Annotated in this window: 51 protein-coding genes, 2 tRNA genes and 1 pseudogene (1 of these 54 running past the window's edge); 22 read left to right on the plus strand and 32 right to left on the minus strand. The window is 39.9% G+C overall.

Annotation, left to right across the window (positions count from 1 at the left end):
* Window positions 1–571 (plus strand): transposase (locus CWB62_RS12675; RefSeq protein ID WP_138556285.1); only part of this gene is annotated, 571 nt, incomplete at its 5' end.
* A gap of 647 nt (window positions 572–1,218) precedes the next feature.
* Here CWB62_RS12675 and serS read toward each other — a convergent pair.
* From serS to lrp, 6 genes are all read right to left on the minus strand, one after another.
* A complete protein-coding gene (gene serS / locus CWB62_RS12680; protein ID WP_089347797.1) occupies window positions 1,219–2,523 on the minus strand; it encodes a serine--tRNA ligase in 1,305 nt (434 codons plus the stop codon).
* 9 nt (window positions 2,524–2,532) lie between these two features.
* Entirely contained in the window at window positions 2,533–2,913 is a 381-nt protein-coding gene (gene crcB / locus CWB62_RS12685) for a fluoride efflux transporter CrcB (RefSeq protein WP_058405505.1), read from the minus strand.
* Complete coding sequence (locus CWB62_RS12690) at window positions 2,906–4,249, minus strand: replication-associated recombination protein A (RefSeq protein ID WP_058405504.1); 1,344 nt, start codon at window positions 4,247–4,249, stop codon at window positions 2,906–2,908. Before CWB62_RS12690 ends, crcB begins: the two co-directional genes overlap by 8 nt.
* Complete coding sequence (lolA, locus tag CWB62_RS12695) at window positions 4,242–4,868, minus strand: outer membrane lipoprotein periplasmic chaperone LolA (RefSeq protein WP_058405503.1); 627 nt, start codon at window positions 4,866–4,868, stop codon at window positions 4,242–4,244. Before lolA ends, CWB62_RS12690 begins: the two co-directional genes overlap by 8 nt.
* On the minus strand, window positions 4,865–7,363 hold the full coding sequence (locus CWB62_RS12700; protein ID WP_138528539.1) for a DNA translocase FtsK: 2,499 nt from the start codon (window positions 7,361–7,363) through the stop codon (window positions 4,865–4,867). The genes lolA and CWB62_RS12700 overlap by 4 nt, the downstream gene beginning before the upstream one ends.
* A gap of 168 nt (window positions 7,364–7,531) precedes the next feature.
* Window positions 7,532–8,011 (minus strand): leucine-responsive transcriptional regulator Lrp, encoded by a 480-nt coding sequence (lrp, locus tag CWB62_RS12705; RefSeq protein WP_006792871.1) that lies wholly within the window; start codon window positions 8,009–8,011, stop codon window positions 7,532–7,534.
* Between the two features lie 142 nt (window positions 8,012–8,153).
* On the opposite strand from lrp, the gene ald reads away from it, so the two are divergent.
* Window positions 8,154–9,275: an alanine dehydrogenase gene (gene ald, locus CWB62_RS12710; RefSeq protein WP_138528537.1), complete on the plus strand. Its 1,122-nt coding sequence runs from the start codon at window positions 8,154–8,156 to the stop codon at window positions 9,273–9,275.
* A 68-nt stretch (window positions 9,276–9,343) separates the two neighbouring features.
* Here the strand turns inward: ald and pssA are convergent, their stop codons facing one another.
* Window positions 9,344–10,669 (minus strand): CDP-diacylglycerol--serine O-phosphatidyltransferase, encoded by a 1,326-nt coding sequence (gene pssA, locus CWB62_RS12715; RefSeq protein ID WP_058405500.1) that lies wholly within the window; start codon window positions 10,667–10,669, stop codon window positions 9,344–9,346.
* 289 nt (window positions 10,670–10,958) lie between these two features.
* On the opposite strand from pssA, the gene trxB reads away from it, so the two are divergent.
* The 4 genes from trxB to infA all read left to right on the plus strand — a co-directional run bounded on the left by trxB (window position 10,959) and on the right by infA (window position 13,730).
* Window positions 10,959–11,909, plus strand: a complete 951-nt coding sequence (trxB, locus tag CWB62_RS12720; protein ID WP_058405499.1) for a thioredoxin-disulfide reductase — start codon at window positions 10,959–10,961, stop codon at window positions 11,907–11,909.
* Window positions 11,910–12,007: 98 nt separating this feature from the next.
* Window positions 12,008–12,724 carry a leucyl/phenylalanyl-tRNA--protein transferase gene (gene aat, locus CWB62_RS12725; RefSeq protein WP_058405498.1) on the plus strand — a complete coding sequence of 239 codons (717 nt, stop codon included), beginning with the start codon at window positions 12,008–12,010 and terminating at the stop codon, window positions 12,722–12,724.
* Entirely contained in the window at window positions 12,717–13,421 is a 705-nt protein-coding gene (locus CWB62_RS12730) for an arginyltransferase (protein WP_138528535.1), read from the plus strand. Before aat ends, CWB62_RS12730 begins: the two co-directional genes overlap by 8 nt.
* A 90-nt stretch (window positions 13,422–13,511) precedes the next feature.
* Window positions 13,512–13,730: a translation initiation factor IF-1 gene (infA, locus tag CWB62_RS12735; RefSeq protein ID WP_002962494.1), complete on the plus strand. Its 219-nt coding sequence runs from the start codon at window positions 13,512–13,514 to the stop codon at window positions 13,728–13,730.
* 193 nt (window positions 13,731–13,923) lie between these two features.
* Here the strand turns inward: infA and clpA are convergent, their stop codons facing one another.
* Window positions 13,924–16,185, minus strand: a complete 2,262-nt coding sequence (clpA, locus tag CWB62_RS12740; RefSeq protein WP_058405496.1) for an ATP-dependent Clp protease ATP-binding subunit ClpA — start codon at window positions 16,183–16,185, stop codon at window positions 13,924–13,926.
* Window positions 16,186–16,253: 68 nt separating this feature from the next.
* Complete coding sequence (gene clpS, locus CWB62_RS12745) at window positions 16,254–16,562, minus strand: ATP-dependent Clp protease adapter ClpS (protein ID WP_021032429.1); 309 nt, start codon at window positions 16,560–16,562, stop codon at window positions 16,254–16,256.
* 208 nt (window positions 16,563–16,770) lie between these two features.
* Between clpS and cspD the strand changes: the two genes are divergently transcribed.
* Together cspD and CWB62_RS12755 are read left to right on the plus strand one after the other, a co-directional pair.
* Entirely contained in the window at window positions 16,771–16,989 is a 219-nt protein-coding gene (gene cspD / locus CWB62_RS12750) for a cold shock domain-containing protein CspD (protein WP_006792879.1), read from the plus strand.
* A gap of 516 nt (window positions 16,990–17,505) precedes the next feature.
* Window positions 17,506–19,728, plus strand: coding sequence for an NADP-dependent isocitrate dehydrogenase (locus tag CWB62_RS12755; protein WP_138528533.1), 2,223 nt, complete (start codon window positions 17,506–17,508; stop codon window positions 19,726–19,728).
* Between the two features lie 102 nt (window positions 19,729–19,830).
* Here CWB62_RS12755 and CWB62_RS12760 read toward each other — a convergent pair whose 3' ends face one another.
* The 3 genes from CWB62_RS12760 to CWB62_RS12770 all read right to left on the minus strand — a co-directional run bounded on the left by CWB62_RS12760 (window position 19,831) and on the right by CWB62_RS12770 (window position 23,353).
* Window positions 19,831–21,072: an amidohydrolase family protein gene (locus tag CWB62_RS12760; protein WP_138528531.1), complete on the minus strand. Its 1,242-nt coding sequence runs from the start codon at window positions 21,070–21,072 to the stop codon at window positions 19,831–19,833.
* A 12-nt stretch (window positions 21,073–21,084) separates the two neighbouring features.
* Window positions 21,085–22,467, minus strand: coding sequence for an amidohydrolase (locus CWB62_RS12765; RefSeq protein ID WP_138528529.1), 1,383 nt, complete (start codon window positions 22,465–22,467; stop codon window positions 21,085–21,087).
* A gap of 100 nt (window positions 22,468–22,567) precedes the next feature.
* Window positions 22,568–23,353, minus strand: a complete 786-nt coding sequence (locus tag CWB62_RS12770; RefSeq protein WP_138528527.1) for a hypothetical protein — start codon at window positions 23,351–23,353, stop codon at window positions 22,568–22,570.
* A gap of 251 nt (window positions 23,354–23,604) precedes the next feature.
* Here CWB62_RS12770 and CWB62_RS12775 point away from each other — a divergent pair, with 251 nt between their 5' ends.
* Window positions 23,605–23,967 (plus strand): DUF3718 domain-containing protein, encoded by a 363-nt coding sequence (locus tag CWB62_RS12775; protein ID WP_138528525.1) that lies wholly within the window; start codon window positions 23,605–23,607, stop codon window positions 23,965–23,967.
* Between the two features lie 68 nt (window positions 23,968–24,035).
* On the opposite strand, the gene CWB62_RS12780 is transcribed toward CWB62_RS12775, so the two are convergent.
* Window positions 24,036–24,728, minus strand: coding sequence for a hypothetical protein (locus tag CWB62_RS12780; RefSeq protein ID WP_058405490.1), 693 nt, complete (start codon window positions 24,726–24,728; stop codon window positions 24,036–24,038).
* Between the two features lie 124 nt (window positions 24,729–24,852).
* On the opposite strand from CWB62_RS12780, the gene CWB62_RS12785 reads away from it, so the two are divergent.
* Together CWB62_RS12785 and CWB62_RS12790 are read left to right on the plus strand one after the other, a co-directional pair.
* Window positions 24,853–25,713, plus strand: coding sequence for a fructosamine kinase family protein (locus tag CWB62_RS12785; protein WP_138528523.1), 861 nt, complete (start codon window positions 24,853–24,855; stop codon window positions 25,711–25,713).
* Window positions 25,714–25,849: 136 nt separating this feature from the next.
* Window positions 25,850–26,053, plus strand: a complete 204-nt coding sequence (locus CWB62_RS12790; RefSeq protein ID WP_058553137.1) for a CPXCG motif-containing cysteine-rich protein — start codon at window positions 25,850–25,852, stop codon at window positions 26,051–26,053.
* Here CWB62_RS12790 and CWB62_RS12795 read toward each other — a convergent pair.
* On the minus strand, window positions 26,050–26,676 hold the full coding sequence (locus tag CWB62_RS12795) for a riboflavin synthase (protein ID WP_058405487.1): 627 nt from the start codon (window positions 26,674–26,676) through the stop codon (window positions 26,050–26,052). The genes CWB62_RS12790 and CWB62_RS12795 overlap by 4 nt on opposite strands.
* A 128-nt stretch (window positions 26,677–26,804) precedes the next feature.
* Between CWB62_RS12795 and CWB62_RS12800 the strand changes: the two genes are divergently transcribed.
* The 4 genes from CWB62_RS12800 (at window position 26,805) to CWB62_RS12815 (ending at window position 29,672) form a co-directional block, all read left to right on the plus strand.
* Window positions 26,805–28,157, plus strand: a complete 1,353-nt coding sequence (locus tag CWB62_RS12800) for an MATE family efflux transporter (RefSeq protein WP_138528521.1) — start codon at window positions 26,805–26,807, stop codon at window positions 28,155–28,157.
* Complete coding sequence (locus CWB62_RS12805) at window positions 28,138–29,199, plus strand: DUF3080 family protein (protein ID WP_138528519.1); 1,062 nt, start codon at window positions 28,138–28,140, stop codon at window positions 29,197–29,199. Before CWB62_RS12800 ends, CWB62_RS12805 begins: the two co-directional genes overlap by 20 nt.
* A gap of 114 nt (window positions 29,200–29,313) precedes the next feature.
* Window positions 29,314–29,390 (plus strand) — tRNA-Val (locus tag CWB62_RS12810).
* Window positions 29,391–29,595: 205 nt separating this feature from the next.
* Window positions 29,596–29,672, plus strand: a tRNA-Val gene (locus CWB62_RS12815).
* Window positions 29,673–29,763: 91 nt separating this feature from the next.
* On the opposite strand, the gene CWB62_RS12820 is transcribed toward CWB62_RS12815, so the two are convergent.
* Window positions 29,764–31,779: a response regulator gene (locus CWB62_RS12820; protein WP_249310699.1), complete on the minus strand. Its 2,016-nt coding sequence runs from the start codon at window positions 31,777–31,779 to the stop codon at window positions 29,764–29,766.
* 176 nt (window positions 31,780–31,955) lie between these two features.
* Here CWB62_RS12820 and CWB62_RS12825 point away from each other — a divergent pair, with 176 nt between their 5' ends.
* Window positions 31,956–32,828, plus strand: coding sequence for a gluconeogenesis factor YvcK family protein (locus CWB62_RS12825; RefSeq protein ID WP_138528517.1), 873 nt, complete (start codon window positions 31,956–31,958; stop codon window positions 32,826–32,828).
* On the opposite strand, the gene CWB62_RS12830 is transcribed toward CWB62_RS12825, so the two are convergent.
* On the minus strand, window positions 32,825–33,157 hold the full coding sequence (locus CWB62_RS12830; RefSeq protein ID WP_138528515.1) for an Hpt domain-containing protein: 333 nt from the start codon (window positions 33,155–33,157) through the stop codon (window positions 32,825–32,827). The genes CWB62_RS12825 and CWB62_RS12830 overlap by 4 nt on opposite strands.
* 374 nt (window positions 33,158–33,531) lie before the next feature.
* On the opposite strand from CWB62_RS12830, the gene CWB62_RS18875 reads away from it, so the two are divergent.
* Window positions 33,532–33,897, plus strand: coding sequence for a glycosyltransferase family protein (locus CWB62_RS18875; RefSeq protein ID WP_235591502.1), 366 nt, complete (start codon window positions 33,532–33,534; stop codon window positions 33,895–33,897).
* 281 nt (window positions 33,898–34,178) lie between these two features.
* Here CWB62_RS18875 and CWB62_RS12840 read toward each other — a convergent pair whose 3' ends face one another.
* The 3 genes and pseudogenes from CWB62_RS12840 to CWB62_RS12850 all read right to left on the minus strand — a co-directional run bounded on the left by CWB62_RS12840 (window position 34,179) and on the right by CWB62_RS12850 (window position 36,436).
* The gene (locus CWB62_RS12840) at window positions 34,179–35,582 is read right to left on the minus strand and encodes a sigma-54-dependent transcriptional regulator (protein ID WP_058405482.1); all 1,404 of its coding nucleotides are present in this window, start codon (window positions 35,580–35,582) and stop codon (window positions 34,179–34,181) included.
* 207 nt (window positions 35,583–35,789) lie between these two features.
* Window positions 35,790–36,254, minus strand: a pseudogene (locus CWB62_RS18990) (O-antigen ligase family protein); the annotation flags it as partial.
* On the minus strand, window positions 36,206–36,436 hold the full coding sequence (locus CWB62_RS12850; RefSeq protein ID WP_058405481.1) for a DUF4842 domain-containing protein: 231 nt from the start codon (window positions 36,434–36,436) through the stop codon (window positions 36,206–36,208). The pseudogene CWB62_RS18990 and the gene CWB62_RS12850, both read right to left, overlap by 49 nt.
* A 995-nt stretch (window positions 36,437–37,431) precedes the next feature.
* On the opposite strand from CWB62_RS12850, the gene nirB reads away from it, so the two are divergent.
* The 4 genes from nirB (at window position 37,432) to CWB62_RS12875 (ending at window position 42,759) form a co-directional block, all read left to right on the plus strand.
* The gene (gene nirB / locus CWB62_RS12860; protein ID WP_138528510.1) at window positions 37,432–40,008 is read left to right on the plus strand and encodes a nitrite reductase large subunit NirB; all 2,577 of its coding nucleotides are present in this window, start codon (window positions 37,432–37,434) and stop codon (window positions 40,006–40,008) included.
* The gene (gene nirD / locus CWB62_RS12865; protein WP_138528508.1) at window positions 39,995–40,348 is read left to right on the plus strand and encodes a nitrite reductase small subunit NirD; all 354 of its coding nucleotides are present in this window, start codon (window positions 39,995–39,997) and stop codon (window positions 40,346–40,348) included. The genes nirB and nirD overlap by 14 nt, the downstream gene beginning before the upstream one ends.
* A 10-nt stretch (window positions 40,349–40,358) precedes the next feature.
* The gene (cobA, locus tag CWB62_RS12870; protein WP_138528506.1) at window positions 40,359–41,228 is read left to right on the plus strand and encodes a uroporphyrinogen-III C-methyltransferase; all 870 of its coding nucleotides are present in this window, start codon (window positions 40,359–40,361) and stop codon (window positions 41,226–41,228) included.
* A 271-nt stretch (window positions 41,229–41,499) separates the two neighbouring features.
* Window positions 41,500–42,759 (plus strand): nitrate- and nitrite sensing domain-containing protein, encoded by a 1,260-nt coding sequence (locus tag CWB62_RS12875; RefSeq protein WP_138528504.1) that lies wholly within the window; start codon window positions 41,500–41,502, stop codon window positions 42,757–42,759.
* Window positions 42,760–42,831: 72 nt separating this feature from the next.
* Here CWB62_RS12875 and CWB62_RS12880 read toward each other — a convergent pair whose 3' ends face one another.
* The 12 genes from CWB62_RS12880 to CWB62_RS12935 form a co-directional block, all read right to left on the minus strand.
* Window positions 42,832–43,476, minus strand: coding sequence for an MOSC domain-containing protein (locus CWB62_RS12880; RefSeq protein WP_138528502.1), 645 nt, complete (start codon window positions 43,474–43,476; stop codon window positions 42,832–42,834).
* Window positions 43,477–43,956 (minus strand): molybdopterin synthase catalytic subunit MoaE, encoded by a 480-nt coding sequence (gene moaE, locus CWB62_RS12885; protein ID WP_138528500.1) that lies wholly within the window; start codon window positions 43,954–43,956, stop codon window positions 43,477–43,479.
* The gene (locus CWB62_RS12890; RefSeq protein WP_138528498.1) at window positions 43,956–44,249 is read right to left on the minus strand and encodes a MoaD/ThiS family protein; all 294 of its coding nucleotides are present in this window, start codon (window positions 44,247–44,249) and stop codon (window positions 43,956–43,958) included. The genes moaE and CWB62_RS12890 overlap by 1 nt, the downstream gene beginning before the upstream one ends.
* Window positions 44,227–44,697: a cyclic pyranopterin monophosphate synthase MoaC gene (moaC, locus tag CWB62_RS12895; RefSeq protein WP_138528496.1), complete on the minus strand. Its 471-nt coding sequence runs from the start codon at window positions 44,695–44,697 to the stop codon at window positions 44,227–44,229. The genes CWB62_RS12890 and moaC overlap by 23 nt, the downstream gene beginning before the upstream one ends.
* A gap of 1 nt (window position 44,698) precedes the next feature.
* Window positions 44,699–45,238 (minus strand): molybdenum cofactor biosynthesis protein B, encoded by a 540-nt coding sequence (gene moaB / locus CWB62_RS12900; protein ID WP_138528494.1) that lies wholly within the window; start codon window positions 45,236–45,238, stop codon window positions 44,699–44,701.
* Window positions 45,235–45,861, minus strand: coding sequence for a molybdenum cofactor guanylyltransferase (locus tag CWB62_RS12905; RefSeq protein WP_138528492.1), 627 nt, complete (start codon window positions 45,859–45,861; stop codon window positions 45,235–45,237). The genes moaB and CWB62_RS12905 overlap by 4 nt, the downstream gene beginning before the upstream one ends.
* 1 nt (window position 45,862) lies before the next feature.
* Window positions 45,863–46,834, minus strand: a complete 972-nt coding sequence (gene moaA, locus CWB62_RS12910; RefSeq protein ID WP_138528490.1) for a GTP 3',8-cyclase MoaA — start codon at window positions 46,832–46,834, stop codon at window positions 45,863–45,865.
* A 40-nt stretch (window positions 46,835–46,874) separates the two neighbouring features.
* The gene (locus CWB62_RS12915; protein WP_138528488.1) at window positions 46,875–49,565 is read right to left on the minus strand and encodes a nitrate reductase; all 2,691 of its coding nucleotides are present in this window, start codon (window positions 49,563–49,565) and stop codon (window positions 46,875–46,877) included.
* Window positions 49,566–49,586: 21 nt separating this feature from the next.
* Window positions 49,587–51,113, minus strand: a complete 1,527-nt coding sequence (locus CWB62_RS12920; protein ID WP_138528486.1) for an FAD-dependent oxidoreductase — start codon at window positions 51,111–51,113, stop codon at window positions 49,587–49,589.
* 241 nt (window positions 51,114–51,354) lie between these two features.
* Window positions 51,355–52,548, minus strand: a complete 1,194-nt coding sequence (locus CWB62_RS12925; RefSeq protein ID WP_138528484.1) for an alginate export family protein — start codon at window positions 52,546–52,548, stop codon at window positions 51,355–51,357.
* A gap of 9 nt (window positions 52,549–52,557) precedes the next feature.
* Window positions 52,558–54,297, minus strand: coding sequence for a bifunctional protein-serine/threonine kinase/phosphatase (locus tag CWB62_RS12930; RefSeq protein WP_138528482.1), 1,740 nt, complete (start codon window positions 54,295–54,297; stop codon window positions 52,558–52,560).
* A gap of 9 nt (window positions 54,298–54,306) precedes the next feature.
* Window positions 54,307–55,776 (minus strand): NarK family nitrate/nitrite MFS transporter, encoded by a 1,470-nt coding sequence (locus CWB62_RS12935; protein WP_138528480.1) that lies wholly within the window; start codon window positions 55,774–55,776, stop codon window positions 54,307–54,309.
* Between the two features lie 288 nt (window positions 55,777–56,064).
* On the opposite strand from CWB62_RS12935, the gene CWB62_RS12940 reads away from it, so the two are divergent.
* The gene (locus CWB62_RS12940; protein ID WP_138528477.1) at window positions 56,065–56,823 is read left to right on the plus strand and encodes a HesA/MoeB/ThiF family protein; all 759 of its coding nucleotides are present in this window, start codon (window positions 56,065–56,067) and stop codon (window positions 56,821–56,823) included.
* Between the two features lie 17 nt (window positions 56,824–56,840).
* Here the strand turns inward: CWB62_RS12940 and CWB62_RS12945 are convergent, their stop codons facing one another.
* Window positions 56,841–57,671, minus strand: partial view of an ATP-binding cassette domain-containing protein gene (locus CWB62_RS12945; protein ID WP_138528475.1) — the 3' portion only. Its footprint extends 198 nt past the window's final position; the window shows 831 of its 1,029 coding nt (coding positions 199–1,029); its start codon lies off the right edge, out of view; the stop codon is at window positions 56,841–56,843.

The raw sequence follows: 57,671 nt of genomic DNA on the forward strand, positions 1-57,671 counted from the left end.
CTTGATGAGCGATTTACTCTCGAGAAGACGCCAGTTAATGGATATGCAAACGATGGAGAAAAATCGCTCTCAAATAATGCCAAAAACACTATCATCACTAATAAAACCTATCCTAACGGCATTAAAAAATCAGATTGAAAAAGTCGATTTCAAACTTCAAAAACTGGTTAGTGAATGTGACGAATACAAAACAAAAAATGCCATTATCCAAAGTGTGCCAGGTGTTGGCAATGTGGTCGCATTTAACTTACTTAGTGATATGCCTGAGTTAGGTTATGTGAACAACAAAGAGGCCGCTTCTTTAGTAGGTGTAGCCCCATTCAATCGTGAAAGTGGCGTGTATCAAGGTAAGCGAATGATACGTGGCGGCCGACCTAAAATAAGAACTGCCATGTATATGGCGATGATGTCAGCCATTCAGTGCAACTCTAAATTTAAAAACCTTTATCAACGCATGGTTAAAGCAGGAAAGCCTAAAAAAGTAGCCATTATTGCGTGTATACGAAAGCTGGTAGTGATCATAAATTCTATGGTGAGAGATGGTGTCATGTGGGATCCTAAAATGGTTTGAAATTAGGAATTGACACCATAGTCACTTGTTATGTTTTAAATTGCACCTAGGACAAGATTCAAGGTTATATAACTCTTTAATATCCAAGTTCCATGTTGTGCGAGTAAGAAAAGTAAACAGCCAATTACAACCACAATTAGGGCATATAACACCAAACTTACCAATAAAAAATGATAAAACTAAAAATACACAACCAACAATAGAAATAACGAGATTACCGAAAAACGAAAATAAGCCGCCAATACAAAATAAACTTAAGCAAATATTTAGTTTCGTATAGACGCCCGAGCTGCGTATTAGACTCATACTTTCCTTAAAACATAACAACTTTGTATCCGACATTTGTCGCTTCATAAACCGACAAATGTCCAAATATTACAATTAATTTAATGTAACCAGTGAATAAGCACATGTAAACAATTAGTTAGCTCTCATATAAATTTACTGGATGTAGAAAAACACCAAAATGGTTGAGATCAGTAATAAAGGACAAAAGAGTAATACACTAATAAATAACAAAACTTAGACTTTTTTCTTTCGCCTTGAACCTTTTACCTTCAACTTTTTACCCACAAAAAAACCGCTGTTCGTTTAAAACAGCGGCTTTTCTACTTAAAACTTATAGTCAAAAAACTAATAGCTAAACCTTACGCTTTACCAATCACTTCAAGTCCACCCATGTATGGGCGTAATACTTCTGGTACAACTACTGAACCATCTGCTTGTTGGTAGTTTTCTAGTATGGCTACGAGTGTACGGCCAACTGCTAAGCCTGAACCATTTAGTGTATGTAGTAACTCTGGTTTTTTTGCACCTTCACGACGAAAACGAGCTTGCATACGGCGTGCTTGGAAATCAACCATGTTTGAACAAGACGAAATTTCGCGGTAGGTATCTTGCGCCGGTAACCATACTTCTAAGTCGTATGTTTTAGCTGCGCCAAAGCCCATGTCGCCCATACATAAAATTACTTTACGGTATGGTAGTTCTAGTGCTTGTAGTATTTGCTCTGCATGGCCTGTTAGCTCTTCAAGCGCTTGCATTGAATCTTCTGGTTTTACAAGTTGTACTAGTTCAACTTTATCAAACTGGTGCTGGCGAATTAAACCGCGTGTATCGCGACCGTAGCTGCCTGCTTCACTTCTAAAACATGGCGTGTGCGCAGTTAAGCGAATGGGTAAATCGCTTTCTTCGTAAATCTCGTCGCGTGCGCTATTAGTAAGCGGTACTTCTGCTGTAGGAATAAGGCTAAAACCAGCTTGTTGCTCACCGTCGTCGTTTACCAGGCCTAATGTATGGAATAAGTCGCCTGCAAACTTAGGTAATTGGCTCGTGCCGTAAAGGCTTGCGCTATTTACCAAGTACGGTACATACATTTCTGTGTAGCCGTTTGTATCTGTGTGGGTGTCTAGCATGTATTGCGTTAATGCACGGTGCATTCGTGCTACTTGACCGCGCATTACTGTAAAGCGTGCGCCACTAATTTTAACGCCCATTTCAAAATCTAGGCCGTTTAGGTCTTGCCCTACGTCAACGTGGTCTTTAACTTCAAAATCGTACTTTTTAGGCGTGCCCCACGTAAGTATTTCAACGTTGTCGTCTTCGTCAGCGCCTTCTGGTACTGATTCGTCTGGCAAGTTTGGAATTGCTAATGCAATGTCGTTAATGGCGTTTAGTACTTCGTCTTGCGCTTTTTTTGTGGCGTCTAATTCGCTGCCTAAATTTGCCACTGCGTCTAAAAGCGGCTGTGCGTCTTCGCCTTTTGCTTTTGCTTGGCCAATGGCTTTAGCACTGGCGTTACGTTGACTTTGAAGCTCTTGCGTTTTTACTTGTAATGTTTTGCGTTGCTCTTCAAGTTCTGTCACTTTTGCAACATCAAGCTCGTAGCCACGCGCTGCTAAGCGTGCTGCAGTTTGCTCAACGTCTTGTCGTAAATATTTAGAATCTAACATGTTAGTTTTTTAACCTTTTTGCATAACCAGCTGAAGGCCCAGCCAAGCCATAAAAATACAGACCATCACATTTAAGATGATATTGAGGGCCATTTTAATAAAGTGGCCTTGTTGTAACAACAACAACGAGTCCATTGAGAATGTTGAAAAGGTGGTTAACGCACCTAAAAAGCCAATTCCAATAAGGGTTTTAGCGGGGCTTACAGTGATAATTTGTTTCTCTATCAAACCGTACAAAATGCCCATTAACAATGAACCCAGAATATTAACCGCCAACGTGCCAAAAGGGAATCCCCTACCAAGGAGTTTTAGCATGGTTTCGCTAATAAAAAACCGTAAACAGGCTCCTGAAGCGCCACCAATGGCGATCATCATATAAAGTTTAATCATTTTCGTATCGTTTAAGTGGGCTTTGCGCGTCGCGCTCTTTTAAGTAATCAAGTTTTTGTTTAATTTTTTGCTCAAGGCCGCGTTCGCTCGGTAAGTAATATTCCTTGCCGTCCATTTCTGGCGGTAAGTATTTTTCACCGGCGGCAAAGGCACCCTCTTCGTTATGCGCGTAGCGGTATTCAGCTCCATAACCTAAGTCTTTCATTAGATTTGTAGGTGCATTACGTAAATGTTCTGGCACTGGGTAACTTGGCTCGTTTTTGGCATCTGCCTTTGCTTGGCTAAACGCCATATAAACTGCATTACTTTTGGGTGCGCTGGCTAAATATAAAGTGGCCTGTGCAATAGCGCGTTCGCCCTCACTTGGGCCAACACGTTGAAATATATCCCATGCGTTTAACGCCACTTCCATTGCGCGGGGGTCGGCATTACCTATGTCTTCTGTTGCAATGGCAAGTAAACGTCTTGCTACATAAAGTGGGTCGCCACCGCCAGCTAAAATACGGCAGTACCAATAAAGCGCACCATCGGGGGAGCTTCCGCGTACTGATTTATGAAAAGCCGATATTAAATCGTAAAATTCATCGCCGCCTTTATCGTATTTTGCTAAATGAGTTGGCAGTACTTGGCTTAATACGTGCTCATCTACGTTGTATGTGCCGTTTTGCTCCGTGGTTAAATCAACCGCTTGCTCAAGCAGGTTTAACACTTTGCGGGCATCACCGCCGCTTGCTTGGCACAGTGCCTGTTTGGCGTTACTAGCAATAACTATGTTTTTTTGGTTTAGTTGCTCATCTTGCTTAAGTGCGCGCTCTATTACTGTGTATAAATCGCTCTCTTGTAACGACTTTAAAACATACACGCGTGCGCGCGATAAAATCGCATTATTAAGCGCAAATGAAGGATTTTCGGTTGTTGCGCCAACAAATATAAAGGTGCCATCTTCTATGTGAGGTAAAAATGCATCTTGCTGTGATTTATTAAAACGGTGTACTTCGTCAACAAACATTAGCGTGCGTTGCCCGCGGCTTTGTAGGTTATCTTGGGCTTGCGTTACGCTGTCGCGAATATCTTTTACGCCTGCGGTCACAGCCGACATTTGTATAAGCTCGGCATCGGCATGGTTTGCAATAATTTGCGCAAGGGTTGTTTTACCCACCCCAGGCGGCCCCCACAAAATTAAGCTGTGGCAACGCCCTGCAACAATGGCTTGGTGCAGGGGTTTATCGTCACTAAGTAAATGCTGTTGACCTATGTATTCGTCAAGCGTTGTTGGGCGCATACGCGCCGCAAGTGGGCGTACATCAGGCCCAAAGTTAAAGCCTAAATTACTCACCGTGGCTCTGATCGTCTATTTCAACACCCTCTGGCGGGGTAAATTCAAACATTGCTGCATCAAGCTCGGTGTTTACTTTAGCATCATTAAAAGTAAACGAAGAAAGTTGCCCCGAATTATCGGTAACGACTAATTGTGCAAGGCCTGCTTGGTTGTCTACAAACGTGATATCAAGCTGCTCTACTTGGCTCTCTATACCTTTATTAGGCGTTACACTAAAGCCAGATTTAGTGGCTTTTACGCTGTACTTTTCCCATTGAGCAGGGTCTTTTGATGTAAGTAATACAAACGGCGTTGAGTCAATTAAGCTGTGAGTATCCATTATGGTTACTTGTTCAGCAAAGCTGTCGAAGTAGTAGGTTTTATCACCATTTGATACAAATAATGTGTCGTCAGGGTTTGTTTGCTCCCAGCGTATCATCATAGGTTGCTTAAGGGCGATAGTACCCTCGCCTTGCATTACAGCTTGGCCTTCTTTGTCTGTTACTTTTTGTGCAAACTGAGCTTTAAAGCTTTTAAGTGTTGCCAGTTTGTCTTGCAGTGCTTGGCTGTCGTCTGCAAAACTCGGTGCGGCAATTAAGCCGCTTAATAGTAATAATAAACTGTTTAATTTTTTCATTGGTTTGCTCCATTAGGTACTAATACATCGCGAGCACCATTATGACCTGGTGAACTTACGATACCTGATGTTTCCATTTGTTCTACTAAACGGGCTGCACGGTTATACCCTACGCGCAACTTACGTTGTACTGATGAAACCGATACCTTGCCTGTCTCAATTACAAATGCGACCGCTTCGTCGTAAAGAGGGTCTGACTCTTCATCTGCACTTTCGCTTGCTTCACCGGGTAATAAAATATCTTCCGTGGCGTCACCATTAAGTATTTCGTCTATGTAATTAGGTTTAGCACGTGCTTTCCAATCATTAACGACTGCATGTACTTCATGGTCATCTACAAATGCGCCATGCACACGCTCTGGTACACTGGTGCCAGGCGGCAAATAAAGCATGTCACCCATACCAAGAAGGTTTTCTGCGCCTTGCTGGTCAAGTATGGTGCGCGAATCTATTTTACTTGATACCTGAAACGCCATACGTGTTGGTATATTGGCTTTTATTAAGCCGGTAATTACATCAACCGATGGTCGCTGTGTTGCAAGGACCAAGTGAATACCTGCTGCACGTGCTTTTTGTGCTATACGTGCAATAAGTTCTTCTACTTTTTTACCTACAATCATCATCATGTCGGCAAATTCATCAATTACTACAACAATGCTTGGTAGTTTTTCAAGCTCGTCGGGGCCGTCTTTCATGCCGTCTGTGTCTTTAAAAAGTGGGTCCATAATGGGGTAGCCCGCTTCTTTGGCATCAAGTACTTTTTGGTTGTAGCCTTTTAAATTACGTACACCTAATGCCGACATCAGTTTATAACGGCGCTCCATTTCACCTACACACCAACGCAGCGCGTTAGCCGCTTCTTTCATGTCGGTAACAACTTCACACAATAAATGCGGTATACCCTCGTAAACCGAAAGCTCAAGCATTTTAGGGTCAATCATGATCATACGAACATCATCTGGGCCCGATTTGTACAGTAAGCTTAATATCATTACATTAACGCCCACTGACTTACCCGACCCCGTTGTACCAGCTACTAATAAATGCGGCATTTTACCAAGATCAGCACACACTGGCTGGCCTGCAATATCTTTACCTAACACCATGGTAAGCGGCGATGGGTTTTGCTCAAACTTAGGCGCATTTATTACTTCCGACAAACGCACTATTTCACGGTGTTTGTTAGGTAGCTCTATGCCTATGTAAGTTTTACCTGGAATAACTTCAACTACACGTACACTAATAGCAGAAAGCGAGCGGGCTAAATCTTTTGATAAACCGGTAATTTTAGACACCTTAATACCCGGTGCTAAATCAAGCTCAAATCGTGTTACAACAGGGCCTGGATATACACCAACGACAGTGGCTTGTACGTTAAAGTCGAGTAATTTTGTCTCTACAAGGCGCGATACAACATCGAGCTCTTCTTGCGAAATTGGGTTTTTAGCTTTATCGGGCCTGTCGAGTAAATCAAGCGACGGCAATGGGCCTGGTGGCGCTTCTTGATCAAGCAGTTGTTCAAATTTTTCTTTTGCTGTTGGCGGTGGCTGATACGCAGGCTTTGCTTTAGGCATAGGTCTAGCTGGCGATACCACCGTTGTAACTGGCTTTTCAGGTTCCACAACTTGGCTTTGATCAAGCGCGTTTAATGCCGCTGCCGTATCCATTGGTTCATCGTCTATGGCACTAAAGCCAATTTCTTGATCGAGTATATCGTCAAGCTCATCAAATGGGCTGTAGTCGTCACTAATTTGTGGTTCTGTAAAAGGTGTTTGTGGTTTATTAATGGCCTTTTGAGGCGCATCGTTTTTCGTCTCTACTGGCGCTTCAAGCTGCTCTGTGAGGTCGTCGTTAAACTGGGCATCTACATTGTCATTACTTGTATTTGCAGCAATGCGTTCTCTGTTTATCCAACCTTTAATGTACGAGGTAATAAAGCGATATAACCTAACCATTAAATCGCCTAAGTAATCGACAAAATCAACCCACGACACACCCGTTAAAAGGGTTAATCCTGCAAAAAAGAAACACAATAGCAAAATTGATGTGCCAGTAAAATTAAACGCCGGCATCATGGCTGTTGCAATGACATCTCCCACTACCCCGCCAGATGAAAAATTATAAATGTCGTCAAAGTTGATACTACTGATTGCCGTAGCAGACGTTACAAACAGGGCTAGGCCAATAACACGAAGGGCTAATGTTGTGTAATCAAGCTGTAAAATACGGTGGGGTTGCTTAAATAATAAATAACCAAATAATTGAATTGCCGCCGGAACTAAATAAGCAAGCCACCCAAAAGTAAGTAGCAGTATATCGGCAACCCATGCACCGGCTGTGCCTGTAATATTTTTTACGTTTCTAAATTCGCCAGTTTGCGACCACGACGGGTCAGCCGGATCAAAACTGATTAAGGCACATAAAATAAATATTGCAGCAAAGGTACTGATTATCAGCCCTGTTTCTAATAGTCTTTGCACACCGTTCAGGCGCATAGCTTCCTATCCCTCTTATTATTCTATTTATTACACTTCAACAGCAGTCAAATACCTTAGCAGGAAATGCAATTTGATGCACTTTATCTTAGTTTGTATGGCCTGATTATGAACAAGTTTTTATAAATTAGGCGTAATAAAATAGTTATTTACAATGCCCTTAATAATTTAAGCAATATAAGGGCGAATTATAACGCCGTCTTCCCCTTTTACTTCTTCCATCACTACATAAGTTCTGCTTTCACTTACGTTAGGTAATTTAAGCAATATATCACCCAGTACTCCCCGGTATTCTGACATGTCGTTAACACGCGTTTTAAGTAAAAAATCAAAATTACCCGACACTAAATGACACTCTATTATTTCTTCGTGCTTTTTAACCGCTGCACTAAACTCATCAAATACGTCTGGCGAGGTTTTTGTTATGGTGACTTCTACATACACCGATAACCCCTGCCCTAACTTAGCCGGATCAACCACCGCTTTGTATCCGAGTATGTAACCTTCTCGCTCAAGCTTTTTTACGCGCTCTAGGCAGGGCGTGGCACTCAGGCCAACTCGTCGGGCCAGTTCAACATTTGAGAGGCGCCCATCGTGTTGTAATTCCATCAAAATTTTACGGTCTATTCTGTCTAACAACTGATGCATAAGCCCTACTAGTTTTTTATTCTGTAATTTTTATAATTTTAGATAATAACACTAGCTTAGCATTTAAAAAAGGTGAGACACACTGGCTTGTCATGAATATAATAGTGAAAAATTTCAATCCGTTCTTAATAAGGCAAATGTTATGATTATTGGTGTACCTAAAGAAATCAAAAACCATGAATACCGCGTAGGTATGGTTCCTGCTAGTGTTCGTGAATTAGTTAATCACGGCCACCAAGTGATTGTAGAAACGAATGCAGGTATGGGCATTGGTTTTACAGATGAAGATTACACCCAAGCAGGTGCAGACATTTTAGCAACTGCAGCTGACGTTTTTGCAAACGCAGAGATGATTGTAAAAGTAAAAGAACCACAAGCAGTTGAACGTGCAATGCTTCGTGAAGACCAAATTCTATTTACTTACCTTCACCTTGCACCTGATCTTCCACAAACTGAAGACCTTGTTAAGAGCAAAGCAATTTGTATTGCTTACGAAACAGTGACTGACTCTCGCGGTGGTTTACCACTTCTAGCGCCTATGAGCGAAGTAGCTGGCCGTATGTCTATTCAAGCCGGCGCACAAGCACTTGAAAAATCTAACCACGGTCGTGGTATGTTGCTAGGTGGCGTACCAGGTGTTGAGCCAGCCAAAGTTGTTGTTATTGGTGGTGGCATGGTAGGCCGTAGCGCTGCGCAAATGGCAGTTGGCTTAGGTGCAGATGTTGTTGTGCTTGACCGTAACATTGATGTACTACGTGCACTAGACGCGCAATTTGGCAATAAAGTAAAAGCAATTTACTCAACTGCTGACGCACTAGAAAAACATGTACTTGAAGCCGATTTAGTTATTGGTGGTGTATTAATCCCTGGTGCAGCGGCTCCTAAGCTAGTAACAGCCGATCACATTAAAGCAATGAAGCCAGGCTCTGCCATTGTAGATGTTGCTATTGACCAAGGCGGTTGTATTGCAACGTCTAAAGCAACTACGCACGCTGATCCAACGTTTATTGTTGACGACGTTGTTCACTACTGCGTTGCGAATATGCCAGGTGCTGTTCCACGTACATCTACATTTGCACTTAACAATGCAACATTGCCGTTTATTATTAACCTTGCAAACAAAGGTTACAAAAAGGCATTGCTAAACGACGCTAACTTCTTAAAAGGCTTAAATGTAATTAAAGGCCAAGTAACGTACAAAGAAGTTGCTGAAGCATTTAACATGGATTACGTTGACCCACGCACAGCAGTAGAAAACGCTTAATTTAGCATTTGTACTTACAAAAAAAGCAGCTATGGAGCTGCTTTTTTTATGTCTAATTTAAACTAAATTTAAATAAACCGTTTAATAATAAAATCTACTTTTACCCGTTTTGCTTGGCCAAGTAACTTTTTAACTGGCTGAGGGTAATCTTCCATGGTTTCTAAATCATCTGGACCAGTTAAACGACGGCAGTGCTTAAGAATTTCATGCTTTTCGTTATCAATCGCTTGCATAATAGTTTGCTCGGGATCTTCAATTAATATCCCATTTTCTATGTCTAAACCCCATGCACGTGGATTTAAATTATGTCCACTTAATAAATGCTTTGATCTATCTGCACATATTCCTTTTAAATGAAAAGAATTATTGCCGTGTTTCCAAAGGTATACGTTCAAGTTTCCGTTATCTATATGGCGTTTTTGCGTTTTGACGAATTTATGCAAAATAGTTTCGTATAAATAAGGCAACGCACCAATTTTGCTAAACGGCTCACTAGGTGGCATATAAAAATCATTTGCGGTTTTATCGCCCACAACAATTGTAATATGTTTGCCTTGCTTTAAAAGCCTGCGTAATGAGCGCATAAGCGGCGCCGGGAAGTTAAAGTATGGCGTGTAAAGTACTAATTCGCGCTCTGTTGTATCAAAAAGCGCCTTGATCATACGGTTAAGTTCGTTATGCCGGCGCCCAAGTCCTAAAAACAAACGAATATTTAACGCATTATTACTTGCTTGCTCAGCCGATTTGTAACTTGCTGCTTTTAAATCGCGCATTAATTGCTTTTGCTCAAGTTTAAAGTCAATTAAACGCTTGAGCGGACGCATGTCTATACGAGGCACGGCCACAGAACTCAACAGCTTTGATTCGATAAAGTCTATTACAGAGTCACACAGACCTTTTTGCGTAATTAAAAAGTAACGGTCAAGCCTGTAGCGGTCGTTATGCTGTAGATACACATTATTTAAGCTAGCACCGCTGTAAAGTAACGTGTCGTCTATAACAAAGCCTTTTAGATGCAAGACGCCAAATAGCTCTTTCGCTTTTACAGGTACACCAAATACTTGTACATTTGATTTAAATTTTTCTAGATAGTCACAGTATAAACTTGCGTTCCCGTCTGATTTCTCAGCACCAATGAGTCCACGCTGGGCACGATGAAAATCGACCAGTACTTTTACTTCAAGTCCAGGGTTAGCTAAAGATGCATTGTGTAATGCCTCTAAAACTTCGCGGCCTGCTTCATCATCTTGCAAATAAAGCGCGGTAATATAAATACGCGTTTTTGCATTAGCGATTAAATTAAGTAATTGTGTGCGGTAATCTTGCGCATTGGTTAAGACGTTAACGTCTTTTGAAGTCAACCCAAATGCGGGTTTTTCCTGCCAAAATAACATAGTTGCCTATTCATTTAGGTCACATAATCTATCAGTGACAAATCAAAATTAGGTAAAACATAACAAAAAAAATCAAAGTGGTCATGAATTAACGACGTTTTGTTGCTTGTTAGTCTATTTATTGAGCTAGTTTACCTTGTAAGGCGTAAAAGTATGATTGTTTAGTACATAAAAATGAACAGCTTTTCGATTTACTAAAAAAAATAATCTCAGATTTTGTTTACTTCTGCCTTGTTTTTCTTAGAATCGAGCGCATTAATGACCGTATAGAATCGTTTAGGAAAATATCATGACTGAAGCAAAACATAGCAAGCTACTAATTTTAGGCTCTGGCCCAGCTGGTTACACAGCAGCAGTATACGCAGCCCGTGCAAATTTAAACCCTGTTTTAATTACAGGTATGCAACAAGGTGGTCAATTAACCACAACTACTGAAGTTGAAAACTGGCCGGGTGATGCACACGGTTTAACAGGCCCTGCATTAATGGATCGTATGAAAGAGCATGCTGAACGCTTTGAAACCGAAATTGTGTTTGACCACATTAATAAAGTTGATGTTTCTAAACGCCCTTTCACACTAACTGGCGACCAAGGTACATACACATGTGATGCGCTGATCATTGCCACTGGCGCATCTGCTAAATACTTAGGCTTAGAGTCTGAAACAAACTTTCAAGGTCGCGGTGTGTCAGCATGTGCAACGTGTGATGGTTTTTTCTATAAAGGTCAAAAAGTAGCGGTTGTGGGCGGTGGTAATACTGCAGTTGAAGAGGCACTTTACTTATCTAACATTGCTGACGAAGTACATGTAATTCACCGTCGCGATAGCTTCCGTAGTGAAAAAATTCTTGCTGACCGCCTTACAGAAAAAGCTGCAAACGGTAACGTTGTTATGCACTACAACCGTACGCTTGACGAAGTTCTAGGCGACCAAATGGGCGTAACAGGCATTCGTATTAAAGATGTTGCATCTGATGCTACTGAAGATCTAGACCTAGCAGGTGTGTTTATTGCAATTGGCCACAAACCAAACACAGATATGTTTGAAGGCCAGCTAGAAATGAAAGACGGCTACCTGGTTGTTGAGTCTGGTCTTAACGGTAACGCAACGCAAACAAGCGTACCAGGTGTTTTTGCTGCAGGTGATGTGTCTGATCATATTTACCGCCAAGCAATTACATCAGCGGGTACAGGCTGTATGGCTGCCCTTGATGCAGAGCGCTTTTTAGACAACCTGTAACATTTATTTTTCAAAAAAGGGGCTGAGCAATCAGCCCCTTTTTTTACATCTAAAATATAGTTACACTTTTAAAACAAACAATAAAAAGTACATTCCTTATGAAAAACCAGCTATACCAATTAAGCGATACCGATATAGCATTTCCTAATCCAGAGTACGCATTAGTATCTCCCGACGGCTTACTTGCTGTTGGTGGTGACTTAAGCCTACCTCGCCTATGTAATGCTTATCGCAACGGTATATTCCCTTGGTTTAGCGATAACGAACCCATTATGTGGTGGTCACCAAGTGAGCGTGGCATTGTGGAGTTAAGCGATTTTCATGTTAGTAAAAGCCTGCGCAAGCACCTAAAAAAATATCCCGTCACAGTAACCATCAATAACGCCTTTATTGAAGTTATTGAAGCATGCCGCGATCAACGTCTTGATACCGATGGTACTTGGATCACCTCTGATATGCTCAGCGCGTATACCAATGCTCACAACGCAGGAATAGCACACAGTTTAGAAGTATGGCGCAACGGAGAGCTTGCAGGTGGCTTATATGGGATAATGCAAAATGGTGTATTTTGTGGTGAATCGATGTTTCATCATCAAACTAATTGCTCTAAATTAGCCATGTGGGCGCTGGTTAATTGGTTAAAAAAACATAATGCACATTTTATTGATTGCCAACTCGAAAACCCATATTTAATGAGTTTGGGTGCAAAAGTGATATCTCGTTCTGATTTTTTAGCTAAACTTAACACTGCACTTACCTATAAAGTTAATCCTTCAATGTGGAAGCCACAAAAACTGGATGCAATCTATGAATGAAAACCTGACAGCCCGGGTGGGTTTAAGCCAAGAATTTGCGTGTAGTTATTTGCCAAATAGGCGTGAGCAGCTATTAGTAATACTCGATCCTACTTATTACAGTGCAAGCAAGTTTGAGTCATTATTAGCTTTGGGCTTTAGACGCAGTGGCAACCAAATTTATCGCCCTCATTGCCCCGTTTGCAGTGCCTGCAACTCTGTACGTGTTTTAGCGCAAGAATTTATCCCGTCAAAATCACAAAAACGTAAACTAAACAAAGCAAAAACCCACTTTACTGTTACTTATTCTAGTAGTGAGCGTGCAGACTATTATCCGTTATACAGTAAATACATTACCCTGCGTCACCAAGATGGTAGTATGTATCCGCCTCAACCTGAACAATTTCAGAGCTTTTTGTTGTGTAGTTGGCTTGATATCACGTTTATTGAACTTTGGCATCAAGACACTTTAGTCGGTGTTGCCGTAACTGATTGTATAGACAACGCTATTTCTGCTATTTATACCTTTTTTGATCCTGACTTTGAGCATTACAGCTTGGGGTCAATTATGATATTGGAACAAATAAAATTTGCCAAAGCACAAAATAAACAATTTGTGTATTTAGGCTACCAAATTGATGAGTGCGACAAAATGAAGTACAAAACACAGTTTTTACCGGCACAAAAACAGCTTAATGATGAGTGGGTGGCTATTTAATTTACAAATATAGCCCCTGCGCCTTTACTTATTGGTGTATTTTGGGCAAAATCTGCAGCGTTTAACTATTAAAGAGGTGTTACGCTAAACATGGCGAAAGAAGACGTAATCGAAATGCAAGGGACTGTCCTTGATACTTTACCAAATACAATGTTCCGAGTTGAGCTAGAAAATGGTCACGTAGTTGTGGCTCATATTTCAGGTAAAATGCGCAAAAACTATATCCGTATTTTAACCGGCGATAAAGTAACGGTAGAAATGACTCCTTACGATTTATCGAAAGGTCGTATCGTATTCCGTGCTCGCTAAGTAAGTGCGTAAACGAGATTTAGTTTTTGGCTAGTGTATAACTAGCTTAAAGCGTTTATTAAATGTAATTGATGGACTTTGACTAGCAATTACATTTAATAAACAAAAAACCCAGCTTAGGCTGGGTTTTTTGTTGTCTAAAATAAAAATGGCCCACTATCTCAAGCGGGCCATTTAGCATTTTTAAACACATTTAAGCCGGCGTTAAATTGCTCTCGTAATCAAAACGGATTTTCTTGTCTTTAACCGATACCTTAACTGTACCGCCATCAGACAACTTACCAAACAATATTTCGTTGGCGAGTGGCTTTTTAAGCTCTTCTTGAATAACACGTGCCATTGGACGTGCACCCATCGCTTTGTCGTAGCCTTTTTCAGCTAACCATTCACGTGCCTTAGAGGTCAATTCAAAATTAACTGATTTCTTATCAAGCTGTGCTTGGAGTTCAACAATAAATTTATCAACCACCAATAGAATAACTTCACGTTCAAGGTGATTAAACCAAATAATGTTATCTAAGCGGTTTCTAAACTCTGGCGAAAATGTTTTATTTATTTCACCCATTGCATCGTGTGTGTGATCCTGCTCGCTAAAGCCAATTGACTTGCGAGTTGTTTCTTGTACACCGGCATTGGTGGTCATGACTAACACAACGTTTCTAAAATCGGCCTTACGGCCGTTGTTGTCGGTCAATGTGCCGTGATCCATTACCTGCAATAAAATGTTGTAAATATCTGGATGTGCTTTTTCTATCTCATCGAGTAAAACAACCGCATGAGGGTTTTTAATAACAGCCTCAGTTAATAAACCACCCTGCTCAAAACCAACATAGCCTGGTGGCGCACCAATTAAACGGCTAATTGCATGACGCTCAACGTATTCCGACATATCAAAACGAATAAACTCAACACCCATGCACTTAGCAAGCTGCTTAGTGACCTCTGTTTTACCAACACCGGTAGGCCCTGCAAATAAGAACGACCCCACTGGTTTTTCTTCACTGGTTAGCCCTGAGCGTGATAAACGAATTGCCGATGTGAGTGCATCAATAGACTGATCTTGCCCAAACACCAACATTTTAAGATTACGGTCGATATTTTTAAGTGTTTCTTTATCCGAAGACGATACATTCTGCGGTGGAATGCGCGCCATTTTAGATATGATCATTTCAATATCTGATACACCAATGGTTTTTTTGCGTTTCGAGCTAGGCTGTAAGCGCTGGTTAGCGCCTGCTTCATCAATCACGTCAATAGCTTTGTCAGGCAAATGACGTTCGTTAATGTATTTAGCGCTTAGCTCAGCAGCGGCTTTTAGCGCTTTTTGTGTATAACGAATACCATGGTGTTCTTCATAGCGATCTTTCAGGCCATTCAAAATTTTAGTGGTATCGGCAACACTTGGCTCAAGTACATCTATTTTTTGAAAACGACGAACTAATGCACGGTCTTTCTCAAATATGTTTTTGTATTCGTTATAGGTCGTTGACCCCATACAACGAAGCTTACCGCTTGAAAGCAATGGCTTCAGCAAGTTAGACGCATCCATAACCCCGCCTGACGCAGCCCCAGCCCCAATGATGGTATGTATTTCATCTATAAATAAAATTGAGCCTGGTTTTGCTTGTAACTCTTTTAGTAAGCTTTTGAAACGCTTTTCAAAATCACCGCGATACTTAGTTCCGGCAAGCAGCGCACCCATATCCAAAGAGTACACAACCGCATCTGCAATCACTTCAGGAACTTGCTCGTTTACAATACGATAAGCTAACCCTTCAGCAATCGCTGTTTTACCTACACCGGCTTCACCAACAAGTAATGGGTTGTTCTTTTTGCGACGACACAATACTTGTACGGCACGCTCTACCTCACTGTCACGACCAATTAATGGGTCAATGTTACCCTCGCGCGCTTGCGCATTTAAGTTAGTAGTAAAACTGTCTAGCTTGCTAGCCTCTTCGTTTTGAACTTCTTGCACTTCTTCATTTATGTCGTCGGTGTCATCACCTAAATCGTCATCAGTTTTTGAAATACCATGCGAGATAAAGTTAACAATATCCAAACGCGAAACATCGTTTTTCTTAAGTAGGTAAACAGCTTGACTTTCTTGCTCAGAAAAAATAGCAACCAACACATTTACGCCGGTTACTTCGTTTTTACCTGATGATTGAACATGAAACACTGCACGTTGTAAAACACGTTGAAAACCAAGTGTAGGCTGCGTTTCACGCTCTTCTTCTAAATCGGGAATAACCGGTGTTGTTTCGTCAATAAACTCAAGCAATTCATATTTTAAGCCTGAAATATTTACACCACACGCATTTAGCGCTTCTGAGGCAGAAGGGTTATCTAATAGCGCAAGCAAAAGGTGCTCGACGGTCATAAACTCATGACGGCGAGTGCGCGCTTCACGAAACGCGGCATTTAAGGTTAGTTCTAAGTCTTTGTTTAGCATTGGCAACCCCTTACTGAGATAATAATGTATACCACAACAAACAGGTGTGTGATCACCCTAGTTGGTATTTATTCCTGCTCACAACTACAAAGCAGCGGATGCTCGTTATCACGCGAGTAGCGGTTAACTTGTTCAACTTTGGTGTAGGCTACATCAGCGCTGTAAACGCCGCAGATACCTTTACCTTTTTCGTGAACTTGAAGCATCACGTCGGTTGCTCTATCGCTATCCATATTAAAAAACGTCGTTAAAACTTCTATTACAAAGTCCATCGGCGTGTAATCGTCATTATTTAAAACAACTTTGTATTTTCGCGGCGGCTGTAGCTTTTGCTTTTCGCTGTCGCGAACTGTGTCGATAACACCTGAATCTTTCATACCACTCATAATTAAATATAGTCTTGTCTTAGGAACTCAAGCAAACTTGAATAAAAAATAAATAAAATGTTAAAAAATAGCCCAAAAAGCTTGACTGATTGATTAAATAAACTACAGTCAAACATAGATTGATTAATCCTTAATCAGTCTAGCAAATAATATGGTTTAGAATAACTAAATTAGTCAACTTATTGAAGGATGTAGAAGTATGGCTTGTGGTAAAGTTAAATGGTTTAACAATGCTAAAGGTTTTGGTTTCATCGTTGAAGACGGCTGCGAGAATGATATTTTCGCCCATTACTCTACAATTGTAATGGACGGTTATAAAACGCTTAAAGCTGGTCAAGATGTAACATTCGAACTAGAACAAGGTCCTAAAGGCCTACACGCTAAAAATATTGCCTTAGATGGCGACATTTTAGAGTGATTACTGTTTTATTCGACTAAAGCGAGCGACCTTCTAGGCTCCTCGCTTAATTCCTTAAGCTACTTTTCTACCCCTTCATTGTTATAAATTGCTTCTTTTTCTGTATTTTCAACCCTTATCCTTGTTTTTATTTTATATACCCCAATATTCTAACAGTTGGCTGTTTAACTGCCCCTTAGCATGTTCAAACTCTAGCCCTTTGTATTCAAGCTTGTTACACTCTTAGTGCTAAAAATATACGTAAAATGCTGCAAAAAACTCAACTTGCCGCCCATATAAAATTTACTAGTCTAAAGGCTAATTTATTTTTATTGTTTTTTTAGCTATAAATATGACCACAGTTCGTCAGGTGTGACTATTCTGCTTTAATTACAAAGCTACACGAGTACCAACACCTAACAAACTATTCATTATCTGAGCGTACTTATTAAAACACTATAATATTTGCTAACTCAGCGTTAATGATTTCTTTGCATTGTTGAATAAGGCCTATTGGCCGACTATCTAGGAATGATGATGACATCAAAAATTATCTATACAAAAACGGACGAAGCTCCGGCACTAGCAACTTACTCGTTGCTACCGATCATCCAAGCATATACAAATGCAGCAGGTGTTGAAGTTGAAACTCGCGATATCTCATTAGCAGGTCGTGTAATTGCTAGCTTCCCTGATTATTTAACGCAAGAACAACGCATTGGTGATGCACTTGCTGAACTAGGTGAGCTTGCAAAAACACCTGAAGCAAATATCATCAAGCTACCAAACATTAGTGCTTCAGTTCCACAGTTACGCGCTGTTATTAAGGAACTTCAAACAAAAGGCTATGCACTTCCAGATTACCCTGTTGAACCTAAAAACGATGAAGAAAAAGCAATTCAAGCTGCATACGACAAAGTTAAAGGTAGTGCGGTAAACCCAGTATTACGTGAAGGTAACTCTGACCGTCGTGCGCCAGGTTCTGTAAAAGAATATGCTCGTAATAACCCTCATTCAATGGGCGCTTGGAGCAAAGATTCAGAATCTTATGTAGCAAGCATGAGCGAAGGTGATTTCTTTGGTTCAGAACAATCAACAACTATCGAAACACCAACAGACGTTCGTATCGAACATGTTGCTGGTAACGGTGATGTAACTGTACTTAAGCAAAGCACACCGCTATTTGCTGGTGAAGTAATTGACGCTTCGCGCATTAGTGCAGCTAAGCTACAAGCTTTTTTAGCTGCTGAAATTGATGCTGCAAAAGAAAAAGGTGTTTTATTCTCGCTTCATATGAAAGCGACAATGATGAAAGTATCTGACCCAATTATTTTTGGTCACGCAGTTAAAGTTTTCTACAAAGATGTATTTGCAAAACACGGTGAGCTATTTGAAGAGCTTGGCGTTGATGTAAACAACGGTTTAGGGGACGTATACTCTAAGATTCAAACATTAGATGACGCTAAGCGCGAAGAAATTGAAGCAGATATTCAAGCTGTTTACGCTGACCGCCCTGCTATTGCTATGGTTGATTCAGACCGTGGCATTACAAACTTACACGTGCCAAGTGATGTAATTATTGATGCGTCTATGCCTGCTGCAATCCGCTCAAGCGGTCAAATGTGGAATAACGATGGAAAACTACAAGACACAAGTTTTGTAATTCCTGATCGTTGTTACTCTGGTGTTTATCAAGCAACTATTGATTTTTGTAAAGAACACGGTGCGTTCGATCCAACGACAATGGGTAGCGTTCCAAACGTTGGCCTTATGGCTCAAAAAGCAGAAGAATACGGTTCGCACGACAAAACGTTTGAAGCTAAAGCTGCCGGTACTATTCGTGTAGTTGATACAGCGGGTGTTACATTACTTGAGCACAGTGTTGAGCAAGGTGATATCTGGCGTATGTGTCAAGTTAAAGATGCACCAATTCAAGATTGGGTTAAACTTGCAGTTAACCGTGCACGTGCTACAGGCGTTCCTGCTATTTTTTGGTTAGATGAAAACCGTGCACACGATGCTCAGCTAATCAAAAAAGTAAATAAATACCTACCAGATCACGATACAGCTGGCCTAGATATTCAAATTTTAGCACCGCTTGAAGCCACTTTATTCTCTTTAGCTCGCATTAAAGAAGGTAAAGACACTATTTCTGTAACAGGTAACGTATTACGTGATTACCTAACAGATTTATTCCCAATTTTAGAGCTGGGTACAAGCGCTAAAATGCTTTCAATTGTTCCACTTATGAATGGTGGTGGCTTATTTGAAACTGGCGCAGGTGGTTCTGCACCTAAGCACGTTCAGCAGTTTGAAAAAGAAAACCACTTACGTTGGGATTCTTTAGGTGAGTTTTTAGCACTTGCAGCTTCACTAGAACATTTAAGCGTAACTACAGGTAATAACAAGGCACAAGTGCTTGCTGATACGCTTGATAAAGCGACGGGCACTTTCCTTGCTGAAAACAAATCGCCTTCACGTAAAGTTAAAGAAATTGATAACCGTGGTTCTCATTTCTTCTTATCTTTATTTTGGGCTCAAGAGCTTGCTAAGCAAAATGACGATAGCGAACTTAAAGCGCAGTTCACGCAAATTGCGAGCGATTTAGAATCAAATAAAGATACCATCGTAAGCGAATTAAACGATGCTCAAGGCCCTGCAGTTGAACTAGGTGGTTACTTCCAGCCTAACGATGCAGCCGCTTTTGAAGCAATGCGTCCAAGCACTACATTTAACGATATCCTTGCTAAATTAGTGTAATAAAAAGTAAAAATAAAACCGCTTACTTTTAAAAGTAAGCGGTTTTTTTACGTCTATAAAAAAGGCCGCTCAATGCGGCCTATTTAAATTAACGTTCACTCATTACTTAGTGTATGCTCTTGGCATATTTGAATCAGTAGTATAACGGTCACGTAGTTTATCTTGACGAGACTGTGTAGACACCTCAGTGCCATTTATAAACATACGGCTTACATTACTGCTTATTTCAAACGGATCATTAGTCCACATCACTACATCTGCAGCTTTACCTACTTCAATACTGCCCGCATTAATACCAAATACATCAGCAACATTTGATGTAACAGCTTTCAGTGCACCTTGCTGGCTCATGCCATAAGATACAGCGTTACCTGCGTCAAAGCGAAGTTGATAAATGTTGTGGCTTGCGTCTCCGCCAACCGTTAAAAGTACCTTAACACCGGCTTTTTCAAGTAAACCAGCATTGTTTAAATTAGCATGTAATGAATCAAAACTACCCGGCAAATTATCCATAGCGCTAATAATTACGGGAATATTCGCTTTAGCAATTTGCTCTTTAACAACAACGGCATCTTGTGCTCCACTGAGTACTAAGTTAACACCAAATTGTTCTTTTACTTTAATAAGCTCGACAATATCTGAAGCACGCGATACGCTTATTACCAATGGCATATCGCCAGAAAGTAATTTAGCCATTACTTTATCTTCAGTACTTGGTTTATCGTCGTCTTTTTTATCTTTTTTGCTCAATTTAGTTTGATGCGCATCTAGCTTGTTAATTAATGTTTGCAGTGTAAAAGCTCGCGAGCCTTTTCTGCGCTCACCTAAATGTACAACTAACGCCGCTTGTTTTTGAATGTTACTTTCAAGGCTACCACTCAAATCAACCACACTTGCCAAACCAGCAAAAATACTATCGCCGCCATAAGGGGTAATTACATCTCTTGTAACGCCACCTTTACGTGCATAAGGTATTAAGCTTGAATGTGCGTTGTAAGCAAGGCTTACATCAAAATCTATACCGGCTTTGTCGTCACCCGCATCGCGAGAGCCTGCAACCGCACCTACTTCAACTAAGCCTAGTTGGTTGTTGCTTGCAATGAATCCAGGGGTAACAATTTTGCCATTCGCATCAATAATTTCATCGGCGTTTACTTGTGCTGGGTTAATAGCAGTAATTTTACCGTTGTCCATAACAATGCTTGCGCCTTCTAATACGCCTTGCTCTGTTGATGTATGAATAGTTGCATTAATAATTGCCAGTGACTGAGCATTTACAGCACCAGAGGCGAATAATCCGGCAGCAACCAGAGATAGCGAAAACGAACGTGATAAATTTTTCATTCTGGGTGCTCCTTATTTTTGACCTAACATGAAATCACTGGTTGCTTGATAAGTGCTATCGTTTCTATCGTAAACCTTTGCACCATCAACAAACACTTGCTCAGCTTTTGCGTAAACGCTAAACGGGCTTTGGTTCCAAATAACCACATCGCCTTGTTTACCTGCTTCAAGCGAGCCTGTTTTATCGTCAATACCCAATGATTTCGCAGCGTTAGTGGTGATCCACTTAATTGCATGCTCTTCTGAAATATCAAAGCCATTTTCATTGGCGCGATACATCACTTTAGCCGCTTCTTGATTTAAGCGTTGAATAGTTGTGTCTGAATCTGAGTGAACTACGGCACACGAGTTTTTAACCGCATCCACAATGGCAACGTTTTCTTGAACCATGTCGTAAGCTTCCATTTTAAAGCCCCACCAGTCTGGCCACAATGCAGCACACGAACCATTATCAGCTAATAAATCGGCAATTTTGTATGCTTCAATACCGTGATGAAAAGTACCTGCGTGATAGTTAAATTCTTTTGAAAGGTCAATCATCATTGCCATTTCTTCAGCTTTGTAACAGTGATTGTGTATCATCACTTCGCCTTCAAGCACGCCACGTAATGTGTCGTACTTTATATCGCGATTAGGTACATCTGGATTTTTACCTGCGGCGTATTCTGCATCGTACTTATCCCAGGCTCGTTTATATTCTTGAGCACCAATCCAAGCCGAACGGTAACCAGCCATATTACCCATACGTGTTGAAGGCAATACGCCCTTACGGCCGTATACGCGTTTTGGGTTTTCACCACATGCCATTTTTAGTCCATACGGTGCATCAGGAAATTTCATTCCTTGCATTGTATGCGCAGGCACGTTTTTAAGTGTTACACCACGTCCGCCAAATAAATTAGCAGAGCCCGGTAAAATTTGAAGTGACGTAATACCGCCTTCACGTGCACGGTTAAATCCTGGGTCTTGTGGCCAAACAGAATGCTCTACCCACACTTCAGCTGTATTTGGGCTAGTCATTTCGTTGCCATCTTGGTGTGATTCTACCGATGGATTTGGATACGCACCTAAATGAGAATGTACATCAATAATACCTGGTGTTACCCATTTACCTTGTGCGTCAATCGTCGTGTCTGCTTTTGCAGCTAAGTCTTTACCCACTTGTAGTACTTTACCATCAACTAATAATACATCAGCGTCATCTAAACGTTCGCCAGTCCCGGTCAGAACAGTCGCGTTTGTAATGAGTGTACTTGATGTTGAAATTGGCGTGTAAGTGCTTGGGTAAGGATTTTTATTGATTGTAATCTTATCATCTTGCGGGCCATTTTCTTGGCAGCCTACAAGTGCAGCGGCTAGGCCAACGGCTAATAAAGAGGGAGCAAATTTATTCATGTTTTTGGGTTCTCCTGTTTTTTTAATACTTTAGCGAATGCTTGGGCATAAAGCTAAAAAAACAGGTGAAAACGCGGTAAATTAAGATGAATTTACGTGATTATTTTTTTATATAATTGTTATAAAGCTTTTCTAGCGCGCCCTGCGTGGTGAGTGACGGATCTTTACTGATAAAATGCTTAACCGTGCGGGTTACAAAATCTGAATTTTGCTTATGCAATTTAGAAAAATCTTTAATAAGGGTATTCCCATCTTTAGCCGCGGTTACTTTGTCGTGGCGGTGACGGTACTGACTAAGGGCTTTGTTAAAATCGCCGTTGTAGTCTTCAACTAAAATTTTATAAAAGTCACTTTTTTGCACATTTAAAACAGTAATGCAGTAATTCAGTGCGTCTTTAAAATCGGAAAACACCTTTCCTTCTACATCAAACTCTTTGGTTTTTTCGCGTACTGTGACACTGGCCTCTTCAGTGGCGTAACTAAAACCTGTAAACGCTAATCGCTCAGCGGCTTCTTTTCCTAATTTCATTCCGGCCTGAATACTGTGAGCAAATTCATCACTCATGTCACTTAATTCGTTTTCTTCCCACATGTTGTAAACACGCAGTGCTTTAGCGTATTTGTTAGACAACTTTTTTTTAATTTTTGTAAAGCGCTCATCAATAGACATAAGTCGTTCGTTATGTAACAACGCATAGCACTCATAACAAGCAGGAATTGAAATAAAGTCGGCATCCTCGCCTAAGTCAATAATACTTTGCAACATGTGAAGAGGTGGACAATGATCTCGCTCAGTTGCTTCGCAGCCACAATAAAAACACTGGTTAAAATGTTGTTGTTCGCATGCATAGGCTTGCTGGTAATAACTGGCTAACGCTTTACTCACTGTTTATCCTAAAAATCTTCACGTTTATTTATGAGGCGATAATACCAGCCTTAAAGAATATGTCAGTATCAATAAAATTATTTTTATAAAAGTGTGTCAAAAAACACACTTAAAAACATGTGTTTTCATGAGCCTAAATATAAGTGTGTACATTACACATACTTGCTTACAGCTTGTTGCGTTTGATTAACAGCTTTTTTAATTAGTTAGTCAATAATTAGCATGCAACCGCAAACAATGAGGAAAGTAAAATGAACACAGTTAAAAAGGCATTATGTACAACACTTGTTATTGGCAGTGCAGCGTTAGCAGCACCTGTATCAGCTGCACAATTTGTAGCAGCCGACTCAACGCCAGGTACGCAAATTTGTATGGCTGTAGCGTCTAACAAAGCGTATGTACTTCGCAAAGCACAGCAATCGCTGAACGTTAAAAAAAGTATTATTAGCAATAAACTAACGTGCAACAACCTGCCAATGGGTGATTTTGTAGCGCGTTATAATTTAGATAAAAGTGCTAACTATTTAAATATTGAAAGCAATACACGCACTTCAATTAAAGATTTGGCAAATGTGTCGTTACCGGACGTCGTTGTTATTTCATCTCCGCAGTAGCATGCTTGAACTTTATAGCTAAGCAGGCATTACTGTAACCTGCTTAGTTTTATTGTTTACCTAATCGCTCAAAGAACACCCGCTAGTAAACCAAATAAACCGCCAAATACTCCACCCCATACAACCAGCCAACCTAGGTGCTCTCGTATCATTGTTTGAATGATTTCTTTCACCATTTTAGGGGTTAATTCATCAAGGCGTTCATCAACCAGTTTAAGTACTGTGCTGTGTAATCCTTTAGCACTATTTCCTTGTGAAAGCGTTTGCGTTACTAACGCTTTAAAGTCCTCTGTTTGAGAAATTTGTGCCAACGAAAGTTGCATTTTTTCTATAAATTTTTCACGCATTGGCTCTATTGCAGCGGTGCCTCCAAACATACCCAGCATGCTACCAAATTGCGATTGCTCTATTACCTCGAGTAAATTATCGAACGCAGGGTTTAGATCAACATGGCTAATTATCGGTTCAAAGTCGATATTAGGCTGCGCCTTATTAAGTAAATTATTAATTTTTTGCTCGGAGAAAAACTCTGTAAGTATCAGGTTCCGGATAGCAACTTTAAAGCTCTCAAACTTAAGCGCAATAACGCCAGAGCCATATAAAAACGGAACCTTTTCAAATAACATATGAATAGCCAGTAAATTGGTCACTGCGCCAGACAGCGCAAATAATCCCACCGACAAAACCACTGGTTGATCAAACATAAACCCTGCAGCTACACAAATACTTGCTAGTAAATTGGTTATAAAACTTTTGTTCATTTTTGCTCCATTACAATCCGCATCACTTTGTGCGACACATTCGTTAATTTTACAACGTTTAGTTTGTTATATTAATCCCTTTTTGCCATAGTTTAAGTGTCTGTATAAAATACGAGCAATTGTTATGTGGAAAGCAATTAACGAGCACATTAGCCAAGCAACAAATACTGAGTTTAAACACACACAAAAGCGCCAACTGCAAAGCACAACAACCGATAAATATTTTCATATAGGCAATGGCACGCAAAACTACTTTGTTAAAATTGCACTCAAAAGCGAGTTTGAGCGGCTAGAGAGTGAATCTAGAGGCTTAGAGTTGCTCGCTAATAATAGCTTTTTTACTGTGCCTCGCTGCATTACAACAGGTGCTAACATTGAATACTCATTTATTGTACTTTCGTGGTTAGTCCTTGTTAAGCAACCCCATAATCAATGGCAAAAAATGGGTACCCAACTTGCTCAAATGCATCAAAAGCATGACCAAGCAATGTTTGGTTTTGATATAGATAATCACTTAGCCACAACCGTTCAACCTAATCGTTGGCATAAAAAATGGAATGTATTTTACGCCGAAGAACGCATTGGCTGGCAATTACAGCTATTAGCTGAAAAAGGCATTCAATTTGCTGATCCTGAGCACATAATTCATGAAGTTAAAGCGCAACTGCATAGTCATGTTGTGAGCCCATCTTTGTTACATGGTGATTTTTGGCGAGGCAACCTAGGTTTTTTGAAAGAGCAGCCAACGGTGTTTAACCCAGCTTGTTATTATGGTGATCGAGAAGTAGATATCGCCATGAGCGAGCTATTTGCCCCACTACCCGACGCATTTTATGTTGCCTACAATACGCAATATCCACTTTTGCCAAGCTACCAAAAACGTAAACTCATTTACCAGCTATATCCTATTTTAAACCATGCAAATATATATGCTGGCCACTATCTTACTGAAGCTAAACAACATATAAATAAGCTTATACAATAAGTGTAAATAAACTGTCATAACACGCCAAACAGACTATATTTAAAGGGTTCTAAGGAGTTGAGTTTTACGTCGTTAAGCCGTGTTTAGAATAGAAACATTCCAAGCTCTGCTTAAGTTATCTGTAATTGGAGTGATTATGAAAGACTTTTTATCACAACGTATCAGCTGCCCGTTTTGCGGACACCACATTCATTTAGATTTAGATGCAAGCATGGGCGATCAGGACTACATTGAAGACTGCACTGCCTGTTGTAACCCAATTCATTTAAATATGCATATAGATTATGCAAACAATAAGTTAGAGCTACACGTAGACAGTGACGACGAACAAATTTTTTAACCCTGATGACGCAGGTAGTTTTCAACGGTGTTAACAATAGTGTAAGTTTGCTGATCCACCTCTATATTAAGCTCATCACCCACTTGCGCTTTACCTAAATTTGTAATGGTGAGTGTTTCTGGGATTAGGTGCAACCAAAAGCCCTGCTCGTCAATCTCGCCTACTGTTAAGCTGGCACCATTAATGGCGACAAAGCCTTTATACAGGACATATTTTTGCCACTTTACAGGTAAGCTTATCTGAATTTTGCAGTTACTTTGGGTATTGATTATTTGATTTATTTTAGCCGCACAGTGAATATGTCCCGATACAATGTGCCCACCCAGCTCAGTACCAAAAGTAACAGAGCGCTCGTAATTTACTAAACTGCCTAGTTCAAGAAGCCCTAGGTTAGTTAATTTAAGTGTTTCGTCAATCACATCAAAGTGAACTTGCGCCACCACATCTTGATTACTTAGCTCAACTTTTACAACCGTTAAACAACACCCATTAATAGCAATACTGGCTCCTAAATCTAAGTGCTTAACGTAATCATCGCTCACCGACACCACTAAACGTAACACTCCTTCATTATGGGTTTTAGACACCACAGTAGCCTGAGTTTGCACTATACCTGTAAACATAAAATCTCGTTTAATTATGACAAAGTAATAGTTTAACGTATCGAATTATAAAATCATTCACTCCTGAGATTTTTATTTCAAAGACAATAGATTACAATTAAAGTCTTACTCATTAAATAGCTGTTTTTATGACCTTTTGTAATTGGGAAGCGAAGCGTTTACTTTCTCTCGCGTTACCTGTTTTTTTAGCGCAAGTTACCCTTATATTGATGTCGGTCGTCGACACTATAATGGCAGGTCAAGTCAGCCCTACCGATCTGGCAGCCCTGTCTATTGCGACAGGTATTTGGAACCCGCTACTTTTAGCGCTGCAAGGTATTTTATTAGCACTTACTGGCATTATTGCGCAGTTTGCCGGCGCGAATAACAAAAAAGGCATAAGCCACTATTTTCAACAAGCTTTATACCTAACCGTTTTACTGTGCATTGCAGGCTTTAGTATTGCCTACTTGGCCAACATTATTATATTACAGCTAGATACAAGCCCAGCTATTGCTAACTTAGCCTACGACTATATTCATTTTGTTAAATGGGGGGTATTTGGATTTTTATTCTTTACCACCTACAGAAATATGACCGAAGGCATGGGTATGACAAAACCGGCCTTTTATATTAGCTTACTCGGGTTAGCCGTTAATATTCCTGCTAACTACATTTTCATAAATGGTTTATTTGGCCTTCCTGTCTATGGGGGAGCTGGCTGCGGTATAGCAACCGCCATTGTTTTAACGGTAATGGCATTCGCACAGGTCACTTATTGCCAAATGAGTAAAAAAATAGATGCCAAAGGGCTGCTCACACCGTTTGAAAAACCAAATATAACGACTATCGCCACTATTACAAAATTAGGTATTCCTATCTCTTTGGCTACTTTTTTTGAAGTCACACTCTTTGCGTGTATTCCACTATTTATTGCTCATTTAGGCGCGGTTGCTGTTTCAGGGCATCAAATTGCAGCGAGTGTTACCGCGTTACTGTTTATGATGCCGCTGAGCCTTTCTATTGCCATTAGTATTCGGATTGGGAACTTGTACGGCCAAAACAAGTATGAACAGTTAAAAATAGCTGTATCGACAAGTTATCTACTGGCTGTATTAATCGCACTGTTTTTGGCGTTTATAACGTTTATAGGCCGTGATGTAATCAGTGAGCTATACACAGACAGCCCTGCTGTTATTGCCCTTGCCACTTCAATTATGGTTTTAGCCTGTATTTACCAATTGCCCGATGCCCTACAAGTTGCAGCAAATGGCATTTTAAGAGGGTTAAAACACACGGCTCCTATTTCTTACATCACGTTTATTTCATATTGGTTAATCGGCTTTAGCTTAGGCTACGTATTAGCAAGAACAGACATAATAGTACCAGCAATGGGGCCGCACGGGTTTTGGATTGGTATAATTGTCGGGCTCACCGTCGCAGCCATACTCTTAATGCTAACCGTTAGTAAGCGCTTTAAACATGAACCATTTATTAGCTAACACACTCAATTTACATTATATAAAGCAGTTAGTATCAGTATGTATATTACTGATACTAGCCACTACTGTGCTTACAGCTTGTACAGAAGCTCCTAGTAATATAAACAACACTTACATAGAACGCCTTGAAAATGTAACCAATAAAAAATCTGAAGACCTGCCATCGCTAAATTCACTAAAGTTAAAGCCGTTAACCAAACTCAAAAACAATAAAAAAACACTGGGTATAGTTGAGCTTGCGGGGATCAGTAGTTGTAACTTAAATGTGGTGATAAGTGAGCACAACAATCAACTGGGTAAGACAGCCACCGCTGCAGGGCGTTTAAAATATCAAATAGACTTTATTCAAAACGCCAATAGCTGCTTAGCCTCGCTCGAAGAATCCTCAGCAACGTATAAAAAAATTAGTGAAGCAAAAAATCAAAAACAAACTAATTTACTTTATTACTTTAATGCAGCTCTTTTGGAAGAGTCGGAGCTAAACCGCACATGGTCGCTAACCGCTTCCGAGTTAAATAAAGAACCCGCGGGCTTTAGCGATACAATAGAGGCTATGCAAAAACTGACTGCTATTAAAGCTCAATTAGCACAGTCTCAATTTGACGAAATAAACGCAGATGCAATATATCAAGCACTCGAAACGCTTAACAAATACAGGTTTAATCAGTCCTTAATCAAATCTGTAAGGCAACAAGTTCGACTAAATCAATCTGCCACTAATTTAGTTGAAAATATAGAGCTAAATACTCTTTGCCCTAAAAATAAAAACAAAGATAAAGCGAAAATTATGAATAATATTTTTCAAAAATATTATTTGTCGCAAATACAGCCATATCAGGCACAACTTATTGGTTTTCTTGAAGTACTTCAGCCTTTATTAAACCAGGTTTGGTATAAAGAGCCAGTAACAACAGATGCTATTAATGAGCTACTTGCACCCCACTCTAAAACAAATTTATTAAATCAGTTAAAAAGCTCAGCTAAACAGCATGTTATTTGGTGGCAAGAATTTTATAAAACGTGTGAAATCAGCCCAATATGAATAAAAAAACGGCAAATAAACTTAAAAATACGAAACGTGCTTGATTCGACCTCCCCCACGCTATATATTAGCGACCGCTGGTGATTATTTTCATAAGCTTATTAAATGTAAAATACGACTGTAGCTCAGTTGGTTAGAGCACTACCTTGACATGGTAGGGGTCGGTGGTTCGAATCCACTCAGTCGTACCAATATTAATGAAACGTATAATTAAAGGAAAGAGCACTACTTACTCTTGGCCACCCGGCTCAAGGCTCAGTAACTCGAATCCCTTAGTCGTACCAACATTAATGAAACGTATAATTGAAGGAAAGAGCACTACCTACTCTTGGCCAAAGGGTCAGTAACTCGAATCCACTCAGTCGTACCAACATTTAAGAACCCTAAAAAAATTGTACGACTGTAGCTCAGTTGGTTAGAGCACTACCTTGACATGGTAGGGGTCGGTGGTTCGAATCCACTCAGTCGTACCAATCCAAAAAGTATAAATACTTAAAAGCAAATTTCTCCCAACCCTTAACCAATTAGCCTAAAATCAATTAATAAGATAACTGGGGCTGTATTTTATCGTGGGAATAGCCCTTTCAAGGCGGCTTCGAGTTCTTGAAATTTAATCGGCTTTGTGAGTACTTTGTTCATACCCACCTTAAAGCATGACGCTTTATTGTCTTTTTCTGCATTAGCGGTTAATGCGTAAATTGGTACATCGCTGACTAATTCATCTCTTATATATTCTGCAGCAGTTAAACCATCCATTTCAGGCATCATGATATCCATTAATACTAAATCAAACTTTTTACGCGAAAATAACTCAATAGCCTCGTGCCCATGATTAGCCAAAGTGACTTTATGATTCAGCTTTTCTAAATACGCCTTGATCAGTACTTGATTCGTTTTGTTGTCCTCGGCCACCAAAATTGTTAACGCCGATTGTTTATGTATTACATTATCAACAATATCACTAACATGGGCCTCTTCAAATGGTATTGAAATGGTAAACGTACTGCCTAAACCTAGTTGGGTATCTACTGTTATGCCTCCTCCCATTATGCCTAATAAGTTTTTTGAAATACTTAACCCTAATCCAACCCCTTCACTTTTACGGTTTATACTGTCATTCACTTGGCTAAATGGCTTAAAGATTAAATCTAAATGCTTTTTAGCTATACCAATACCCGAGTCTTTTACCTCAAAAACAAGCTGCTCATTTTGTAAAACTACGTTTAAATTTATTTGACCATTTACTGTGTACTTAAACGCGTTACTAATTACATTAAATAATACTTGGCCTAACCTGTATTCGTCACCAACAACATATTGGGGAATTTGCGTATCGATGTGAGTGGTAAAAAGAATGTCATCTGACTTTTCAACAATATTTAACTGCCCTACTATATTTTCAGTTAACAGCTTTATATCAAATGGTTTTTTTAGACATGAAACCGTGCCAGACTCAATTTTTGAAAAGTCGAGCACATCGGTTATTAAACCGTATAAAATCTCGGTGCTAGAGTTAGCATAATTAACAAGTTGCTGTTGCTCGGGGGTGAGCTCTGTATCAAGTAGTAACTCAATCATACCCATAACGGCATGAATAGGCGTTCTGATTTCATGAGACATCACACTTAAAAATTTAGACTTTGTTTGACTTGCTTCTTCTGCTTTTAAGGTTTGTGCCTGTAGTTCAAACTCTCGCTGTTTTGAATTGGTAATATTTTTTGCAAGCCCCATGTAACCCAAAAAGTTTCCTAACTTATTATAAAGAGGTTTACCACTTAAAATGACCCAAAAATTTTTGTCAGCTTCAACCTCAAATTCAAAATTATGAAAATCGTTGTGCTCCTCAATTAGCTGGTTAAATTGCTGCCATTTTTCTGTATTTTGCTTTTCATTATCTGTAATGATGTGTTCAATTTTATGACCAATAAAAAGCTGATCGTAAACATTCCCAATAGTTTCAATATTATTAATACTTTCAAATACCATTAGCGGGTTTAATCGCCAAAACCACTCTGACCCATACTCTTTAAATAGGCTAGAGAGTGTCGTAAATTTATGTGTAAGCGATAAAGCTTTGTCAGTTTGTTTGGCTAACTTAACGTGATTAATTAATGTATAAAACGCCTGCTGTAACAATATTTTAATTGTGTCTGAACTAATAAATTGCTCACATTGCTGTGCAACTACATTTGTAAAAATAAATATGCCTTTATCAAAGTGTGTGTTCACACTAAATAATAGAGAGTTTTTTAGCTTTAAGGTTTGAATTGAATATAAAATTGAAAATTCGAGTTCTTCAATTTGTTGAGGGTATTGGCATATGGCGTAACCTTGTTCAGCCGTTTGTGTAAACAAAGAACACTCGGACCACATTTTGTCACTAAATTGATCATTAGTCGTCGCTATCGTCTCGTAATATCTATATTTATACCTATTGATAATAATACAGTCAGTATACTTAAGCCGTGACTCAAATACCGCTCTAAGCAAATCCAACAAATCGGCACCGTGTTCACAATTAGCTAAATCTATTAAATGTTTTTGTAAATCAGATACACACAGATGTTCTGTTTTTTTCACACTCATTTTCCTCATCAATATGCATCGCGTTTTGCAAAAAGTAATTTTAAAACTGGCCTTGCTCAATTAAATATAGATTAAAAAACAATATAAATCATCATGTTAATTGTTATAAAACTTTTGGAATAATAAATGCAGTTCACATGTGAAATAAACAAAAACACAAAGGCTCAAAAATGAAAATAGTGTGTATTGGAGGCGGACACGGATTAGCACAGGTTTTAAGCGCTATTAAGCCGATGAGTAGTCACATAACCGCTATTGTCGCAACCACAGACAATGGTGGTAGCACAGGTAAAATTAGATCTTCACAAGAAACTATTGCGCTTGGAGATATACGTCGCTGCTGTTTGCAGCTTGCTGGTAAAAAATCTACGTTTAACGCAATTTACGAACACAGATTTACACAAGGGCAACTTGCTGAACATTGTTTAGGTAATTTAACACTGCTTGGTTTAATGGAGCTAACCGGCTCTGCAACAAAAGCCATTGCGCATTTTAATATTATGCTCGGTAATTCAGAAACCGTTTTACCCATGACAGAGGTACCCACCGACCTTGTTGCTGAACTAAACAATAATGAAAAAGTAATTGGCGAATGTGAAATTGATTCACTAACCTCTTTGCCTAAAAGTGTATCACTATCTGAAGATGTCCCTGCAGGCCCGGGCTGTGTAAAGGTCATTTTAGAAGCCGATTTAATCATTATTGGCCCACGGAGCATTATTACGAGTATTTTACCTGCGTTTTTAGTGGAAGAAATAGCGGCAGCTATTCAAAAAACATCGGCGTGTCGTATTTTTATCGAAAACTCAAAAACAGAAAAAAGCGTCATGAAAAACACTTCAACACCGGGTGTTGATTGGCTTGCAGAACAACTAAGTTTTAAATTATACCATTTAAATATTCCGTCTTCTGCAATTAAAGAAATATTACAGGGTAGTAAAACTATCCTAAAAAACAGAGCCCATTTACACGACATAGATGAGCTAAACAATGTGTTTACTGGGTTGCTTAAAATGCCCATACAATTAAGTAATCATTTTTAAATGTTTTGGATAACAGCTTCTAGCTCTTTAAAGGTTTCTGTGCTTTGTTGTTCTGCTGTTTTTAATAATAAATCGAGCTGTTGTGGAGTATGTTCAACTTTTACGAGTGACTCTATTGAGTTACAGGTATCTCCCAAGCTGATAGCACCAAAACTATAGGCACTGCTTTTAAGGCTATGTGCGCTAATTTCTATCTCACTGACATCCTGTGTATTAACCAAGATTTCAACTGTTTTTTTTGACTCGTTAATAAACGTTTTTAGCAGCTCTACTGCTAGTTCGTTACCAACATCACTTTTAAGCTGTTCAATTATTGAGCAATTAATCATATATATCTTTTGGGGTTAGTTATAAAATTCAACGTTGTTTTATTTGTAGACTCTTTGATGCTTGGTGGTATGGAAACACACCTAGTTGAACTGTCAAAGCTACTCACTAACAACCACATTTGCAGCTACATTATGTTTTACCAGGATCACAAAAATCAAGAATTTTATGATTTGCTTAACCAAGAAAATATAAGGTATGAATTTTTAAAAGGAAACCTAAGTAGCCTACTAAAACAATTAAAAAGCTTAGATTCAAACACCGTTATTCATACTCATGGTTATAAGGCCGTTTAGTATGTAAAATAACTAGGCATCGCTGTATTAGTACCTACTATGCTGGTGAAGCTGATACAGGTAAACTAAAACTTTACAACATGTTAGATAAACTACTTTCCCCTTTATCAATAAACTTCGCCGTCTCTAAACAAATAAAGCATTCAATTAAAAATGCACAGTTACTCGAAAATTTTATCGCTATTAATAAATCCCAAAGTCATAGTAAAAAATTTAAAACAGGCGTTAACATTGTTTTTGTTGGTCGGTTATCATTTGAAAAAGAACCTGATATGTTTTGCAGGTTAGCCGGAAATATGCAACAAGATTTAAACGTTAAGTTTCACATTTTTGGTGATCGCCCTATAAAAGACGAACTACCAAACTTACATAACCTTGAGTACCACGGACTAGTTGAGCGTAATACCATATGGAAAAAAATTGATGTATTACTTATTCGCTCATGAGAAGAAGGACTACCAATGGCACTACTAGAAGCCATATCAGAAAAAATTTATAATTAGCAGCGCCGTAGGTGCTATCCCCTGTATTATTAAACACGGAATTACAGGGTTTTTAATACAAGAAACAAATACACAACACTTTGAGCAACAGGTAGAAAAACTCTCTCACAATCCGAAGATCACACCAATACTATTATCAATAACGCTTACAGGACGCTAGAGGAACGTTTTTCTGGTAAACAGCAATTTAAACTACTCAGGCAAGCGAATACTGGTACATAAGTTTATTCGAGCTCATCCCAGCTTTTAATTTTTCTGTACAATGTTGAAGGGCTCACATCGAGCAGTGATGCCGCTTTAGGCACATTCGATATACATAGTTTTATAACGTGCTCAATGTATTCTTTTTCTGCAAGCCATAGCGGCTTAACTTCGCCTTGAGACGTTGCCATATCAAACGCTGCTGTTTCAATATTTGACGATTGCGTGTTGGTGATTGGTGTTTGTTGCGTCTGACTTTTTGAGCTGACCGGTAATGCGGGTATCATATCAGTATCAATATATTGCTCAGGGTGAAGTACTAAGACATTACGGATCACATTTTCGAGCTGCCTTACATTACCTGGCCAACTGTACTGCATAATCAGCTGCTTTACCCCCTCCGAAATACTTTTATAAGGATGATTTTCTTCCAATGCGAGTTTTTCAAACAAGGCTTCGGCAATTTCGATAATATCGGCTCCGCGCTCTCTAAGTGGTGGCAGCTCTATCGGAATAACATGGAGTCGGTAATATAAATCTTCTCTAAAACGGCCGTTTTCTACTTCAATAAGAGGATCTTTATTAGTTGCACAAACAAATCTAACGTCAACTTTTACTTCTTTTTCACTGCCAACTTGCTGGTAACTCCCTGTTTGTATAAATCGCAGAAGTTTACTTTGCAAATTAATATCCATCTCACACAATTCATCTAAAAACAGCGTTCCCCCGTTGGCCTGCCCTGCAGCACCCACTCTATTGGCAATAGCGCCAGTAAACGCTCCCTTTAGATGTCCAAAAATTTCACTTTCAATTAAATCCTTTGGTATTGCGGCACAATTTAAGGCGACAAAGGGTTGATTAGCTCGATTAGACGCTTGGTGAACAGCTCGTGCGCACAACTCTTTACCCGTACCACTTTCACCTGTTATGAAAATAGTGGCCTTGCAGGCAGACGCCGAGCTTATAATTTTATAAACGGTCTGCATTTGCTTTGAGCTGCCAATCAAATCAAAGTATTTTCCGTTTTCGTATTTGTTTTTATATTGTGTAACGGTTTGCTTTAAGTTTTTAATTTTCAGTGCGTTGTTAACCGTTATTCTAAAGCGCTCTGCTTCTATTGGTTTTTCTAAAAAGTCGCTCGCGCCTAGTTTTATTGCCTGAATGGCTATTTCTTTTGTTGCATTCCCAGTTAATACAACAACTTGAGGCGAATTATCGGGTTCTAACGTCGCTAAAATATCAAGCCCATTCATATCTGGTAGCATAACATCCAGCACTATAAGGTCTGGGTGAACTTTATTTATGATGTCTATGGCTGTTTGGCCGTCACTTGCCACAAGGGTGTTAACACCGGTTGATAGTAAATAAGATTGGTACATCATTGCTAAAGACTGCGTATCTTCAACGATTAAAACTGTGGGTAGCATAAAGAAGTCTCAGTTGGCGAGTAGCTGTTAATTCAATAAGATAGAATGTATGCTTATAATATAGCTATAAAGTCCCACGTAATGCAAATTCAGTTAATTATAATTAATGAGGCGTCATCAATTTCTTTAGAAAGGGTAACTTGTGAGTTTCTCCATAAACAATGTGCAAATTCCTCAGACGTTTGACAACCTTGAAGAATAATTCCACCTTTGATATAAAAAGAAACTTAAAATAGCGGTAATACCCAGTAAGCCGCCTCGGCTCTGTGTGACTATAACGCCAGAAATAGCTAACAACAAACCTACGGCTGCAAATATAGGACGACATTTATTCGCACCTTTATCAAACAGTTCTGCTGCCAAAAAGGACACTGGAAACATCAACACTAACGATAGATCGTTAGGGTCTCCTAATTGCGAGCGATACTCACGAGAAATAGTGACACGTGTTCCCTCAACCTAACCAATGCCATTCATTTTGTTAATTAACGCAGCCACAGCAACCAAAATACCCGAAATCATTATGCCCATTCGCACTAAACTAAAATGCGAAAATCGGATTAACCACCAGCTAATGGCAAATACTATTATAAATACTTTCACTAGCACACCGGCCCAGTACTCTATTGCCATGCCTTTATTAGAGGCGCTAAACACGCAAACGGCAAGCCATTTTCGTTAAGAAAATACAAACCATTGCCTTGCACACTGGCATCGTCTGCATTTGTTACGCTGTATAGTGAAGTATCAAACGCTTCTGTCGGTGCTTGGCTAGGACACGATTCGAATGGTTGACTAAGCACAGCGCACGGAAATGCAAGTAAGCACGCGGTTGCAAATTTGTTTAGTTTCATAATTTAGCCCCTAATGAATTTAGTGTTTAAACCATTGCAGGGTCCGTTCCAAAACTTAAGCTATTGAAAATCAATATGTAAAATATAAACAACTTAAGATTCATGCATCTTGCAATAGATTAAGTTGCATTTTGCAAAATACACAAGCGCGTGTAGAAGAGAGGTTTTTATGTTTACTTATACTTCATGCTCTGGCTTTGTTTAATGAATATGCTTTAATAAAATGATTATATTGAAAGCAGTGACAACTATTTTTAAGACTAAAACAACTAACTGAGGTGTTAGTCTGTGCGATTTAATCTAAAACTCAACGTGATATAAGGGATTAATATGAGCATTATGTTCGATATGTTTTTATGGCTAATAATTGATACGGCCTTTGGTTTTTTATTTTATTCAACCGGCTGCCTCGTGCTAAAGGGAGTCACTTTCGGTAGTTATAAAATGCAATTTAAGGATTTTGCTAGCTTTAAAAAAGGTAAGTCAAATAAAGTCATATCAATTATTATTCTGGGCGTTAGTTTTCATTTAGCTTTGATTACTCTTTTCGTCTGTATAAATAATCAATAACTTAGTGATAAAATCTGTAATCACTAGCCCTAACTTGGGTTCTTATCACTCATGTAATGTGCGCTGTATGCAACGTAGTTTTAGCTTAACCTTCAAACTCCCACCTATACGGTCCTCTATTAAGTAACTTGTGCATTATTAGTCCCAGATACATTTAAACTGCACTAATTAATACAAACCTTGCACCAAAAAAGCACTATATTTGATTCTACTATTTACAAAAAACATTAATAACCCTATTAATCAGTAACTTATTTTTATGGCTAGGTTATTGCTTTAATAAAATACAAGTCCGTTATTTTAACGGCATACATTTAGGTTGTTATGACCACAGGCAAAGAAGCCCGCTCGCAGTTACATGAATTTGTATCTGAGGCGGGCTTTTTTGTTTTTAACATTTAAACCGTCACATTAAGGAATGCCTAATGCAAACCTCGCAAAAAATACTCATTATCGGCAATGGTATGGTCGGACATCATTTTGTTGAGCAAATGCGCCAAAGCGATTACAAAGCAAATATTACAGTACTTTGTGGAGAAGCAAATCTTGCATACGACCGCGTTTATTTATCAAGCGTGTTTGATGGCAAAACAGCCGCCGATTTAGCACTAACAACTTTAGATAACTATCAACAACTTAATATTAATGTGCATACTAAACAGTGGGTTGAAGGCATTGATAGAAAAAACAAAGTAGTAACCACTCAAACTGGCGATCAATACCCGTACGATAAGCTTGTACTTGCTACGGGCTCTTTCCCGTTTGTACCGCCAATTAAGGGGAACGATCAACCCCATTGCCTGGTTTATCGCACCATAGAGGATTTAGAGCAAATAAAAGCCAGTGCCGCAGCCAGTAAAAGTGGTGTAGTAATTGGTGGTGGTTTATTAGGACTTGAAGCCGCAAACGCCATTAAACAATTAGGGCTTGATACGCATGTTGTTGAGTTTGCACCGCAACTTATGGCTGTACAGCTCGACGGGCAAGGCGGCACGCTATTAAAAAATAAAATAGAAAAACTAGGCGTTACCGTTCATACCTCTAAAGCAACCAGCGAAATAGTTAAAGGTGAAACTAGCCGCTTTAGATTAAACTTTTCAGACGGTACGTTTTTAGAAACCGACTTAATTTTGTTCTCTGCCGGTATTCGCCCTTATGATCAACTGGGCAAAGTGGCTGAACTAGAACTTGGCGAGCGTGGCGGTATTATTATTAATAACCAGTGCCAAACCTCAGACCCTGATATTTTAGCTATTGGCGAGTGTGCCTTGTGGGACAAAAAGCTATTTGGTTTAGTGGCACCTGGCTACAACATGGCCCGCGTTGCAGCAAGCCAGCTAAGTGGCGGCGCACTTGAATTTTCAGGTGCCGATATGAGCACTAAATTAAAGCTACTCGGTGTTGAAGTAGGCTCTATTGGCGATGCTCATGCAAAAACACCTAACTGCAAAGAGCTTATTTACCAAGATCCAATTAGAGACTGCTATAAAAAAATCATTCTAAATGAAACCGGCGATAAGCTGCTTGGTGCAGTACTTGTTGGCGATACTAGTGATTACGATACGCTACTTCAGTACATGTTAAACGACATGGACTTACCAGAACATCCTGAGTGTTTAATTTTACCGGACAGCGCTGGCGCACCTTCATTAGCGGGCAGCGCCCTACCCGATACCGCCACCATTTGCTCGTGTCATAACGTGAGTAAAGGCGACATTGTGGGTACTATTGATGGTGGCTCATGCGATTTAGCCGCTGTTAAATCGTGCACAAAAGCAGCCAGTGGTTGTGGTGGCTGTGCCGCTTTACTTAAATCGGTAGTAGATGATGAGTTAGCGAGTCGTGGTGTTGAAGTAAACAACCATGTGTGCGAGCACTTCGCGTATTCGCGCCAAGAGCTACTGCATATGGTTAAAGTAGAAAGCATTAAAACCTTTGATGATTTATTAGCTAAACACGGTAGTGGGCATCATGGTTGTGAAATTTGTAAGCCTGCAATCGCTTCTATTTTAGCCTCAACATGGAATGACTTTATTTTAGAACCTGCCCATGTTGGCCTACAAGATACTAACGACACTTACCTTGCTAATATGCAAAAAGACGGTTCGTACTCTGTAGTACCGCGCATTGCAGGCGGCGAAATAACACCCGACAAACTCATTGTCATTGGCCAAGTAGCAAAAGACTTTAACCTTTATTGTAAAGTGACTGGTGGACAGCGAATCGATTTATTTGGCGCACGTTTAGAAGAGCTACCCGTTATTTGGGGAAGACTCATTGAAGCTGGCTTTGAGACAGGCCACGCTTATGGTAAGTCTCTTAGAACGGTTAAATCCTGTGTGGGAAGCACGTGGTGTCGTTATGGTGTACAAGACAGTGTTGGCCACGCAATAGAAATTGAAAACCGCTATAAAGGGTTACGCTCACCACATAAATTTAAAATGGCCGTGTCGGGTTGTACCCGTGAATGCGCCGAAGCACAAAGTAAAGATATAGGTATTATTGCCACCGAAAACGGTTGGAACCTATATGTGTGTGGTAATGGCGGAATGCGCCCTCGTCACGCCGATTTATTTGCTACCGATTTAGATACAGCCACACTTATTAAATACATAGACCGCGTTTTAATGTTTTACATAAAAACCGCCGACAAATTACAGCGTACGTCTGTATGGATGGAAAATCTTGAAGGCGGCCTAGACTACCTTAAAAGTGTAGTAATAGATGACAGCTTAGGTATTTGCCAAGAGCTTGAAGAACAAATAGAACTTATTACTCAAACATACGCCTGTGAGTGGAAAAAAGCAGTAGAAAGCCCTGAAGCTTCTAAGCGTTTTCGCCAGTTTGTTAATAGCCCTAATCCCGATGACAATATTTTATTTGTACAAGAGCGTAATCAAATTCGCCCAGCTACAGATGCTGAAAAACGCGAACAACTAATTACTCAAAACCGTATTCCAGTAATGGAACTTGAAGAGGAGCAAGCTGATGTCTTGGCATAATATTGGAACAATCGACGACCTAGTTGCTAACAGTGGTGTATGCGCATTAGTTAATAATCAGCAAGTGGCCATTTTTTATGTACCACAAAACACACAAAGCGTGTTTGCCATTAGTAACTACGACCCAATTGGAAAAGCGAATGTATTATCGCGCGGTATTATTGGCTCTATAGAGGGAAAACTGGTTGTGGCTTCGCCGTTATATAAACAGCATTTTTGTTTAGCAACCGGCGAGTGCCTAGAGGCCGAAGCAATACATTTACCGGTTTTTGATGCAAAAATTGAAGACGGTAACGTACTTATAAGCGCCGAGCCGAAAGTAATTAAAGCGGTTGCCTAAGGAGATTATTATGAGCGTGCTTTCTTATTTTTCGGGTATTGAAAATGGTTGGCTAAACAAATTTGTAAATAAACTTACCAATGGCGTTAAGCATACTCGCAAAGGGGGCAAAAACGGCCATGTTTATATTATTGGTGCTGGCCCGGGCGATGCTGAGCTAATTACCGTAAAAGCGCAGCGTTTAATACAATCAGCCGACGTCGTTTTATATGACTGGCTTGTAAGCGAAGATTTACTAAAAACATTACCTAAAACAGCGCAGCGTGTATTTGTAGGCAAACGAGCCGGTATGCATTCAATGACACAGGCCAATATTTGCGCCCTACTCGTTAAATATGCTCAACAAGGGTTAAACGTAGTACGTTTAAAAGGGGGCGATCCGAGTATATTTGCTCGCATAAACGAAGAGGCTGATGCGCTTACAAAGCATAATATTAACTTTGCGATTGTACCTGGTGTTACCACTGCATGTGCGACCTCTGCCTATACAGGCATTCCGCTTACAGCACGTGATGTAGCGCGAAGCGTCACGTTTTTAACTGCCCAATTTGCAGATCCTAAAAAACTACCAAACTGGAGCAATTACGCCTTTTTGCAAGGTAAGAATAATCCAACTTTAGTGGTTTATATGGGCTTAGGACGATTAAAAGAGCTAAGTAGCGGCCTTCAATCGGTAAATTGGCCAAGTACCACACCAATCTCACTTATCGAAAACGCCACAACGAGTGAGCAAAAAGCAATTACTAGTACATTAGAAAATATAGTAAATGATCACCTTAGTCATAACCTGCAAGGCCCTACTCTTATAATTGTTGGAGAAGTAATAAACCATAAAATGGCTATTACCCCTGAGCTTTTAGTTCAAACGGTCAATACTTAATGCAGATTTAATACATAATGCACTTTTCGCGCTTATTTCCTCCCCAGGGGTAAGCGTGCTTTTTTATATACAATGTTAGCAGTGCAATATTCCCTTTTTATGCACCAAAAAGGGTAAATTTGTGTGCTCAAAATAAAGTGATTAATACTTTTTAAATAAAAATATAACCACAAGCGGCTGTTTTAGATTGATTTTAAATTCAATAGTTAATTTTTTTCATGATTGGAACAAGGGTTGCACTTTAAAAACAAAAAAGTGCGGAACAAAACCTATGCAGACAAGCAATCCTCTCACAAAACAGTTTTTACTAGCGGCAAAGTACCAAGAAATTCACGCTTTAAAGCAACTGCAAAATAGCTGTGCCTCGCTCACTAAGCTAGGTGATTTTGTGCACCAGTTACAAAAAGAACGTGCTATGAGCAACATCTTTTTGGCCTCAAAAAGCTTACGTTTTAGCAATGAGCTCACACAGCAAATACCCATTACACAAAGCGCTCAAGATACGTTTTATCATTCTCTTAAAACGACCTATATATCTGATAATGCCGACCCGGGTCATTCAAGGTTATATAATTTAATTACTTACAGCTTACAGGCACTAGACGTGCTACCCGCTTTGCGCCACCAAATAGGCAGACAAAACGTAACGCCTGTACATGCAACTCAATCATTTACGCAACTTATAGCTAGCTTATTAAATATTATTTTAGAAGCTGCTGATGGTGCAAGCGATCCACATGTTACTCGCCTATTAGTTGCTTATTTTAATTTTATGCAAGGTAAAGAATACGCTGGCCAAGAGCGCGCCTGCGGAGCACAAGCGTTTGCTGCGAGTAAATTTACAGAAGATCAAAAAACGCAACTCGCTCATTTTGTTCAAGAGCAAAGCCATAGTTTTTCGTTTTTTAATGAGTACGCAGACGATCATTTACTTAAATGCTATACCCCATTGATAGAGCACCCTGTAAATAAACAAGTAGATCAGCTAAGAAGTTTGCTACAAAAACTTGATGACGAAAATGCACAGCCTTTATCGCAGCTTAGCGAAGTGTGGTACGAAGTAACCACAACGCGTATTGATATTATGCATAAAATAGAGCAAAACATTAGCGATCATTTAATCGACTCTGCTGCAATGCAAATCGCATGTGCACAACGAAAATTAAATTCCAACAAACAAATACTCAATACCTTAGAGCAACAATATATGCCTGCAACCGACGGGCAGCTAGCGCTTAAAAACAATGAACCTACTAATAAAGCGGCAAGTAAGCTCAATAGTAATAAAACCATGTACGACTTAATTTTAGAGCAAAGCCAACATATTAAACAAATTAACCAAGCACTGGTTGATGCAAAACGAGTGATCACCGAGCAAAAAGTGATTCACCAAGCAAAATATATATTAATAGAGCAACTAAAAATAAGTGAGGAGCATGCTCATAAGCAACTTCAAAAACAAGCTATGGATTCACATAGTTCAATTTATGCGGTCGCGAACAAAATAATTGAACTTAATAATGCTAATTAAAGACGGGTTATAGAAATAAATGGGAGTGGCTAGCGATTAACCACAGCCATGAACATTAAAACTGCCTTAAACCTAAGTTGACAGCTTTTTTTTAATCTTAGTTTGCCACTCAAGTGCAAGCTCAGGGACTTCAAGTGCGGCTAATAATACGCTTTCATAATCTGGGTAGTGTTTATCAAAAAACGCCTGAAACAAGGTTTTTACTGAAATATTATGCTCAGCTTTATGCTCAATAGTAACTGCATCCCCTGTTTTAGCAATACCTTGCTCAAGCACTCTAAAATAAACACCCGTGTGATAATACTGAGTAAACAGTTTTAGGCTTTGTTTATTATTAAGTGCAATAGCCAATTTAAAGCATGGCACACGGGGCTGGCTTACTTCAAGCAGTGCGCTGCCAACGCGAATACGAGTGCCAATGTGAATGTTAGCTTCATCTAGATCTGAAATTGTAAAGTTTTCGCCAAAGGCACCTACTGCTAAATCATCATTCTCAAGTCTGTGTTTCCAATAAGCATAATGATTGTGCGAAAACGCATAAACCGCCTTATCAATACCGCCGTGATTGACTAAATCGGCTTGTTCATCACCTATTATATTTAGCTTTTCAATGAAAACAGGCTCATTGGTTGGCGTTTTAAAAATACCGGTTTTGACCTCTTTGCCGTTATGCACAACTGTTTTTATTTTAGAGACATTGGTAGAAATTATATGCATTTATTTAATTGCATCCTGTTCGATACTTTGCCATTTACTCAGTGCTTGCTTGTCGCTTTGTTTAAACTCAACCCAGTTAGATGAATCTTTAAAATGCTCTTTTTTCCAAAACGTAGCGTGGTTTTTTAAGTAATCCATTATAAATTGTGCGCCTTCAAACGCGGCTTGGCGGTGGCGGCTGGTTACGCCAACAAATACAATCTGCTCACCAAGGGCTAAATAACCTACTCGATGAATAATGCTTATGCGAGCAAGTTGCCAGCGTGTTTGCGCTTGCTCGGCTATCGATTGCAGTAGTTGCTCAGTCATACCTGGGTAGTGTTCAAGCTCAAGCGCGATTACGTTATCGTCGCTACTAAATTCTCGCACAAGCCCTGTAAAAGTAACTACTGCACCATCACTTTTGTTATTACTACAAAGTGCGCCATGTTGCTCGCCTACTGAAAAATCCATCGTTTGTACTTTAATGCTTATACTCATTAGCCACCTGTAACAGGTGGAAAAAAAGCAAGTTCATCCCCTGCTTTTACAAGCTCATCGCTTGATGACATAGTTTGATTAAGCGCACACAATACATCACGCTCTTCAAGCCATGCCTGCCAATGCGGGTTTTGCTCAACCAGCATGTGTTTAAACGCTGCAATGCTAAGGGTATGAGCTATATCAACGGTTAACTTATCGCACTTTAGGCGTTCTTTAAGTTGGCCAAAAAAGAGTACATTTACATGCCCTGCAGCTGCATCATTCAAATTAATCTCGCTGCCAGCTGCCATGCTTTCCTCCTGCTTTTTGTGTTACACGCATACCGTGTATTTCCATGAGCGGATCGGCGGCTTTACACATATCAAATAGTGTAAGGGTCGCTACAGATACAGCGGTGAGCGCTTCCATTTCAACGCCCGTTTTGCCCGCCAATTTACAGTAGCTAGTGACTTTAATTTGGCTATTTGCTTCATCAAGTTCAAAATCAACAGCTACTTTACTAAGTGCAAGCGGATGACAAAGCGGAATTAAATCGGCGCACTTTTTAGCGCCCTGAATACCCGCAATACGGGCAACGCCTAGCACGTCACCTTTTTTATTTTGATTAAGCAACACTTGCTCAAAAGCGTGTTTGCTCATTTTAATGTAGGCCTCGGCAGATGCATCGCGCAGAGTAACCTCTTTTAGCGATACATCAACCATGTTTGCTTGGCCGTTTTCGTCTACGTGGCTCAGCATATTATTGCTCTCGCGATTCGCATTTTTTACCAATAGTAATATGCGGGGCAAAGTTACATGGCTTGTGCATTGAGTCTAACTGATCTTTTATAATACCTGTCCAGGCTGTTTTACATGCACCCGTTGAGCCAGGCATACAAAAAATAACTGTGTTATTGGCAAGGCCTGCCAACGCACGCGATTGAATAGTTGAGTTACCTATTTCGCCGTACGAAATATGTCTAAATAGCTCACCAAATCCATCTACGCTTTTATCAAACAGCGGTGCAAATGCCTCTGGTGTTGAGTCGCGCTCGGTAAAACCCGTACCACCGGTTACTAAAATAGCGTGAATGGTGTCATCGGCAATCCACTGCGATGCAACTGCTCGCATTTGATAGACATCATCTTTAACTATGTCTTTATCCGCTAAGTGATGACCAGCCTCGCTAAGGGCTTTAATTAAATAATGGCCTGAGGTATCCGTAATTTCATCGCGTGTATCGCTTACTGTCATTACGGCAATGTTTAATGCTATTTGTGACTCAGTTGTGTGGCTCATAGGGTTCTTCTCAATAAATTAGGTTTGTGTTGGTCAAATTGCTCGTTAACAGCTTTAAATTGCGCCGGTGTATTGGTATTAACAAGTGCGTGCGCTTTATTACATTTTAGCGTTTGCACACCAATACTACGGGTAAACTGTTTAATTGATTTATGACTATTTGCGTTTATGAGTAATTGTTTTAAATGACGTTTAACGCTTTGGGTGTTACGAATATACAGGGGTAACGGTTCATTTTCAAAGTGCCACGCATGTATTTGTGGTTGATTTGTTTGAAAGTGGGAATTATCGCTCCCTGCAGATGCAATTTGCGATAATAACGTGCAAGTAAGCAATGGCATATCAACAGCGGTTACAAGTATATCCTGCTCTGTTGCCATTAAGGTTGAATAAATCCCGCCAAGCGGGCCAGAATCTGGGTATATGTCAGGTATATATTGCCCATTAGCACTTTTTACATTACGACTTATAAGTACATTACTAGCTCCTGCAGCTTTTAATAATTCACATGCATTTTGTAGTAATGTTTTATTTTTTAAAATGAGATTAGCTTTATCGCTACCCATTCTGGATGATTGCCCTCCGGCGAGTACAACCCCTGTAAACACTATTTTATTGCTCATTTTAGCCGCCCAGCATAGCTAAATGGGTTGTGGCGCCCGTTAAGCGCTTATCAAGCTCATGACTAATGGTTTTATTGCCCATTGCTGCTTGAATAGCGTTTACAGTGGCTGGTGTATCTTGCGCATTTAAATGCGGGCGTAAGTCTATTCCCTGCTCAGCAAATAAACATAAATGTAGCTTGCCTAATGACGAAACTCTTAATCGGTTACAGCTTTTACAAAAATCTTTACTGTAGGGCATAATTAAGCCAATTCGGCCCTCAAAATCAGGGTGACAAAACTCCTCCGCAGGGCCGTTTAATTTACCTCTCACTACCTGTAACCAACCTTGTGCTAAAAGCTGCGTTTTAACACTTAGCCCGCTTAAATGATTTTGCTCAAAAAAGGCGGCACCATTGCCTGTTTCCATTAATTCGATAAAGCGTACCGTTACTTTTTTATGCTTCACCCAGTCTAAAAAATCCTTCAATTGGTTTTTATTAAACTGCTTAGCAAGCACTGCATTTATTTTTATATCTTTTATGCCCAGCTCAATTGCCCGGTCTATACCTTTTAGAATATGGGTTAGCTTGTCGTGCCCTGTAATTAATTTAAACATGCTTGGGTTTAAGCTATCAATACTAATGTTGAGCGCATCTAAGCCTGCACTATAAAACTCATCAATTTTATTAAATAAGTTAAAACCATTCGTTGTTATGGCTACTTTTTCTATACCTGGTGTTTTTTTACATAGCTTTATAATGTCGGTTAAATCACTGCGTAAACACGGTTCGCCACCTGTAATACGCACTTTTTTTGTGCCAAGTTGCGCAAACGCATTGACTAAGGTGTTTATTTCGCTTTTATTTAAAAAGTTACGCGGGGTATCGCACTGATACCCGTTTGGTAAACAATAGGTGCAACTAAAGTTACACACATCGGTAATTGAGAGGCGCAAATAGTTAAACTGCCGACCAAATTGATCATTAAGCATATGCTTCCTTGGTGTTTATATTATTTTTCTAAATAGCACTTTAAATGACAACCGCAACATCAATACTGTTAGCGTTTTTTGTACCATGTTGCTTTATTAATTGGCTTAACTGCGTTTTACACGAACCACAGTTAGTGCCGCATTTTAATTTAGACCCCAATTGATCCACTGTATTTGCACCACTTTTAATGGCATTTATAATGGGCTGCTCACGTACTTTAAAGCAACTACATACTTGTGCGCCTTGAGTAAACTCTTCATCGGGCATGGCGTACAGCAATGACTGTAATTGACTAAAGGTTATTAAAGGCTCTGCAAATAAATGATTTATCCACTCAAGTGATATGTCTTTTTGAGCAGGTGAAATTACCGCAACAAACACTAACTGCTCGTTTTGAATACATTGAATATGCATTGCTTTTGCACTGCCCATTGCCGACCACTGCCCTTGTAACCCTGTAAGGGTTTGGCAATAATAAAGTAAGTCATTTTGTGTTTCATTAAGTGCTAACTGGTAGTTAACACAATTACTTGCGTTAACTTTAAGCCAAAAATCACTGGTTATTTTAAGCTCTGTTTTGCTAAAAATTTGCATGTACTGAGCAAACTGCGCTTTAACTAAATCAACGGCACCATGTTTGCATTCAGCTTGACCCGAAATAGGGTCAACAACCGATTGATAAAGCCCACTTACCGTAGCGGATGAGGCAAATTGCTTGTTCCAGTGAATAGGCATAAAACACTCACCTTTACGCACGGCATCCGTTACTTTTGCATGAGCTGTAACCTGCCCAGTTTTAGCATTGGCCGTTATTAAATCGTTTGGCTTTATGTTTAATCTGCTGGCGTCAATGGGGTTAATTTCAATATATGGGCGGGTTATATGAGTAGAAAGCGCTGTACTTTTTCCGGTGCGGCTCATTGTATGCCATTGGTCGCGTATTCGCCCTGAGTTCATTACAAAAGGGTAATCGCTTGATGTTTGCTGCACAGGAAGTTTGGGCGTTATAGGTATAAAGCGGGCTTTTTTATCTGCTGTGCTAAATTGTTTATTAGCAAAAACCTGCCCGTTTTTATATGGCTCATTTTTTAGTACCGGCCACATAACGGGTTTTAAGTTATCGTATTGCTGCTGCGAAAGCCCTACTAAAGCTGATAAATTTAATAGCCTATCACCATTATTTTCAAAATCAGTAAGTTGCGCCCATTCTTCAAAAATGCCACTTGGGTCTGTAAAATCAAATCCTTCAAAGCCCATTTTTTTGGCAACTAAGCACATTATTTGCCAATCGTTTTTAGCTCCTGAGAAAGGCTCAACTAGTGGGCGTTGCCTTGATATTCTGCGTTCTGAGTTAGTCACTGTGCCGTTTTTTTCTCCCCATCCGGTTGATGGAAACGCCACATTAGCAAATTTTAGCGTATCACTTTTGGCAATACAGTCAGACACAACCACCAGCTCACATCGCTCAAGTGCATTTTGTATTGCTGCGTTATTAGGTAGGCTCACCATAGGGTTGGTTGCCATTACCCAAATAGCTTTTATTTTTCCTTTGGCGATTTCATTAAACATATCAATAGCATTACACCCTGCTTTTTTAGCTATTGTTGGTGATTGCCAAAAACGCTGCACTAACTGTTGATGCGCTTCGTTTTCAATGTCTAAATGTGCTGCTAATTGATTTGCTAAGCCACCTACTTCACGCCCCCCCATTGCATTAGGTTGCCCAGTTATTGAAAACGGGCCACAGCCAGGTTTTAACAATTTACCCGACGCTAAATGTGCATTTATAATGGCATTACACTTATCAACCCCTGAGCTTGATTGGTTAATACCCATTGAATAAAAACTAATGGCGGTTGGACTTTTTGCAAATAAGGCGTAAAAGTCACTGACTAGCTGCTCGTCGATATCACAAAAGTCACTTACCGCTTTTACACTCCACTTTTTCGCCTGGGCAAGCGCTGTTTCAAAGCCATTTGTATGCTCGTTAATAAATTGCGTATCTAAATAGTTATGTTCACTTAAATAATTTAGTAGGCCGTTATAAAGTGCCCCGTCGCTGCCTGGTTTTATATTTAAAAAGGTATCGGCAAGCTCAGCTGTATCGGTTTTTCGCGGGTCGATAACCACTACTTTCATGTTTGGATTAAGCTTTTTTGCGCGCTCCATACGCTGATATAGTACCGGATGAGTCCAAGCTGCATTCGAGCCAATTAAAATAAGTAGCTCAGTTTGCTCTAAATCTTCGTAGGTGCATGGCACTACGTCCTCACCAAACGCACGTTTATAACCAGCCACCGCAGATGACATACACAGCCTTGAGTTTGTATCTATATTGCCTGAGCCTATATAGCCTTTCATTAATTTATTGGCAACGTAGTAATCTTCGGTGAGTAACTGCCCCGATACATAAAACGCAACCGATTCCGGCCCATGCTCTTTAATAATGGCGTTAAATCTATTAGCAACATATTTTGTTGTAGCATCCCAGCTGGCAGGTTCGTTATCAATAAGGGGCGATGTTAAGCGATTATCACTGCCGGTGGTGTCAAGCAAATGCGTGCCTTTTACACACAGACGGCCAAAATTAGCGGGTTGCTCGCGCGTGCCTTCAAGTTTTGTTGGGGTATTATTTAATAATGAAATATCAACCCCGCACCCTACACCACAATAAGCGCAAGTGGTTTGTTTAAGCAAAGGCGTGTTTGAACAAGTGTTTAAAGTTTCCATACTGCTCTCATATTGTTAGCGTTAAGCGCTCTGTGATACAGGTTCATCTACAGGGATAAGGGTGGCAATTTTATTATTAAGTGCACGACTAATAACGCTTTGCACTAATTTTTCACAGCCTCCACAGCCAGTACTTGCTTTAGTGACTTGCTGCACATCACTTAAATCGCTACAACCTTGCATAACAGCGTGTTCAATGGTGTGTTTTGTAACCTTGTGGCACGCACAAATAATGGCATCACTTGGTAAATCATCAGCGCTTAGCTCACCGGTTTCTCCTGCAAGCGGCATTATCAAAGACTCTGCGGGTACACTAAGCTCTATACTATTTAAGTGATACTGCAATAAGTTATCGTATTCGCTGGTATCGCCAACAAGTACAGCACCTATAAGTTTGTTGCCTTGCTCATTAGTGACTACTTTTTTGTAAATACCGTTTGGCTGATCTTCAAAGTAATAACTAATTGCCCCTTCACTGCGTGCAAGGGCATCACCAATTGAACCCACTTCAACACCCATTAATTTAAGCTTGGTGCTCATATCGGCGCCGCTAAACTCATCAGTATTGATTGAATTGTTGTTTAAAGGTGTGTCTGAAGCTGTACTTGAAGAAAGGTGCTTTAAAACATGCTCTGCCGCTACTTTTGCCATAGCGTAGCCCGGTGCTACAAGGCCAAAAATAAAGTTATTCCAAAGGGCGCATTCGCCTATTGCGTATATGTTTTTATCACTCGTTTGGCAATGGTTGTTTATTACAATGCCGCCGCGCTCACCTAATTCTAAATTAAACTCGCGAGCTAAATTATCGTATGGGCGAATACCGGCTGAAAATACAATCATGTCGGTTTCTAGGGTTTGCCCCCCCTTAAAGCACATTTTATAACGGCTGTTTTCACCTTCAATAATTTGCTCTGTAGCCACAGAGGTATGCACTGTAACGCCGAGCTCGGTAATTTTATTTTTTAGTAACCGCCCACCAGCACCATCTATTTGTACGCCCATAAGTTGTGGCGCAAATTCTATTACATGGGTTTGCAAACCAAGCTGCTTTAACGCGTTGGCAGCTTCTAGCCCTAATAAACCGCCACCAATAACCACGCCGACTTTACTACCTTGTGCTGATTTATTTATAGCGTGTAAATCGTTAATGGTTCTGTAAACTAGGCAATGCTCACGATCTTTACCTGGAATGGGTGGCACAAATGCAAATGAGCCTGTTGCCAGTATTAGCTTGTCGTACGCAAATGATTCGCCTTTTGAGGTAGTCACCGTTTTTGCATCACGGTTTATATCAACCACTTTAGAATGAGTATGAAAACTCACTTGCCAATCTTGATAGGTTTTACTACAGGTAAGTGCTAAATCGTCTTCGGTTTTGCCTTTAAAAAATGACGAGAGCTGAACGCGGTCATAAGCGAGGCGGTCTTCACCACTGAGTACTGTAATATCAACATTTTTGCTATCACCTTGTTTCGATACTAGCTGCTGTACAAAATGATGCCCCACCATTCCGTTTCCTACGACGACAACACGCTGCTTACTTGGCATTAAAATCACCTGTTTGATTTAAAGTACTCAATGCATAAACGAGTACTTTAAACGTATAATTTGTTATGTAGTTGTTATAGCAATATGCAAGCCAGATATATAAACATTATATTTCAGTAAGTTATCCAACTTGGTGCAGTGAAAAAGAAGTGATAGCACCACAAGTTGGCGCTATTGCACCAACTTGTAACGCTTTAAATTACGAGGATTAAACTGTGTCTAAATACCTGTGTCTAAGTACTTAAAATTTAGCGCTTACCCACACCCATAGTTTTTGGGTATCGACTTTGCCTGCCGCGCTATCGCCTGCTGAATAATCGGCATATTTAGCGCCTACGGCATAGGTTTTATTAATAGGCTTAACGTATTGCACATTGAGCTCTGAGCCTAAATCATCAACCCCATTGACGCTGTCGCTTGCATCAAAGTTGTGATAAGCCACTAACCATTTACCGTCAAAGGCTTTACCATGTAAGCTAACGTAAGTGTCATCAAGCCCTTGTGTTGGTGTTGCTAAAAACGTATCTGCCCAACCATTAAACTTATGCATTGTGGCAAGCGGCGTAGCAAAACCATAATCGCCATTATCAGAACCCAGTGATTCAACACCGGCTTTTAATGTTACGGTTTCAATGCCTAAACCGTCTAAATCAATACCGCCTTCAAAGGCATAATAACCAGCGTCAAAATCACTCGTGCTCGTTGATGCAGATTGCGTGGCGTACTCTGCTTTGTAGTAAAATTTAATGTCGCTGAGCGTTTTATTACCATTAAAAGAAATACCGTAGGTATCTAGGCTGTCATCATCTACTGCGTCGTTACTTAATAGGTAACTGTATAAAACTACCTTACCTACGCTTGTTTTATAACTTGCATTAATTAGGTGATCTGATGAATCAATATCTTTGCTATCAGCAAATATACGGTTGCGCTTGCTTATGTAGCTATAGTGCAAGTTAATGTCGTTAAACGTGTAATTTACTGTTGCAGCATCAAAGGTCTGTCTATCTTGCCTAAAACCAACGTGGCCTACAAAACGCTGCCCATCAAGTGCTATTACTTGCCTACCCACTTTAATTGATAAAGCATCTTTTGCGTATTTTATAAAGCCCTGATCTACTTCTGTGGTTTCTGGGTCGGCTATTACTGAGTAATTAGTATTTTTACCCAATGTATTGTTGTAATCGTCTACCCCTAACAGGCTTCGGCTGTCTTCAACTTCAATAAGTGCTGAAAAACCATTCACTTCATCTGTTTTATGAGTAAGGCGTGTACGTAGCGTTAAGCTACTTGCATCTTTTAACGCGTTATCTTGATCTGCGCTTTCAAAACGCAGTCTAAAGTTAAGATCGGTTTGCGCCGCTTGGCTTATTGAAGGCGCAGTTAAGCTACCCAGTATAAAAATAATAGGTAAGTTTTTTTTATGATTTAACATGTTTATCTCTTAATTTTTAATTATGAGTACACACACCAAGGCTATAAATAAACACAACGAAATACTTTTCCAGACAAAAAGCGGATCGCGTTTCATTATTGAGTCTTTCGGGGCGGTACTTTTTAAATGTGGATTAGGTTTATTGATATCACTTATAAATTCAGAAAATGCGTGGTATCTGAATTCGGGTTTGGGAGCCAATGCTTTCATTAAAGCCTGATCTAACCAAAACGGGATATCTGCTCTGTGTTTACGAATACTTGTGTATTGCCAGTGACTGTAATCTTTTGGTACATGATTATGCGCAAGTGGCTGATACGGCAATTTTGAACATAATAATTCATACGCAACAACGCCTAGCGAAAATAAATCGCTTTTAAAATCGGCGTGCATAGTAATAAGCGTCTCTGGTGCGGTGTAATCTACCGTCCCTTGCGGGCAATCATCAGCAATTTGCTTTACCGACTCATCCATTGCCGCAACACTTACCGTGCCGTAATCGATTAATGTTACTTTGCCGTGGGCGTCTATCATCACGTTATCGAGTTTTAAATCGCGATGCACCATATCCAAACGCTGAAACGCTCTAAGTGCTTGCACTATTTGTTCAATAATACTGCGCACTTGGGTAATTTCTGGATGCGGCACATCATGCTTCCAATCACTCAGTGTTTGCCCGTCCATGTATTCGCAAATATGATATAAAAATCGGCTTTGCGATTGCGTATTTAAAACTTTCATTACATTGGGGTGATTAATACGTTGCCCTACCCAGCCTTCTCTTATAAAGCCTTGAAGGTAGTGCACATCGTCTTCAAAATTTACCGAAGGCGCTTTTAATACTACTGGCGGCGTATCGGGTGTTTGTTGCACTAAATAAATGTGCGAGCGGCTACTAGCGTGTAATTCACGGATAACAGTAAAGTCATCAATTTTTTGGCCAACCTTTAACGGTGGCGGAATTTTTCGCCTAGTTAAAGAGTGATATAACTCGTCTAAGTTTTGTTTTGCAATACTATTCACTTTTACAAGTAAGCAGCTTACGTTGTCGTCACTGCCTCTTGTTATGGCAAGCTCTGTCACTGCTTTTGCTGCGTACTCTAAATTAGTATGCTCATCAATTAGCTTTTGTATATCACTGTATGGCAACACATCGTGTACACCATCGCAGGTAAGTATATAAATATCATCAGCTTTAAGTTCAACTTCGTATACATCAATTTCTTGATGAAGTTGTGCACCTAAAGCTCGCGTTAGGGTATCGTTTACTTTATGGTCGCGTGTTATCGCCTCCATACTTTTTGCACGTAAACGCGTAATTCGGGTATCACCTAAATGAAAAATATAACCCGTAGCCGATTTTAAAATAAGCGCTGTAAACGTGGTCATCCAATCTGCTTGGCGCTGGCCAAGGTGATTATAGTTAACCGATTGCGAATACAGCCACTGATTTAAACTGGCCAATACCTTAGATACCGACTTTTTAACGGCCCAACTTGGCGGTGTATTTAAATACTCATTTATAAAGTGCGTTACCGATAACTGTGACGCCTGTTTAGCATTTTTTGCTGATGAACACCCATCGGCCAAGCAGGCAATAACCCCTTTTGACTCTTTTTCTTGCGCTTGAGTATTAAGAGCAGCAAACGCATCTTGGTTTTCGGTTTTTATACCTTTGCTACTGTGCCCACCAAACTCAACGTTAAGTTCGTTTGTAAGTGCGCTGGCTTTTTGGGTTTCATCAAACATAAATATGCCTTAAGTCACAGAAATAAGTTCAACGGTGCCATCTTCGTTTACTTCTGTGATATGGCCATCGGGTTCTTTCATAAACAACAAAGCACCTAAACCTAACAATGCGCTTGCAGCGATAATCATAAAGAAGGTTTGGTAATCAACTAATGAAAGCGCCGTTAAATATACAACAGCCCCTACATTACCGTACGCACCCGTCATACCTGCAATTTGACCCGTTAAACGGCGTTTAATTAGTGGCACAGCGGCAAATACAGCCCCTTCCCCTGCTTGCACAAAGAACGAACATGCCATGGCAGCTGCAACTGCAAGCCAAAGCGGCCAGCTAGCATCAACTAAACCCATAACAAAATAACCTACAGCTAAGCCCGTGGTTAGCACAATCAGTGTTTTACGACGACCCATTCTATCTGAAATCCAACCACCACCAGGGCGAGAGGCTAAATTCATAAATGCATAGGCTGATGCAAGTAAACCTGCGTACACCATATCAAGGCCAAACACCTCACTAAAAAATAATGGCAACATAGATACAACGGCAAGCTCTGAGCCAAATGTTGTAAAATAAAGAATATTTAAAACTGCCACTTGTTTAAATTCGTAACGGTGTGATTCTGGAACAGGTTGCTTAAAAATATGGCCGTTTATGTCGTACGTTTTATAAACTTCGTAAAGATAAAGCAGCACCAAAAATACATATGTACCAATAACAAAATTTTCTGAAAGTAAGTTTGCGCCAGTAGGCGATAATTTCCAAGTAAGTAGTGCTAAAGCACCGTACATAGGTAGCTTCATTATAAGAAGTAGTACAAAGTCGCCTTTACTCGTTACTTCCATTGCTCCTACTTTTTTAGGCTTAAAGTACGTGCCACCTTTTGGCGTGTCAGTTACGTTTACGTACCATATAACACCAAAAATGACGCTTAATACACCGGTTAGGCCTATCGCATAACGCCAGCCATCGTCACCGCCAAACATAAGCGCTAATACAGGCAATACCATAGCAGCAGCTGCCGAACCAAAGTTACCCCAGCCACCGTAAATACCTTCGGCTGTACCCAACTCATTTGCCGGGAACCACTCACTCACCATGCGAATACCAACAACAAAACCCGCACCAATAAAGCCAAGTGCAAAACGCGCGATAGCGGCTTGCTCAAACGTAGTGGCCAATGCAAACATAAAACACGGAATACTACATAAAATGAGTAAAGCCGCATAAACAATACGCGGCCCAAATTTATCGGTAAGCATACCCACCACAACACGCGCAGGAATGGTTAGTGCCACATTTAAAATAAGCAGCGTTTTTACTTGTGCCATAGTAATACCTAACGAACCCGCTATAGCGCCTAATAATGGCGCATGGTTAAACCAGACAAAAAATGAGATAAAAAACACCATCCAGCTTAAATGCAGTATTTTCATTTTTCCGCTAAACGATATGAGATTAAACCCAGTACTCGGTTGCATGTTATTTTTCCTTAGTTACGTTTGTAGTTATTTATAGCAGTTACTACTTTATTATTAATTACACTGCTGCATTTGTTAATTTCACGTTAACCATACTGAGCAATTAGTGAGCCAATAATTTATTTTATTAAAAATCATTGACTTATGTTTTCCCTAATTCGTTATAATTTTCATTTGCACTGTTAAGGTAATCAATGTGAGCACCAACAGTGCAATTACTTTTAACCCCGTTCTTGCCCACATATTCTAAAAATTGCTATTGTGTATAAAAATAATGAGAAGCCGCTAATGACTAAACCAGCCCTGACTTATCAACAACAACTGCGCTACTCGCGTCATATAATGCTGCCTAAATTAGATATAGATGGGCAAGAAAAAATATGGCAGTCTCATGCGCTCATAGTAGGCTTAGGTGGTTTAGGCTGCCCGGTTGCACAGTACTTAGCAGCATCAGGAGTAGGAACCTTAACGCTTGTAGATAACGATGTAGTCGATGCGACTAACTTGCAAAGGCAGGTACTTTATAAACAAACAGACGTAGGGTGCTTAAAAACACACGCAGCCAAAGCACAGTTAGCGAGTCTAAATGATGAAATAGATATACATACAATTGATGTATTTTTAGATGAGCAGTCAACGCTTGACGAGTTATTAAGTAATATTGATATAGTAATCGATTGCTCTGATAACTTGCTTACACGTAATTTACTCAATAACGCCTGTTATAAAACAAAAACACCGCTAGTTTCAGGCTCTGCAATTAGAATGGAAGGCCAAGTTGCCTGTTTTACCATGCAGGAAAATAGCCATTGTTACGCGTGCTTATCGCAGTTTATGTCTGATCAAACACAAAGCTGCTCAGAGTCAGGCGTGCTATCACCCATTGTAGGATTAATTGGCAGTATTCAAGCCACAGAGGCACTAAAAATGCTTGCGGGTTTACCAAGCGGCTTGAGTGAACACTTATTACTGGTGGATGGGCTCAGCATGGAGTTTAACCGCTTTAAAATCCCTAAAAATAGCCAGTGCCCCACATGTAGTCTATAACTCGGGTTTTGATTATTTTACTCCAAGTTATGAATAGCGGCGTAAAGTGTATCGCCTAATTTGTAGCTACTTTGCTCCCATAGCCTTTTAGAGTGCAAACAATACAAGGTTTGCCCATCAATATTTAACGCAAGTTGCCAAGAGCCGTTAATAAGTTCTGCATTAACAAGCACCCCCACTAAAACATTACTGTTATTTACATTTACTGGCCTATCGGCACTGACAGATATTTGCTCACACTCTAATATCAGTTTACTTCCTTGCTCCACAGCGCTGGGTAATGCAAATAGCTGCTGTTCGCTTTTGTGCAGTTTAAGCTGATACACGCCGTATTTTTCGTCAAATTTAATTATTTGAAAGTTAATTAGGCTCAGTGGTGTTTGTTTATTATTAGCGTAAATAGCTTTAGCCACCAGCGCACTTGGGCCGTGATTAATTACCTTACCATTATTAAGTTGCACAAGGGTATCGCAACAAAACAACAGCTCCTTTAAAGAGTGGCTCACGAGTATAAATTTAATATTATATTCTGCAGCAAGCTCACTAATTGTTGAGAGTGTTTTAAAGCGCAGTGGCCAGTCAAGAGCGCTAAATGGTTCATCTAAAATAATAAATTTTTGCCCTGCTAATAATGTGCGTGCAAACACAACACGTTGGCGCTCCCCGCCCGACAAACTGTGTACATCGCGCTTTAATAACGGTTGTAATTCAAGCGCCTCTATTACTTTTTGCTCGGTTAAATCAGTTTGCCTATTAGTACAATGTTTTTGTGTAAACGCTAAATTACCTGCCACATCTAAATGCGGAAATAATGGGCAAGACTGAACCTGTAGTGTTACCCCGCGTAG

Source organism: Pseudoalteromonas sp. S408, from assembly GCF_005886645.1.
In the GTDB taxonomy this organism is placed as follows: Bacteria; Pseudomonadota; Gammaproteobacteria; order Enterobacterales; family Alteromonadaceae; genus Pseudoalteromonas.

Bases quoted from the DNA above. Each gene is read 5' to 3' on its own strand.
- serS (WP_089347797.1), bottom strand. From the start codon at position 2,523: ATGTTAGATTCTAAATATTTACGACAAGACGTTGAGCAAACTGCAGCA.
- crcB (WP_058405505.1), bottom strand. From the start codon at position 2,913: ATGATTAAACTTTATATGATGATCGCCATTGGTGGCGCTTCAGGAGCC.
- lolA (WP_058405503.1), bottom strand. From the start codon at position 4,868: ATGAAAAAATTAAACAGTTTATTATTACTATTAAGCGGCTTAATTGCC.
- CWB62_RS12700 (WP_138528539.1), bottom strand. From the start codon at position 7,363: ATGCGCCTGAACGGTGTGCAAAGACTATTAGAAACAGGGCTGATAATC.
- lrp (WP_006792871.1), bottom strand. From the start codon at position 8,011: ATGCATCAGTTGTTAGACAGAATAGACCGTAAAATTTTGATGGAATTA.
- ald (WP_138528537.1), top strand. From the start codon at position 8,154: ATGATTATTGGTGTACCTAAAGAAATCAAAAACCATGAATACCGCGTA.
- pssA (WP_058405500.1), bottom strand. From the start codon at position 10,669: ATGTTATTTTGGCAGGAAAAACCCGCATTTGGGTTGACTTCAAAAGAC.
- trxB (WP_058405499.1), top strand. From the start codon at position 10,959: ATGACTGAAGCAAAACATAGCAAGCTACTAATTTTAGGCTCTGGCCCA.
- aat (WP_058405498.1), top strand. From the start codon at position 12,008: ATGAAAAACCAGCTATACCAATTAAGCGATACCGATATAGCATTTCCT.
- CWB62_RS12730 (WP_138528535.1), top strand. From the start codon at position 12,717: ATGAATGAAAACCTGACAGCCCGGGTGGGTTTAAGCCAAGAATTTGCG.
- infA (WP_002962494.1), top strand. From the start codon at position 13,512: ATGGCGAAAGAAGACGTAATCGAAATGCAAGGGACTGTCCTTGATACT.
- clpA (WP_058405496.1), bottom strand. From the start codon at position 16,185: ATGCTAAACAAAGACTTAGAACTAACCTTAAATGCCGCGTTTCGTGAA.
- clpS (WP_021032429.1), bottom strand. From the start codon at position 16,562: ATGAAAGATTCAGGTGTTATCGACACAGTTCGCGACAGCGAAAAGCAA.
- cspD (WP_006792879.1), top strand. From the start codon at position 16,771: ATGGCTTGTGGTAAAGTTAAATGGTTTAACAATGCTAAAGGTTTTGGT.
- CWB62_RS12755 (WP_138528533.1), top strand. From the start codon at position 17,506: ATGACATCAAAAATTATCTATACAAAAACGGACGAAGCTCCGGCACTA.
- CWB62_RS12760 (WP_138528531.1), bottom strand. From the start codon at position 21,072: ATGAAAAATTTATCACGTTCGTTTTCGCTATCTCTGGTTGCTGCCGGA.
- CWB62_RS12765 (WP_138528529.1), bottom strand. From the start codon at position 22,467: ATGAATAAATTTGCTCCCTCTTTATTAGCCGTTGGCCTAGCCGCTGCA.
- CWB62_RS12775 (WP_138528525.1), top strand. From the start codon at position 23,605: ATGAACACAGTTAAAAAGGCATTATGTACAACACTTGTTATTGGCAGT.
- CWB62_RS12780 (WP_058405490.1), bottom strand. From the start codon at position 24,728: ATGAACAAAAGTTTTATAACCAATTTACTAGCAAGTATTTGTGTAGCT.
- CWB62_RS12785 (WP_138528523.1), top strand. From the start codon at position 24,853: ATGTGGAAAGCAATTAACGAGCACATTAGCCAAGCAACAAATACTGAG.
- CWB62_RS12790 (WP_058553137.1), top strand. From the start codon at position 25,850: ATGAAAGACTTTTTATCACAACGTATCAGCTGCCCGTTTTGCGGACAC.
- CWB62_RS12795 (WP_058405487.1), bottom strand. From the start codon at position 26,676: ATGTTTACAGGTATAGTGCAAACTCAGGCTACTGTGGTGTCTAAAACC.
- CWB62_RS12800 (WP_138528521.1), top strand. From the start codon at position 26,805: ATGACCTTTTGTAATTGGGAAGCGAAGCGTTTACTTTCTCTCGCGTTA.
- CWB62_RS12805 (WP_138528519.1), top strand. From the start codon at position 28,138: ATGAACCATTTATTAGCTAACACACTCAATTTACATTATATAAAGCAG.
- CWB62_RS12825 (WP_138528517.1), top strand. From the start codon at position 31,956: ATGAAAATAGTGTGTATTGGAGGCGGACACGGATTAGCACAGGTTTTA.
- CWB62_RS12830 (WP_138528515.1), bottom strand. From the start codon at position 33,157: ATGATTAATTGCTCAATAATTGAACAGCTTAAAAGTGATGTTGGTAAC.
- CWB62_RS18875 (WP_235591502.1), top strand. From the start codon at position 33,532: ATGTTAGATAAACTACTTTCCCCTTTATCAATAAACTTCGCCGTCTCT.
- CWB62_RS12840 (WP_058405482.1), bottom strand. From the start codon at position 35,582: ATGCTACCCACAGTTTTAATCGTTGAAGATACGCAGTCTTTAGCAATG.
- CWB62_RS12850 (WP_058405481.1), bottom strand. From the start codon at position 36,436: ATGAAACTAAACAAATTTGCAACCGCGTGCTTACTTGCATTTCCGTGC.
- nirB (WP_138528510.1), top strand. From the start codon at position 37,432: ATGCAAACCTCGCAAAAAATACTCATTATCGGCAATGGTATGGTCGGA.
- nirD (WP_138528508.1), top strand. From the start codon at position 39,995: ATGTCTTGGCATAATATTGGAACAATCGACGACCTAGTTGCTAACAGT.
- cobA (WP_138528506.1), top strand. From the start codon at position 40,359: ATGAGCGTGCTTTCTTATTTTTCGGGTATTGAAAATGGTTGGCTAAAC.
- CWB62_RS12875 (WP_138528504.1), top strand. From the start codon at position 41,500: ATGCAGACAAGCAATCCTCTCACAAAACAGTTTTTACTAGCGGCAAAG.
- CWB62_RS12880 (WP_138528502.1), bottom strand. From the start codon at position 43,476: ATGCATATAATTTCTACCAATGTCTCTAAAATAAAAACAGTTGTGCAT.
- moaE (WP_138528500.1), bottom strand. From the start codon at position 43,956: ATGAGTATAAGCATTAAAGTACAAACGATGGATTTTTCAGTAGGCGAG.
- CWB62_RS12890 (WP_138528498.1), bottom strand. From the start codon at position 44,249: ATGGCAGCTGGCAGCGAGATTAATTTGAATGATGCAGCTGCAGGGCAT.
- moaC (WP_138528496.1), bottom strand. From the start codon at position 44,697: ATGCTGAGCCACGTAGACGAAAACGGCCAAGCAAACATGGTTGATGTA.
- moaB (WP_138528494.1), bottom strand. From the start codon at position 45,238: ATGAGCCACACAACTGAGTCACAAATAGCATTAAACATTGCCGTAATG.
- CWB62_RS12905 (WP_138528492.1), bottom strand. From the start codon at position 45,861: ATGAGCAATAAAATAGTGTTTACAGGGGTTGTACTCGCCGGAGGGCAA.
- moaA (WP_138528490.1), bottom strand. From the start codon at position 46,834: ATGCTTAATGATCAATTTGGTCGGCAGTTTAACTATTTGCGCCTCTCA.
- CWB62_RS12915 (WP_138528488.1), bottom strand. From the start codon at position 49,565: ATGGAAACTTTAAACACTTGTTCAAACACGCCTTTGCTTAAACAAACC.
- CWB62_RS12920 (WP_138528486.1), bottom strand. From the start codon at position 51,113: ATGCCAAGTAAGCAGCGTGTTGTCGTCGTAGGAAACGGAATGGTGGGG.
- CWB62_RS12925 (WP_138528484.1), bottom strand. From the start codon at position 52,548: ATGTTAAATCATAAAAAAAACTTACCTATTATTTTTATACTGGGTAGC.
- CWB62_RS12930 (WP_138528482.1), bottom strand. From the start codon at position 54,297: ATGTTTGATGAAACCCAAAAAGCCAGCGCACTTACAAACGAACTTAAC.
- CWB62_RS12935 (WP_138528480.1), bottom strand. From the start codon at position 55,776: ATGCAACCGAGTACTGGGTTTAATCTCATATCGTTTAGCGGAAAAATG.
- CWB62_RS12940 (WP_138528477.1), top strand. From the start codon at position 56,065: ATGACTAAACCAGCCCTGACTTATCAACAACAACTGCGCTACTCGCGT.